This window comes from Massilia sp. CF038, assembly GCF_900129765.1.
Taxonomy (GTDB): domain Bacteria; phylum Pseudomonadota; class Gammaproteobacteria; order Burkholderiales; family Burkholderiaceae_D; genus Telluria_A.
Map to the genome: position 1 here is coordinate 1,372,372 of NZ_FQWU01000002.1, position 57,144 is coordinate 1,429,515.

A 57,144-nucleotide genomic window follows, 5' to 3' on the forward strand; every position below is an offset into this window, starting at 1 on the left:
CATTTTTCGCCCGTGCAGCGCACGGCGACAAAAGCGTTGCTCCAGGACCTCGGCTGTGCCGACTGCCTGGCGCACGCACAGTTTTCCTCCGCGCTCGCCAGTCCCTCACGGGAACTGGCGGCAACGAATCCCGTGCCGCTGGCCGTACTGACGCCAGCAACACAAACCCGCTGCCTCTCCACCGTGTGCGTATTCCAGTCGCGCGCGCCACCTCAATATTGACAGCGTCACCCACACCAAAGTTCGCATGCACGCCTGGCGTCGTCTGAACTGTTTCGCACGTCACTATTGATTGTTTGAGGTTTCCATGAATTTCCAACGCACGCTGCTTGCCAGCGCCATCCTGTCTGTCATCGCACCTTTGTCCCATGCGGAAAGCGCCGATGAACCCATTGCCAAAGTGGTGGTCACGGCTTCCCCGTTCAAAAACACCGAGGGCGACCAGATCCTGACACCGGCCAAAATTTTGTCGGGCGACGAGTTGCGCGACAAGGTCGGCAGTTCGCTGGGCGAAACGTTGTCGCAGGAACTCGGTGTTTCCGCCTCTGCATTTGGCGCTGGCGCATCCCGGCCCATCATTCGCGGTCTGGAAGGCGCCCGCGTCAAGATGCTCGAAAACGGCATGGCCGTCAGCGACGTATCCGGCTTGTCAAATGACCATGCCGTCGCTGCCGAAGGCGCCATTGCGCAGCAGATCGAAATTCTGCGCGGGCCTGCCGCACTGCTGTATGGCTCGGGCGCAATCGGCGGCCTGGTCAACGTCGTTAATGAACGCATTCCCACCGCGCTGGAACCGAAGCCAATTGGTCAGGTCGAAGCACGTTACAGCAGCGTGGACAAAGGCCGCGGCGCATCCGGCACCGCCGACGCCGCCTTTGGCCATATTGCCGTGCACGTGGACGCCAATGTGCGCGACACCGACGACTACAAGATCCCCGACAACCGCGTGCTGGGCGATCCCGCTTCCGCCAGCGGCCGCCTGCCCCATTCCGATACCCGTCAGCGCAGCGGCGGTTTCGGCGGCGCCTTGATTGAAGACTGGGGCCACTTCGGCGCGTCGGTGTCGACGCTGAAAAATCTGTACGGCATCCCCAGTGACGAAGGTTCCAAGATTGATCAGAAGCAGACCCGCTACGACATCGACAACCTGATCAACACCCCGTTTGCCGGCTTTGAAACCTTCAAGTTCAAGCTCGGCTACACAGATTATGAGCATGCCGAACTGGGTGCAGACAATGCCCCCGAAGTCCTGTTCAAGAATCGCTCGCTGGAATCGCGCTGGGAACTGACGCACAAGCCACTAGCCGGCTGGCACGGCACCTTCGGCATGCAAACCGAAAACACCCACTTCTCCGCACTGAGCGCGGAAGGCGGACCGGACACTGTGCCAGTGACCCATTCCACTTCCACCGCGGGTTTCCTGGTAGAAGAAACCGACATCGGCGTGGTGCGTGTGAACGCCGGCGCGCGTCTGGAATCGGTCAAGCGGGAGCCCGTCACCGGCCAGGACCGCAGCTTCCACCTGGGTTCGTACTCGCTGGGCGGCCAGTGGCCGTTCATGCCAGGCTACGCCTTTGGCGTGACCGCTTCGGTCGCCCAGCGCGCGCCGGCCACGGAAGAACTGTATTCCTCCGGCCCGCACGATGCGACCGTGACTTTTGACGTCGGCAATCCCGACTTCAAAAAGGAAACCTCGCGCAATATCGAGCTGACGTTGCAGAAGAACAGCGGCCTGGTTCAGTGGAAATTGAACCTGTTCCAGAACAACGTGAAGGACTTCATTTACGGCCACATCACCGGCAACCTGGTGGACGAAGAAGGCAACCCGGGCGACGAACTGCGTCAGCGCATCTTCGAACAAGCCGATGCCAAGCTGCATGGGGCAGAAGCAGAGCTGACCTTCAATCACACCGGCCAGGGCTGGTCCGGCCGCGTCTTCGGCGACACCTCGCGCGGCTCGCTCGACAGCGGCGGCAACTTGCCGTTGCAGCCTGCGACGCGCTTTGGCGCCAGCGTGGGTTACCGTCAAGGTGAATTGCGCGCCGGCCTGTCGCTGATACACGCGCTGGAACAAGATCGTCTTGCCTCCTTTGAAAATACCAGCACGCCGTCGTACAACCAGCTCAACGCCAACCTGGCTTTCACCACGCATGCAGGCGAAACCGACCTGACCTGGTTCTTGATTGCGAAGAACTTGCTTAACGAAGACATCCGCGCATCGACCTCGGTGCTCAAGGACATTTCGCCACTGCCAGGCCGTAACCTGGTGTTTGGCGTGCGCGCTAAGTTCTAATCCGTCTGCTCTCCCGTTTGCCCTGCGCCGAGTGATCGCCGCAGGGCTTTTTTACGTCCGGCAACGCTGCGCACGCTTTTGACTTGCGTGACTAAAATAAATGCGTCGGCGACATTGCCGCAGCAAAAAGGAGAACGCCATGACCCAAAACGAGCAGAAAGCCAACCCAACGATTCCCACCCATCCGGCGGACCCGGCAGTAAAAGGCGAGCAGGCAAAAGTTGTCGGCAAACCTGGCGCCGTGCATGACAAGGACTACAACGATCCGCCACCACAGGGCGCCGCTAAATCGACTGGCAAGGCGCTGGACGAGGTTGGCGGTGCGGGCCTGGGCAAGCCACCTGGCCAATAGCCCTAAGAGGAATACGGCAATTCCTCAAGCAATTATCAATATGATAAAGTTGCCTTCATATTTACGCGCATTTCAATTGGAGGCAGCATGTCGTTCCCATTCAAGATTCACCAGGTCGCCGGCAGCGAAGCACTCGCCGAATTCAGCGCATTGCAAAAGGCCGGCGGCGGCCATCCCGTCATCCTGGGCGATGCCGACAGTTTCGACCGCATCAAGGAAGCGTACGAAGGCAATGCCGACCAATCTGCGGAAGAATTGATCGCGGTGGCACGCACGATCGATCCTGCCAACTGGTTCGTCCAACGGCAGGCGGAGGACCCCGAATATTATGATATGGAAGAAGACGAATGGCCGGGGGAGGAATCTGCCAACGACCATGGCCTGTCTTCGCACCGTGACGTGTTAACCGGCCAGCCCTATCCGGTGGTGAACATTGCTGTCATTCCCGCGCCCTATGTGTGGATGGTGCCGTGCTATTTGCGCATCGGTGGCTGGAACGAATGCCCGGACGCACCCGTGCACGCGGCCCTGTTTAAATACTGGGGTGAGAAATACGGCGCCACTGTGGCCTGCGTCACCAGTGATGTGATCGAGATGCAGGTCACCAAGCCGCCCACATCCAAGGAAGCGGCACTCGAGCTGGCCAAAGAGCAGTATCTGTACTGCCCCGACATTGTGGATCAGGGGACCGAATCGATTGAAGCGCTGGCCGCGGGGCTGATCGATTCGAAGGTGTGGTTCTTCTGGTGGGATTAAGCGTCCGTCAATCGCTGCAACGCTGGATCACCCTTCAATGCCAGCGGCATCGCCCGCGCCCAGCGATTGGCCGACAATGAAAACGTCAACGCCCGCACCTGGTGATACCAGCCCGCGGGCACGTACAGCATGTCACCAGCATTGACGATACATTCAATCGTCGTTGCCTGCCGGGCCAGCGGAAACTTCTCGTAATCCGGCGCTTCCGGGTCGAACGGTGAGCCGAACAAAATCGCATTCGCTTCGCTGGGATACAAGAATGCATCGTGATGCGGCGGTGCCAGGAAGATGCGCTTGGTGCCCCAGATCTGCGCGAAGATATTGTCGTCATAATCGCAGTGCAATGGCGTGACCGTGCCCGACGGCCCCAGCCAGAAACGCGGCGGCCCCATTTTGTCAAAGTACGTCGGCCAGTGGCACAGGCTGTTCAATTCGCGCAATTCCAGATTCCCCAGATACGGCGGCAAATCATGCTCGCCGGTCTCGACCAGCTCGAGATATTCAAGCATTGACATATCCTGCATCGCCCGGTCAGGGGCGAATGCGGTGTTGATGTAGTCGCCTACCCGGGCCCGCACGTGCAGGTGGGAATAACGTTCACGTAAGGCTTGCGGCGTCAATGCGCAGAGCGGCCAGCCCTTTGCCATGCCACTGATAATAAACGGCAGCCCTTGCGCCGCACGCGCGCGAAACGTCGCCGCATCGATGCGGCCAATCCGGGGCACGGCCGTCATCGCCGGCAGCGAACGCGCCGCTTGCTTGATGGCTTCCCGCATTGCTTCGATCGACGTCACCCCGCGCACCAGTGCGTCGCGTTGATCACGCGCGATTTTTTTGGCGATCACATCTTCGGGCGAGATCGGACGTGAGGCCGCCAAAGGCGGTAGCGTACTGCCTGCCGGTGGCGGGTTGGATGGATTCTTCTTCAGCGACATACACTAACTTCATTGAATTGAGTTGCAAGCATATACCACGGGCGCAGCCCTTGCAGATTTTACGCGGCGTTTACCAAGGGCCGCCGTCTTTTTAGAAAATCTTTACGTGGCAATCGATAAGCTGGATGAATCGATTTTTCGATTTTGACAGCCGGGCCAGCGCCCCTTATCCCACCATCAATTCAAGAGCCCACCAATGAACAAGACCATCCTTGCCATCATCACCTTCGCGGTGCTGGCAACCAAGCACGCCCACGCGGACGAAAACAACACAGCGCACGCCTTCAGTGCGAATGCCGCCATCTCGTCGGATTACCGCTATCGTGGCATCTCGCAAACACGTCTGCGGCCGGCCTTGTCGGGCGGCGTCGACTACAACAACGCAAGCAGCGGTGTCTATGCTGGCGCTTGGGCGTCAAGCATCACCTGGACCAAAGATGCCGGCGGTGGTGGACAGGTCGAACTGGACCTGTATGCAGGTCAGCGCGGCAAACTGGGCGGCGCGATCAGCTACGACATTGGTGCGCTGACGTATATCTATCCTTCCAACGGCTTGCAACATGTCGCCGGCTTTGCCGGTGCCGACACCACCGAAATATACGGCCAGCTTGGCTACGGTGTGGCCTATCTCAAATACGCGCACGCCGTGACGAATCTGTTCGGCTTTATCGACAGCAAAAACAGCAGCTACATCGACCTGGGTGCGAACATCGATATGACCTCCACCACTGTGCTCAATTTACACGCCGGTCTTCAAAACGTCGAACACAACCCAACAGCCAGCTACCGCGACTGGAAGATCGGGCTGACGCACGACTTGGGTTTTGCCTCCGCCACCCTGGCGCTGGTCGGCACCAATGCGAACAAAACCGCGTACGCATCTCCGATTAACGGCAAATTTACAGGCAAGCGCGCCCTGGTACTTGGCCTGGGAAAGACCTTCTGAAGCAAGGCCTGTTTACACACGTTTACGGCTTGTTTACAGCGAAGCGCCAAGTCTTTACGAAATTTTTAGTTCGTATTGGCTAAGCTTGATTTCATCAAACATCGCATAAAAAGAGGGTGGTATGGACATCATTTTCATTGGCGGGCTATTGCTCGCCGCGGGGCTGAGCATGGCATTGGCCAAAGGCTGCGCCAAACTCGGAGGCGAGCAATGAGCCTCTTTTACTTCATTGGCGCCACTGCAGCCGCCGCGCTGCTCGTGTATTTGCTTGTCGCCCTCCTCAAAGCGGAGCAATTGTAATGAGCGCCCAATCGATCCTGTTACTCACCGTATTCATGGGCACACTGCTACTGGCCGCCTATCCGCTTGGCATTCTGGTCGCACATATCGGCGCCAACAAATCCGTGCCTGGTTTCGGCTGGCTGCAAGGCCTGGAAAAAATGCTCTACCGCGCCGCCGGCATCGACCCAAGCCACGGCATGGGTTGGCAAGCCTATGCCACCGCGCTGCTGGTCTTTAATGGCTTCGGCGCGCTGTTCGTGTACGGCATTCAGCGACTGCAAGACCGACTGCCTTTCAATCCCCAGGCCTTGCCCGCTGTATCACCCGATTCTGCCTTTAACACGGCCGTCAGTTTCGTCAGCAATACCAACTGGCAAGGCTACAGCGGCGAGCAAACCATGAGCTACCTGAGCCAGATGCTGGCCCTGACTGGCCAGAACTTCTTCTCGGCAGCCACGGGCATTGCCGTTGCCTTTGCGCTGATCCGCGGCTTCAGTTCGCGCTCGGTCAAGTCGATCGGCAACTTCTGGGTCGATCTGACCCGTTCCACCTTGTACTTGCTGCTGCCGCTATCGCTGCTGTTCGCGGTATTTTTGACCGGGCAAGGCGTGGTGCAAACCTTTGTATCATCGCAGGAAGTCACGCTGATTGATCCCGTGACCTACACGCAAGCCGTCCTCACTGCCGATGGCAAGCCCGTACTGGACGCCAAAGGCGCCGCTGTGACTGAGACCCTGGTGGCCACAAAGCAAACCATCGCCGTCGGGCCCGTCGCCTCGCAGGAAGCGATCAAAATGCTGGGCACCAACGGTGGCGGCTTCTTCAACGCCAATTCGGCCCATCCTTTCGAGAACCCGAATGCGCTGGTCAATTTCATGCAAATGCTGGCCATCTTCCTGATTCCCGCAGCGCTGTGCTTTGCCTTTGGGCGCATGGTCGGCGACCTGCGTCAGGGCTGGGCCGTGCTGGGCGCGATGAGCCTGATCTTTGTCGCGGCCACGGCGGTGGTGATGGTGGCCGAGCAGCAAGCACACCCTGGCCTGGCAGCCATGGGCGTGGACCAGGCCGCCAGCGCCTGGCAAGCGGGCGGCAACATGGAGGGCAAGGAAACCCGCTTTGGTATCAGCGCTTCTGCCTTGTTCGCGGCCGTCACTACCGCGGCTTCCTGCGGCGCAGTCAATGCCATGCACGACGCCTTCACACCGCTGGGCGGGATGATGCCGATGATACTGATGCAACTCGGTGAAGTGGTGTTTGGCGGCGTTGGCTCCGGTCTGTACGGCATGCTGGTATTTGCCATCCTGGCTGTCTTCATTGCCGGCCTGATGATCGGGCGCACTCCGGAATATCTGGGCAAAAAAATCCAGGCCTATGAAATGAAGATGGTGTCGCTGGCGATCCTGGCAACCCCGATTCTGGCCTTGTCCGGTACGGCGCTTGCGGTCGTATTGAACCCCGGTACGAGCGGCATGGCCAATCCCGGCGCCCATGGTTTCTCCGAGGTGTTGTATGCCTTCAGCTCGGCGGCCAACAACAATGGCAGCGCTTTCGCAGGCTTGTCCGCCAACACGCCGTTCTACAACAGCCTGCTCGCAATGGCCATGTGGTTCGGCCGCTTTGCCGTGATCGTGCCGGTGCTGGCCGTCGCCGGTTCCCTCGCGGGCAAACAAAGACTGGAAGCAAATGCCGGCACCATGCCGACCCACGGCGGCATGTTCATCGGACTGCTGATCGGTGTGGTCGTGCTGGTTGGCGTGCTCAATTACGTGCCCGCACTGGCATTGGGCCCCGTGATCGAGCATCTGCAGCTGTTCGCCAACTAACCGAAGATCCAGGAGTCCACGATGTCTGAAACAAATACGTCACGCAGCAAGCTGACGCTGTTCGATCCCGCCCTGATCGTGCCCGCCGTCGCTCACGCGTTCAGGAAATTATCGCCCCGCACGCAACTGCGCAGCCCGGTCATGTTCGTGGTCTATGTCGGCAGCATCATCACGACCCTGCTCTACCTGCAAGCCCAGTTTGGGCAGGGCGAAGCGCCCGCCGGCTTCATTCTGGCCACCGCGATCTGGCTGTGGTTCACGGTCTTGTTTGCCAACTTTGCCGAAGCACTGGCCGAAGGCCGCAGCAAGGCCCAGGCGGCATCGCTGCGCAGTCTCAAGCAAACCGTCATGGCCAAAAAATTGGCCGCGCCCCAGCACGGCACCAGCTGGTTACCCGCCCAGGCAAGCGACTTGCGCAAGGGCCATTACCTGTTGGTCGAAGCGGGCGACGTGATTCCGATTGATGCCGAAGTCATGGAAGGTGTGGCCTCGGTCGATGAAAGCGCCATCACCGGTGAATCGGCGCCCGTGATCCGCGAGTCCGGCGGCGACTTCAATACCGTGACTGGCGGCACGCGCATTCTTTCTGACTGGCTGGTGCTGCGCGTGTCGGTTGATCCCGGGCAAACCTTCCTCGACCGCATGATTGCCATGGTCGAAGGCGCGCGCCGCCAAAAGACGCCCAACGAAATTGCCCTCACCATTTTGCTGGTGGCCTTGACCATCGTCTTTCTTGTGGTGACGGTGACGCTGCTGCCGTTCTCCTGGTACGCCGTGGACGCCGCCGGCGTTGGCACGCCCGTCACCATCACAGTGCTGATTGCCTTGCTCGTGTGCCTGATTCCCACCACCATCGGGGGCTTGCTGTCGGCCATAGGCGTGGCCGGCATGAGTCGCATGATGCAGGCCAATGTGATTGCCACTTCCGGCCGTGCAGTGGAAGCGGCAGGCGACGTCGATGTCCTGTTGCTCGACAAGACAGGCACTATCACCCTGGGCAACCGCCAGGCCTCGCGCTTTGTGCCGGCCCCAGGGGTGACAGAACAGCAACTGGCCGATTCGGCGCAGCTCGCTTCGCTGGCGGACGAGACGCCCGAGGGCCGCAGCATTGCCGTGCTGGCCAAGCAGCGCTTCAATATCCGCGAACGCGAAATGGCCGGCCTTGCGCTGCAGTTCGTGCCGTTCACGGCGCAAACCCGCATGAGTGGCATCGACCTTGGCGACCGAGCAGTGCGCAAGGGCGCTGCCGATTCGGTGCGCAAGTATGTGATCGCCCTCGGCAAGGTGTTTCCATCCGAAGTAGGCCAGGTCGTCGATAAGGTGGCAAGGGCGGGCAGTACGCCGCTGGTGGTGGTCGACGCTGGCCGCGTCATGGGCGTGGTGGAACTGAAGGATATCGTCAAGGGTGGCATCAAGGAACGCTTTGCCGAATTGCGGCGCATGGGCATCAAAACGGTCATGATTACCGGCGATAACAAGCTGACCGCCGCTGCGATTGCGGCTGAGGCCGGCGTTGACGATTTCCTCGCCGAAGCCACCCCCGAAGACAAGCTGGCCTTGATTCGCAGTTACCAGGCCGAGGGGCGCCTGGTCGCCATGACAGGTGACGGCACCAATGATGCGCCGGCGCTGGCCCAGGCCGACGTGGCCGTGGCAATGAATTCAGGCACCCAGGCTGCCAAGGAGGCGGGCAATATGGTCGACCTGGATTCCAATCCCACCAAGCTGCTCGAGATCGTGGAAATCGGCAAGCAGATGCTGATGACCCGCGGCTCGCTGACCACGTTTTCGATTTCGAATGATATCGCCAAGTACTTCGCCATTATTCCTGCTGCGTTTGTGGGCACTTACCCCCAGCTCGAGGCGCTCGACGTCATGCACTTGAGCAGCCCGGCCTCGGCCATCATGGCGGCGCTGATCTTCAATGCCTTGATCATTGTGGTGCTCATTCCATTGGCACTCAAAGGCGTGCAATACCGCGCGATTGGTGCCGCCGCGCTGCTGCGCCGCAACCTGTTGCTGTATGGCCTGGGCGGCATCCTGCTGCCCTTTGCCGGCATCAAACTGATCGACATGCTGCTGACCGCGCTCCACCTTGTCTAAACTGCCCCAAAGGACCATCATGATTTCCACGTTCCGCCCTGCGCTGGTGCTGTTCGGTGCGCTGACGCTGCTTTGCTGCGGCATTTATCCTGCTGCCGTGACCGGCATTGCCCAGGCCGCCTTTGCCGCGCCCGCCAATGGCAGCCTGATCACACGTCAGGGCGTGCCAGTCGGTTCCCGCCTGATCGGCCAGTCGTTCAGCGCACCCCAGTTTTTCTGGGGGCGCCCATCGGCCACCAGCCCCATGCCCAATAACGCCAGCGCCTCCAGCGGCGCCAATCAAGGGCCGACCAATCCGGCGCTGCTGGCGGCGGTACAGGGCCGCATTGCCGCGCTCAAAGCAGTTGATCCCGATAATCGCGCGCCCATTCCCGTCGACCTGGTCACCACGTCGGCCAGCGGTCTTGATCCGGACATCAGTGTTGCCGGGGCGATGTATCAGGCTGGCCGCGTGGCCAGGGTGCGCCAACTGGCCTTGGCGGACGTACTGACGCTCGTAAAAGAACACACCGAGCCACAATATTTCGGCTTTTTTGGCGAGGCCAGGGTGAACGTACTGGCGCTGAATCTGGCGCTGGAAGCGAAAACTGCGCATACTCGCTAATATCATGACCACACGGCAATTACATGCTTGCGCCTGAGGGCAAGCGCCCCGATCCCGACGCCCTGCTTGCGCAGATGGAAGCGCAACAGCGGCTGGCCGGGCGCGGCCGCCTGCGCGTCTACTTCGGCGCCTCGGCCGGGGTTGGCAAGACATACGCCATGCTGGCAGCGGCGCGCAAACTGCACGCCGATGGGGTATTTGTGCTGGCAGGTGTGGTCGAAACCCATGGCCGCAGTGAGACCGCTGCCCTGCTGGACGGTCTGCCGCAGCTGCCGCTCAGACCGGTGGCCTACCGTGGCAAAACGCTGTCCGAGTTCGATCTGGATGCGGCGCTGGCGCGCCAGCCTGCCCTGATTCTGATGGATGAACTGGCCCATACCAATGCGCCCGGTTCGCGCCACCCCAAGCGCTGGCAGGACGTCGAAGAGTTGCTGGAACGCGGCATCGACGTGTTTACCACCGTGAACGTGCAGCACCTCGACAGTTTGAACGACGTGGTGGGCGGCATCACGGGCATCCGGGTTGCCGAAACCGTGCCTGACACCGTGTTCGACGGCGCGGCGGAAGTGGTGCTGGTCGACTTGCCCGCCGACGAATTGCTGGCGCGTTTAAAAAGCGGCAAGGTATACCAGCCGCAGCAGGCAGCGCACGCCTCGCTGCATTTTTTCCGCAAAGGCAATCTGATCGCCTTGCGCGAATTGGCCTTGCGCCGTACTGCCGACCGGATCGAAGACGATGTCCGCGCCTACCGCGTCGAGCAATCGATTGACACGCTGTGGAAGACCGGCGCCGCACTGCTGGCCCTGGTGGGACCGCGGACCGACTGCGAACACGTGGTGCGCAACACGGCGCGCCTGGCCAGCCAGCTGGGCACCGGCTGGCATGCCATCTATATTGAAACGCCAGCCCTGCAACGCCTGCCCGCAGCGCGGCGCGAGCAAATTCTGCGCACCTTGAAGCTGGCGCAAGACTTGGGCGCCAGCACTGCCGTGCTTGCCGCCAACGACATCGCGCAGGCAGCGATCGACTATGCACGCAGCCACAATCTGTCGCGCATCACCATGGGACGCGGGCACCGTACCTGGCCGTGGCGGCATCCGCATATTCGCGCACTGGCGCTGCATGCGCCGGACATTGACCTGATCGAGTTTGGCGATGCCGCGTACAGCACGGCAACAGGCAAGCCAGGCGCGCCGGGCCTGGGCGAGCAGTTCAATCGGTCTAACCATCGGCACCGTTGGGCTTACCTGTGGGCCGCCGTCGCCAGCGTGGCGACGGCGCTCATGACCACTCCCCTGCAGCCCTATCTTGACCTGCCGAATATCGCCATGCTGTTTCTGCTGGTGGTGGTACTGGTGGCCGTGCGCTTCGGCCGCGGGCCGTCCGTGCTTGCCACATGCTTATGCGTGGCAAGCTTTGACTTCTTTTTTGTGTCACCGCGCTTTTCCTTTGCCGTCAGCGATGTGCAATACATTGTCACCTTTGGCGTGATGCTGGTGGTCGGTCTGATCACCGGGCACTTGACGGCCGGCCTGCGTTTCCAGGCGCGGGTTGCGGCGCAACGCGAGCGGCGCGCGCGCGCCCTGTATGAATTTGCGCGTGAACTGTCCGGCGCCTTGCAGACCGAACAAATCGTCGACACGACCCGCAACGTTGTGGGCAGCGCCTTCCGGGCACGGCTCACGCTGCTGGTGCCCGATGCGCACGGGCGGCTACACCAGCCATCCACCAGCGTCGTGTCCGGGCCGGGTGCGCCGATTGTGCCCGATCTGGGCATTGCGCAGTGGGCCTTCGAACGGGCCGAAGCAGCCGGATTGGGCACCGACACGCTGCCGGCCAGCCGCATTTACTATCTGCCACTGGTTGCGCCCATGCGCACCAGGGGCGTGCTGGCCATTGAACCAGAGACGCGCCACTGGATTCTGATTCCGGAACAGCGCCAGCAGCTCGACACCTTCGCGGCCCTGGCAGCCATTGCCCTTGAGCGTGTGCACTACATCGAAGTGGCACAGGGCGCGCTGGTCAACATGGAGTCCGAGCGCTTGCGCAATTCCTTGCTGGCGGCGTTGTCGCACGACTTGCGCACACCGCTGACGTCCCTGGTAGGACTGTCCGAATCGCTGGCCGCATCGCAGCCGCCACTGACTGCGCCACAGCTGGATCTGGCCCATAGCTTGCACGACGAGTCGCTGCGCATGAGCGCGCTGGTCGCCAATTTGCTGGACATGGCACGCATTCAGAGTGGGCAGATTCAGTTCAAGCTGCAATGGCAGGCACTGGAAGAAGTGGTGGGGACCGCATTGCGGATCAGTGCTGGCGCGCTGGCAGGGCACCACGTGCGCACCCACCTGCCGCCCGATCTGCCACTGCTGCAATTTGACGCGACGCTATTTGAACGGGTGCTCTGCAACCTGCTGGAGAATGCCGCAAAATACACCCCGCCGGGCTCGACAATCAGCATCGCCGTCGGCCTGTCCTCGACAATGGCAACCGTCACCGTGAGCGACGACGGGCCGGGATTGCCGCCAGGCGACCCGGATGCCTTGTTCGAGAAATTTGCGCGCGGCGAACGTGAGTCGGCCAAGCCTGGCGTCGGGCTGGGTCTGGCCATTTGCCGCGCGATTGTCGACGCCCACGGCGGCCGGATCGAGGCGCAGCGCCTGCCCCAGGGCGGCGCCGCCTTTATCGTCGCACTCCCATTGGGAACGCCGCCCGTCATACCCGAGCTCGAACACACGCGAATGGATCCTGCTGATGAATGACCCCGCGCCAATTGCCCTGCTGATCGAGGACGAGCCGCAGATCCGCCGCTTTGTGCGCAGCGCCCTCGAGGCGGAAGGCTGGCAGGTGCACGAGGCCGTCACACTGCAGCGCGGGCTGATTGAAGCGGGTACGCGCAAGCCCGACATGATCATTCTCGACCTGGGATTACCTGACGGGGACGGCATCGATTTTATTCGCGACGTACGCAAATGGTCGGGGGTACCAATCATTGTGCTATCGGCCCGCGTCAACGAGAGCGACAAGATCAGCACCCTCGACGCCGGCGCCGACGATTACCTGACCAAGCCGTTCGGCACGGGCGAGTTGCTGGCCCGCGTGCGCGCGACCTTGCGGCGTCATCGAAAAGACAGCAGCAACGCGGACGGCCAGCTGCATTTTGGTGACGTGGCAGTGAATCTGAAAGACCGCCGCGTGACCAAGGGCGGGCAAAAGGTGCACCTGACACCCACGGAGTTTCGCTTGCTGGCCGTGATGGTGGCCAATATGGGCAAGGTCGTTACCAATCCCCATCTGCTCAATGCTGTCTGGGGCCCTTCCAACAGCGAGAACGGGCACTACCTGCGAATTTACATGGGCCATTTGCGCCACAAGCTGGAAGACGATCCCACCCAGCCACAGTATCTGCTGACCGAGACTGCGGTTGGGTACCGGCTGCAGCCGGACGCCTGACGGCGCGCCTTATCGCAGCGCCGGCTTCATCATCTCGGCCGCGTCTGCATTCCGCGCATCGCTAACGGTACGCGCTTCCAGCGACAAGAAACCGCCAATGGTCGCCTGCACCATGCTCTCCACAATTTGGTCGTGACTCAAGCGATTATCCCTGAGCAGAAACTCCACGGTCGGATCACAGGCGCGCGAATACAGGGTGTACACCAGCACATCATCCGGCACCAGAGGATTGAGAGCGCCTTGCGCGCGCGCCGCAGCCACCAGCTGATAGAAGCGCTTGTTGACACGCAACGCCACCGCAACGTAATCGAGATTGAGCATCAGGTTGCGCTGCAAGGTGCGGCTGGTGGACGGCAGGTGCGGCACCCCGCCCTGCAGGCGCAGGCGCAAGGACCAGGCAAGAATGCGCTGAATCTTTTCGATTGCCGGCAGCGCGTCCGGGTACGCCTCCAGCTCGGCCATCGTCAATTTCAACAGGCGGACCATGGCGGCACCAGCGAGTTTCTCTTTCGATGAAAAGTGCTTGTACAGGCTGCCCTTGGCAATACCCACCCGATCGGCCACGTCATCCATGGTCATCAGATCGAAGCCTTTTTCGGACAAAAGCGTATTGACAGCATCGATGATCGCTTCTTCACGTGCGTCAAATTGCTGTTTTTTAAAGGGAATTCGAATTTCCATAACGTTTTTGCACTTCTGTAAACTATGTAGTATATTTCGTGACTCGTTAGTCACGAAATGCATTGGTCAGTCAATTGTAGCTCGTGCGAGTGTTTCCCGGCGCCATTAACGTGGCATTTTTTCTAATAAGTAGCGCTACCGCAACGCACTATCGCTTAATCAGGAGAAATAACATGCAAATTAGAAACTTTATAAAAGTAAGCCTGGCCGCCATCGCAATGATTGCCACCTTAGCTGCGTGCGGCGGCGATGATGATCCTGTCGTTCCTCAGCCAAATATCGCCGACGTCGCCAAAGCGCAAGGGTTCAATGCCTTGCTCGCAGCCGTCACCAAGGCCGGGATCGGCAGCACCTTCACCAACGCCAACGCCCAACTGACCGTATTCGCACCGACCGACGCCGCCTTCACCGACCTGGCCAAAAAACTCGGCTTTGCCGACGCGACTGCCATGGTAAACGCCCTGCCCGCGAGCGCCCTGCAAAGCATTTTGACATACCACGTCCTGGGTTCGAAAAAGCTGGCAGCCGACCTGATCGCCGGCGGCGCAACCCAGGACACGGCATACACCTTCGCCAATGCCCCGGCAAAACTGCGCTTTGATTTTACCAACGGCGTCAAGATCACCGATGCCGCGCTGACAGTCGCCACCGTTGTCACCGCCAACGTGCCAGCCAGTAATGGCGTGATTCACGCCGTCGACAAAGTATTGGTGCCGCCAGGCGTGCTGAACATTGTGCAGATGGCCCAGGTCAATCCACAATTCACTTCGCTCGTGAGCGCCGTCGTTGCTGCCAACCTGCAAGGAACACTGAGCGGCACCGGTCCGTTCACCGTGTTTGCGCCCACCAACGCCGCCTTCGCCGCCGCGCCGCAGAACCTGACCATTCCACAGCTGACCACGGTGCTGACTTACCACGTGCTGGGCAGCCAGGTCTTGTCGACGCAAATCCCGTTTGGCACACCAGTGGCCACCGTTGCCGGTCAGAACATCACCATCAATACCGGCACGCCACCCACGATCAAGGACACCACCTCGGTGGCCGCCAAAATCGTCGCTGTTGATGTGCGCGCCAGCAACGGGGTGATTCACGTGATTGATAAAGTGCTGATCCCGGCTTTGTAATCGGAAACGATGCGGCAGGCGCCGGCAGGCGCCCCGCATCGACGCCACCAGGCCTCGGTGGCGCCATCACATTGAAGAGCTCGCTAGAGTTGCATCTCCAACGAATGCAATTGCACAGGAGTCCCTTCAGATGAACATCCTCAGCCTGCTCTCTTCCGCCCTGATTGGCGCCGTGGCCAGCGCCCGCTCCATGACCCCGATGGCCACCATCGCCACCGCACGCTTCATCGGCCGCCAGACCAGCGGCCGATTGATGCTGCTGGACCGGCCCGTCTTCAAATATGGCGCCATGGCCATGGGCGTCGGTGAATTGTTCGGCGACAAAATGAAGACCGCGCCGGACCGCACGGTATTCCTGGGCTTGCTCGCCCGCGTGATGAGCGCAGGGATTGCCGGCGCTGCACTGGCACCCCAGGGACGCGAACGCGCCGGCGCTGCTGTTGCCGTCGCGACCGCCGTGCCACTGGCTTACGTCACACTCGCGGGGCGCAAGCGCGCCATGGAAAGCATGGGGCAAACCAGAAGCGGACTGATTGAAGACTTGCTTGTCGTTGCGGCAGGCGTGGCCATCGTGGCGCTGGCCACGCGCCAGGAAAACGCGGCAACGCTCAGCCAACTTTCGCACCATACGCTATAGTGGACCGATCCATCGATTTCTACCTACCGAAAAAGAGCACGCAATGAAAAAAGAAACCGCAATCCTCGCAGGCGGATGTTTCTGGGGCATGCAAGATTTGCTGCGCAAAATGCCAGGCATCATTTCCACGCGCGTAGGCTACACCGGCGGCGACGTGGCCAATGCAACGTACAAAAATCATGGCACCCATGCCGAAGCCATTGAACTGGTGTTCGATCCAGACACCATCAGCTTCCGCAGGCTGCTTGAATTTTTCTTCCAGATTCACGATCCAAGCACAGTCAACCGACAGGGCAACGATCTGGGCACCAGCTACCGCTCTGCCATTTACACCACCAGCGAAGCCCAGCGTGTGACGGCACTGGAAACGATCGAAGACGTTGACGCTTCCGGTTTATGGCCAGGCAAGGTGGTCACTGAGGTGGTGCCCTCCGGCCCGTTTTGGGAAGCAGAAGAGAACCATCAGGATTACCTGGTCAAGCATCCGCAAGGCTACACCTGCCATTTCATTCGCAAGGACTGGCACTTGCCGTCGAAAGCGCGCGCCTGAGGCACCTCATTCAGATGGCCGCGATGGCGTCCCCGGCACGGCGAAATGCTGCCATGCGCGGCGCAGCTGCGTATCGGAGCTGAATCCGGCAGCGGCAGCCGCCGCCGTGACGCTGTCGCCCGAAGCGAGCGCCGTCTGCGCCACGGCCAGGCGGATCCGCCGCAAATACTGTAACGGCGCAATCTGCGCATATTCCAGAAACAAGCGCGTCAGATGGCGCGGCGAGGTATGCGCCACTGCCGCCATACCGGGAACCGACCAATCCGATTGCGGCGACTGGCTGACCGCATCTTGCACGCGGTGCAGCGCCGGATGCACATGGTTGCGGTATGCAAGAAACGGCGACAATTCCGGATCGTGCGGGCCGCGCCGCAACGCCACCACCATGGTCTGCGCCACCTGCGCTGCCAGCGCCGGCCCGCAAATGGCTTCGATGCGGTGAAGAATCAAGTCAATCCCGGTCGTCACGCCGGCGCTGCTGTAGACCGGACTGTCTTCCACGAACACGCGATTACGAACCACCTCGCACGCAGGGGCGACGCTCTGGAGCTCATCGAGGTGATGGTGATGGGTGGTCACGCGCCGCCCGGCCAGCAGGCCGGCATGCGCGGCCAGCACGGTACCTGCGCAGATGGTCAGCAGTTCAAGCTGGCCCGAGGCCAGACGCAATGGCCGCAGCCAGTTGAGCAAGGTGCGGTTATCGGGCGTATCGACAGGCACAGGCGTGTGCATCTGCCCCACCAGCACGACCCAGCTGGGGCGTGCAGCTAGTGTTGCGGGTAACATTTCCAGCTCGGCCAGACGGACCCCGACCGAGCTGACCGAATCCGCGCGCGGGGCGCAAAAGCGCAAGGCAAACGGTTCTGGTTTTCCCTGTTTCGCCATCAAGGCATTGGCAATACGCAGCGCCTCGGCCGGACCGGCCCAATCCAGGATCAGGCTGCCCGGCAGCAGCAGAAACAGCACGTCGATCATGCGCCGCGCGCCAAAGCTTGCTCGACCGTGCACAAGGTGGCAAAGCGCCCGCTCAGCACCGTGGCTGTGCGCGCCTTGATCGCGGCTGCGCTCAAGGGGCTCCCATCGGGTTGTGCCATATCGTAAGTGTGGGTGGCGTCGGTCACGTAATCGATGCTCCAGCCCAGGTCGGACGCATGGCGGGTTGTCGTCTCGCAGCACTGTTCGGTGCGGATGCCGCTGATGATCAGGCGGCCGATGCCTTGTTCAGTCAGCCAGACATCGAGCCCGGTACCGACCAGCGCACTATGGCGGCGCTTGTAATACGTGGCGGCAGGGCTGAAAGCGCGCAGCCCCTGGATCGGCACGACCATGCCCGATTCGCGGGCGAATGGATTATCTGCTTGGGCGGGGCCGTCCGAATGCAGCACGCGCACGATGGGAATGCCGCGTTCCTCGCAGCCCGCGATCAAGGCGTTTTGGTGTTCCAGATAGGCAGCGCTGTCGCGCTCCGAGGAGAACGGCATGTGGCGGAAGGATTCCTGAGCATCGATCACAATCAGACAGGTTTTCATGAGGCATTTCCTTTTCAGGTGAAGTATAAGGCCTCTATGATGACTGGCAAAGTGCAATGGCGCCGCTCGCAGGCGGACCAGTTTCGATCATTTCAGGACATCGTGAACCAGATATTGCCTAAGCATCGGAGGAAGCGTGCGGCGCCCCGAAATGGGCCTGGAACCGCCGGTGCGCAGCATCCATGATTTCGTCGAAAGCGAGCTCGAACGACTCGAGCATATCGCGCCTGCGTGCGCCATCCGCGACAACGTTGCACCCGCGCTCAATAGCGTGTTTCGAAACACCTTGCGCACGGCCTGGACACCCTGACCCGGCTTGCCTGAAGTGCGTCCAGCCGCGCCGGCAACTCGCTCAGCAAGGCAGCGCATGCCGGACGCCTGCCTTGCATCGAGTACCACGCGCACAAACCGCCGTCCGCACATTTCGATGTTTCCTATTTACTCCCCCCCGCCACAGGCGCCTGCGCGCCGCGCACTGTGCCTTGGGCCACTGCCAGCGTCGTGCGCGTCAGCTTGCTGTCCGGGTGATCCGCACCGAGCACCTTGTTCCTCACTGTCAGCGCACGCATCAGCACCGGCTGGGCGGCATCGAAACGGCCCATGCTGTTATACAGATCGCCAAGCGCCTGCAACGATTCAGCCACCTCAATCGCATCCGGGCCGCGCCAGTGCTCACGCACCTTCAGCGCATGTTGGAATTGCAGTTCTGCGTCGGCAAAGCGTTTCTGCCTGGCGTATAGTTCGCCCAAAACCTGGTAACTCAGCGCCAGCTGAATATGCTCCGCATCGTGCGCCTTGCGTCGAAGCATCTGCGCCTGGCGTATCAATTTCTCCGCCGCCTCGAACTTGTCGAGGTGAACCAGATTACGGGCCACGGTGACCAGATAATTGGCATACCAAACGTTGTCGTCATCGCTGGCGCTCTCCAGAAAGGCCATCCCGCGCGTAAACAACGCCTCGGCCTGCGCATATTTCCCCACGCGGTCATGCAGCGTGCCGAGCTGCATCAGAGTATCCATGGTGGCCCAGCGCGCGCGCTCGCCGTCGTTCTCCCAATGCTGCAAGGTCCTTTGCAAGGTATTCTCGGCCTCCTGGTAGCGGCCGGTAGCGAAATAGAGCTTGCCCTGGCTGCTGAGCGTTCTGACAGTTTTTCCATCTTTCTCGCCAAACAGGGTCACCTGCATGGCATAGGCTTGCTTGTAAAGGTCCTCGGCCTTTGCAAACTGTTCCATGTTCACATAGGCCTCGGCCACGGTCCAACGGCTCTCCGCCGCTTCGCGCGATGTGCTGCCGTGGGCTTTGTCGATCATGGCCAGGAACTGCAGATACTGTGCTTCCGCCTTCTCCGGCTGGCGCGACTTGATGTACAGGCTGCCCAGCCCTGCGACCTGGTCGGTCAGCCATGGGTCACTCGCATCAACGACCGTGTGAGTGAGCGCCAGGGCTCGCTGCAAATAGGGCAATGCAGCGTCAAACCTGCCCGCCCACACATGGAAATTACCGACCGCCCTCAATGATTCAACCAGGGAGACGGATTGTTCGCCCGGCGTCTTCTCAGCCAGTTCCAGGGAACGCAGATAGGCTTTCTCGGCGCGAACGAAGTCGTCCGCTTCCATGTAGTACTGCGCCACGGTTCGCTGGCCCGCGCTGCTCAAGGTCTTATTGGCTTCGGCGAACGCGGCTTCCGCTTTGCTGTCCTGTTTCAGGCGCAGGTATAACTCAGCCAGTCTCACCCGCGCCGCGTACACCCCCTCGTTGGCGGCCTTCTGGTACCAGACCAGCGCTTGCGTGGTGTCCTTTTCAACGCCCAACCCTCGCTCGTAGCAATACCCCAGCGCATTCTGCGCCATCTCTTCGTCTTTATCGGCCGCCTTGCGCAGCAGCGCGACTGCCTTCTTGAAGTCGCGGCCAACGCCGTGGCCAGACATGTACATTTGTCCAAATTCCGACTGTCCTTGCGGATGCCCTTGCGCGGCAGCCATGCCGAACCATTTGGCGGCAGCGTTGCGGTCCACCCGGACACCGTCGCCGCCCTTGTACATCGCGCCGACATACAATTGGGCGTCAACGTCACCATGTTCAGCCGCGCGCAAATACCAGTAGCGCGCGCGCTCCAGATCCACTGCAACGCCCCTGCCGTGCACATACATCAGCGCGAGATTGAATTCGGCGATCGCATTGTTTTGCTGTGCCGCAAGTTCATACAGACGTTTGGCCTCGACATATTGTTTCCCGCCGTCGATTTCGTTTTCGTACAGGTAGCCCAGGCCAGCCATGGACTTTGAATTCCCCGCCGCAATGGCCCGGCGATATAGGGCAATCGCTTTCTGAGGGTCTTTTCCCACACCTTTGCCATACCAGTAGGACGCTGCCAGATTGTGCAAGCCCTCCGGATTTCCAGCCTCCGCCGCCTTGGCGTACCAGTCATTGGCCTCGGCCATGCTGAGCTTGACCCCCGTGCCGTTTTCATAAACATAGCCAAGCACTACTTGCGCGTTGGAATTGCCCTTCTGCGCCGCCAGCCGATACAGGGTCGCCGCGCGTGCCTCATCTTTTTCACCCCACGCGCCGCTTTCATAAGCCTGCCCCAGGCTTAACAAGGCCAGATCATTGCCTTTGTAGGCCGCGCGCCGGGTCCAATATTCGGCCAGATGCTGATCCGCTGGCACGCCCTTGCCATCCAGGTAGAGCTCACCCAATGCAGCCATGGCGCTGGCGTGGCCCTGGCCGGCGGCGGCACGGTACCAGCGCAATGCCTGGGCCATATCCATCTCGACGCCGAACCCGTAACGGTAGTGCGCTGCCAGTTGTGCCTGCGCTTCCGGCTGGTCCAGTACGGCAGCCTTGCGATACCATTCCACGGCGTCTTTCGGCGAAGCCGCCGTTCCTGCACCGTCGTCATGCATCGCCCCCAGCGTCGTCATCGCCTCTGGCAGATCCTGGGCAGCAGCCAGACCAATCCAGTGCCATGCCTGGGTCAGATCTTTGCCAACGCCGCTGCCCGTGGCATACGCCATGCCAAGGGCCAGTTGATTCTCGGCCGTGCCAGCGACAGCGCCTGGTCGCCAGGCAGCAACGGCGGCAGTCCAATCGTTGTCGCGCAAGGCCCGGCGGGCGGCGTCCATGCCAGGGTTAGGTGCCTTCAGGCGCCGCAGTTCTGCCATGGCCTGCGCGGGCATGCCGGAACTGCGTATCCCGCCGCTGCGATACCAGCGAAATGCCCGCGCGGCGCCAACCTGGTCCTGCGCAGCCAGGCGCGCCTGGCCAATGTAAAACCAGGCCTCGTTCAGGGCCAGCTCGCTTGCATCGCCCGACAAGGCTTCTGCCTGCTGAATCAACTGGTCGGCGTTGATCAGGCCAATCTGCATGGCTAACACCGGGCGCGGCCATGGTCCATCGGGAATGGCGCGTGCGAACTGTGCCAGTTCAGCTGGCAGCGCTTGCTGTGCGCGCTGCAGCAGCGCAATGTGGCTGGCAATATCGGCGGCTGAGCGCGAATTGCCCTGGGCTTTGCGGCGTGCTTCCTGGTAGCGCGCCATGGTGGCCAGTGCGGCGCTGCTGTCGCCGCTGTAAAACTGCGACCAGGCCAGCTGCTGCGTGAGTGGGCTGTCGTCGGCGATGCCGCTTTCGCCCATCCATGCCTTGGTGCTGCTGTCGAAGTCACCGGCGGCGAAGGCAAGTTGCCCCATGCATGTGCCGACGCCGGCGCGCTTGCCCATGGCCGTCAAACGCTTGACCAGGTCGGCAGAAAACTGTTTCAGGTCGGAGCCCGCGATGTCATCGCGGTCCAGTACGCCAAATACGAATTCGCAAGCCTTGTCAGGCAACAGCGCCTCGCCCTTGCTTGCTTTCAGGTCCGGCATGGCGCGCATGGCTTCGCCGACCTGGCGCAGATCATCCAGGTCGCGGTAGGAATGTCCCTTCAACCCATCGGCGACAACCGCGTCGTCCTCGAAGCGCAGTGTGCCGCTGGCAAACGGCAGCAGCTTCTTGGCTTCGGCTTGCAGCGGCACCAGGTCGGCAGCGGGGATCACGTCCTGCTTGACCTTGTAGTCGATCAGATGGTCGATCTGGTTGCCGCGCATGGAAAATTCTTCGCGCAATTGAAAGAATGGATTGTCGAGTGTCTCACTCACATTTGGCAAAGAGGTCCGCACGGAATCGGGCCAGCGCACGCGCAGCCGGTAACGGCCGTGGAATTTTCCTCCGCTCAGCGCGAAGGGATACTGGCGAACCAGCTTGTCGGGCAAGCCAATGCTCCCGGCAATGATCTTGCTATCGAACGCGATGGCGTAGCGGCCGTCCGTATGGCTGACCGCGTCGGGCACCTGATAGTAGCTGACAACGTCAACGCGGTTGTTGGCGCTGTCGTCCAGGTACTTCGGTGCGCCGGTCATGCGCACACCGGGAAAATTCTTTTCGTAGTCAGCCAGCAGTTCATTTTTCTGTTCGCTGGCCGACAGGCTGGTGAAATGGGCACGCATGGCGTCGGCATATGTGCCGCGATAGACGTCGCGAGTCTCCAGCGTGGCCGCGCCGCTGAAATCGGCAACGACGATGTTTTCGTTGTGTTCGTAGAGCGGCCCAACGTCATCGCGCGCCGGCAGCGTGGTCAGGCCGCTGGTGCCCTTGTCGACCACCAGCACAGCCGCGCCGGGGAATGCGGCTGGCATGGTCGCCAGCGGTTCCGGCTGATTGGTTCTGGTGGGGTCGACGTAATAGTCGCGCCCGTCGAGCGTGATTTGCACGATGACATGGTTGAACCAGTTTGACGTGGCCAGCAACTTGGCTGGCAAACGTGGGGCATCGGCCGACAGCAGCACGGGCCGCGCTGTCACGCCCAGTTCACGCAGCAGGCTGATCAGCAGATAGCTCTTGTCCTTGCAATCGCCATAGCGGCGCTTGAGCACCTCGTCCGGCGCATGGGGCCGCTGCGCATTTTCGCCAATGGAGACGCTGAAATAGCGGATATCATTTTGCACCCAGTGCAGCGCCGCCGCGGCCCGTGCCATCTGGTCGGGCTGCTTGCGCAGCTCCAGCGCCAAAGCCTTGAGCCTTGGCGTCGCCGGCACCGGGGGGAACAGCCCGTTGGCCCAGGTCGCCACGGCTTGCCAGTCCGCGTACTCGCTGAACTGGAGTACGCGTCCGGGAAAATAGTCGGACGGCGTTGACGCTTCACCCAGCGTCGCCTCGAGGCCGCGGCCTTCAAAGCGGATGCGTTCCATGCCATCAACAATATCGATCTGCGGCACCAGTTTGTCAGTCTGGAAGTCGCCCAGTTGACGCCAGTGCAGCGGGCGCTGGCGCGGATGCAGGACGGTCAGCCGCTTCAGTTCAATGGGCGCACTGATATCCCAGCTGAAGTCGTCCGACCAGGTTTTCCCGCGCACGGGATTCTCGCCCTCGATCGTGTAATTGATCCACAGCGTATCGCCAATACGCACATCGTCGAGCAACAGCTGCAGGGTCGTCGCGCCGCCCAGCACACCGCTCTCCATCTCGGTTTCGCGCTGCAGAGGACGGATACTGACGCTTGCCGTGCGGTCCATGCGCTGTTCGCCGCGCAGGATCATCACCTTGTGCAGCGCCAGTTTCTGATACTGCGGGAAATAGTCGATCCCGAATTGCCCAATGACGCCGAGCGCGCTCGAATCGTTGACCTGAATGGCGCGCTGATAGTTGGTCGCCGGTATCGGACCGACCCAGGCTTGCGTGTCATGCGCACGGATCACAAACGGATCGGTGCGCTCGGTGCGCGGCACCTCGGTCAGCAGCGCGACCCATTTGGGCAGCGCCGCGCCACGGGTAAAGCCGGCCGCGACCTGCGTTAGCTGGGCGGGCGGGGCGGCAAGAACGACGGCGGGCAAAACGGCGAGAGCGGTAACGAAAGCGGTACGCATGGGCGATAGATGGGCTTCTTGGTAGGGACGCGGTTGCAGGCTTGGCCGTCATGCCCCCAGGCGCGTGGCAGGCGTTTCAAGACAGGAGGTGTGGCGAGAACTCTCAACGAACCACGGTACCGCTCCGCATCCGAAGCGCAGGGCACGCGGTGGCGGCAAGGCGACAAATCGTTGCACATATTATCACGTCATTTCACTCAATCAACATTGCAGCGTGATAATTTTTGCGACGATTTTTTACTGGGCCTGTCTGCGGGGCAGCGTTTGCGCTGTCGATCGGAGGGCGAACCTACAGCCTATCGAGCTGCGGCGGCAAATCGCGCAGCATGGCCGCACGGGCGCGCGCGCCGCCCATCGCATCGGCCTGCTTTGCATCAAGCACGAGTCGTGCAAACACCACCGTGCGGCGGCCTTTTTTTGCCCACCCTACATACCAACCATACTGGCGCGTAGCGTCGTCGCCGCCGTCTGGCAGCAGCGCCGACGCCGTGCCCGTCTTGCCCACAACGTGCCAGCCATTGCCCAGGGTTTGCTGCGGCAAGATGCGTTCGGTCTTGGCGTACGCCTGTGGGGACAGCGGCAGTTCGCGGTTCGCTACCTTGCGCAGAAAGTTCACTTGCTCGCTTGGCGAGATGCGCAAACTCGAGCTGACCCACGATTGCACGAGGCCGTTGTCCTTGCCCGGGTCGCCGCCCAGGTCCTGATTGCCGTAACTGAAGCCTTGCACATAGTCCTGGAAACGCTTGGCGCCCAGACGGGTCGTGATCTGCTGGGCGTACCAGAGCACCGAGTTCTGCAACCAGGTGCTGGGATCGGTATCGGCTTGCCACGACGGTATATAAGCGGGGTAGCCGGTCTTGAACGGCAGCATCGGAGCGTGCTCGTCTTGCAGAATGCCACTATCAAAGCCCATCAGCGCCACTGGAATGTTGAACGTTGACGCTGGCGTGACCTGCTCGTCGCAGTGGCCGTCGCGCACCAACTGCGCGCCACTGGCGGCATCGACCAGCAAGGTACAGCTGAATGCCGCCTGCGCGACAGACGGATCGCTGCGCCAGGCCAGCGCAGGCTGGAAAGCCAGGCTGGCACCAAACAGGCTTGCCAGCGCGGCGATTGAAAAAATGCGCGCCGCGTCCGCACCGCGGCTACGCCCGTTGGAGGGCTCGCGGATCAGCGCGATGCGCGCAGCCAGGGTGCCGGCGCAAACGGCGCCAAATGCCAACGCCGTCTGGCGCGCATCCCGCTGCAGACGCAGTTGGGCCACCAAAGCTGCGGCATAGGCTTTGCGCTGCGCAGGTGCGCGCGAACGAAGCACATCCCGGTCGCACCCAAGTTCCTGCGCCCAGGACAGGCGGTTGCGCAGCATGCGCATGAACGGATTGAACCAGAGCAGCGATTGCAGCGCGATACCCACGCTCATCCAATGCAGGTCGCGACGGCGCCAGTGCATCAGTTCGTGCTCGATGATCAGTTGTTGTTGCTTGGCGTCGAAGCCGCGCAGATGGCGCGGCAGCAGCAAGCGCGGGTTCAGCAGGCCGAACAGCATGGGCGAAATCGGCGCGTCCACTTCGATGATGCTTGGCAGCGAAGTCGGCGCGGTCTCGGTGCCTGGCTGGGCCGGAAGTCGGACGCCGCTTGCGGCCAGGTGATCAAGCAGGCGACGCGCGTACAGTAAGCGGAGCACGGTGTAGCCCAGGCCAAGCAGGTAGACCAGCAGCCACACTTGCGCGGCACGCGTCAGCCAGATCGCGGGGCGCAGCGCATCGCCAGTGGCAGCGCTCGGCCTGCCAGGGCCCGGCAGCGCGCTGCCGCCATCCGTCGCTGTGGCATGGCTGAGCGCAACTTCCGGCAGGTCAATGGGAGGGACCAGGCGCAAGTGTTCGCTATGCGGCAGTAAAACGACCAGAAACGCCGCCATCACCGTAACCTGGCCCAGCAGCCAGGTGGAGCGGCGAAGCGCCACGCCCGGCAAGCGGCCAAACATCGCAGTGACGCCCCACGCGCCCATGCCGACGGCCACACAAGCCGCGCTGGCGAGCAAGAACCGCAACGGCAACTGGTCCAGCAGTGCAGACAATCCTGTCATGCCCCGCCCTGCTCGTCCGGCCAGGCTTGCAGCAATTGCTCCAGTTGCTCGAGCTCGGCTTCGTCCACCAGCTTGCTACCCGTGAACATATTGACCGGCAAAGGCGCATCCATCTCCATGACCCGCTTGCCAAAGTCGTGCGCAAACGCCGCCAGCGTACCCACCTTTTCCAGCGCCGCTTCGTACACCTGCACGCCGTGCCGGGTTTGCTGGCTGACAGAGCCTTTGTCCAGCATGCGTTCCAGTGTTTTGCGGGTGGAAGAATAGGACCAGCCCAGTTCTGCCTCAACCTGGTCATGGATTTCACGTGCGCTCAAGGGTTGCTGCTTCCACAGCGCTTTGAGAATGGAGAGTTCAGAGATAGAAGGAATGGCCATGGCGCCTAGTATGCAGGACCGTGCGACAGTTGTCACCACAAATAAAACCTTTGACATGAATGCGACATTTGTCGCATCATAGCCCCGTCTGTCGCATTTCGCGGCATTGAAAGGATACGTATGACATTCCGCATGACTGCCATGGCCGTTGTGGGCGCCGTGGCTGCGCTGGTAGCGGCGCCTGCCCTGCACGCAGCCGAAATCTGTACGGCAATTGCCGACGCTGCCACTGGCAAGGTATTGATGCAGCGCGGCGACTGCCAGCGCCAGGTCACACCCGCGTCCACATTCAAGATCCCCTTGAGCCTGATGGGGTATGACGCAGGCTTTCTGAAAGACACGCAAACGCCCGAGCTGCCTTTTCGCCAGGGTTACGTCGACTGGCGCCCCAGCTGGCGCAGCGCAACCGCGCCAGCCAAGTGGATGAGCGAGTCGGTGGTCTGGTATTCGCAGCAAATCACGCAGTCACTGGGTAAAAAGCGGTTTGCCGAGTACACCACCCGCTTCAACTATGGCAATGCCGACGTGTCGGGCGATGCCGGGCACGAGGGCTTGACTGCCGCCTGGCTGGAGTCCTCGCTGCGCATTTCTCCGCTCGAGCAACTGTCTTTCCTGGGCAAGGTGGTGAACCGCCAGCTGGGGGTGAGCGAGCACGCCTACGCGATGACGGCGCAGCTGACGCAATGGGGCCAGTCGCCGGACGGCTGGCGCATCCATGGCAAGACTGGCAGTGGTGACGGTTACGGCTGGTATGTCGGCTGGGCGTCGAAGGGTGCGCGCGCTTATGTTTTTGCGCGCCTGATTCAAAAAGATAAATCGGACGCTGCCGACGTACCGGGCGGCATGCTGGCGCGAGACAGCTTGATGGAAGAGTTTCCGGCTTTGGTCAACGGCATCGCGGTGGATCAGACCATGCGTCCACTCATGCAAGAGAACGACATTCCCGGCATGGCGGTGGCAGTCAGTGTGAACGGCAAGCACTACTTCTATCACTACGGGGTGGCGTCAAAGGAGACGGGGCAGCCGGTGACCAACGCAACCCTGTTCGAAATCGGCTCGCTCAGCAAAACCTTCACAGCCACGCTGGCCACCTATGCCCAAGCGCAAGGCAAGCTGGCCATGACAGATGCGGTCAGCCAGCACGTGCCGCAACTGCGTGGCAGCAACTTTGACCACATCCAGCTGCTGCATTTGGGCACGCATACGGTGGGCGATTTCCCGATGCAGGTGCCGCTGGACATCAAGACCTACGATCAACTGATGGATTACTACAAGCGTTGGCAGCCTGGCCATGGCGCTGGCACGCATCGCACGTATTCCAACCTTGGCATCGGCCTGCTTTCCATTGCCACGGCCCACAGTCTGGGCATGCCGTATGTGGACGCGGTCGAGCAGACGCTGCTGCCCGCACTGGGCCTCAAGCACACCTGGATCAAGGTGCCCGCAGACGAGATGGCACAGTACGCGCAGGGGTATAATAGCAAAGGCGCACCGGTGCGCGTGAACCCGGGCGTGCTTGCCGATGAAGCCTATGGCGTCAAAAGCACAGCAGCGGACCTGATCCACTTTTTGGATGCGAACATGGGCTTGATCACGCTCGATGCCAACCTGGCGCGCGCCATTCGCGATACCCACGCGGGCTATTTCAAGGCTGGGCCGATGACGCAAGATCTGGTGTGGGAACAATATCCCTCCCAGGCGGCACTGGAACAACTGCTCGTTAGCACATCGGAAAAGATGACGCGTGAATCGAACCCGGTCAGCACGATCGCCCCACCCCTGCCACCGCAAGCGCACGCCTGGCTGCACAAAACAGGTTCTACAGGCGGCTTCAGCGCCTACGCCCTGTTCAATCCTGCGCGCAAGGTCGGCATCGTCATTCTGGCAAACCGCGTCCTTCCGGGCGACCAGCGGGTGCGTGCGGCGTATGGGCTGCTCAATCAGCTGGGACCGGACGCACCATAGACAATCGGCACGCAGATCCTATCGCAAGGCTACATCCAGAGCGGCCAAAATAAGGCGCCCAGCAACAGGCCTGTCACCAGGCCCGCGATGCCGAGAAAAGCCCAAAGTAATGGGCCCAATGTGATTTCCCCGTTACGCGAAGGCAGCCAGAGTGCTTCCAGGATCAAAGCGGCGGCCACTGGCGGCCGCTTTTCATTCTTCACATTGAAGATCGCGAGCGCCGCCAAAATCACGGCAATACCCATGCTCCAGGCCAGAAGGGGCAGGAAGCAATCGTAAGGAATCCAGATGACGCATAGAGCACCGGTCAACACGGTACATGATAGAACGATAGCAGGTACGTGCGCTTGTTTTGTATTCGCTGTCATTGACGTCAGCTTCTGCCTGGTGGTTTCAAGACTGCGGATCGTATCCGAAGGCACGCAGCTCCTGATCGCAGCGGCAAGCCTTGCCGATGCGCGCTGCCCATGCAATGGCGTCGTCGCGTGAGGGCACTTCCAGCACCAGGAAGCCGCCATTCAGGGTCGGCCCCCAAGCATAGCCGCCTGCTGTCACGGTCCCCTCGGCAGAGACCAGGACCGGCGGCACGCTTTCATCGATGCCGCCGCCGAAGACGTAAACGCCAGCCACTTTTGCCTCTTCAATCACAGCGTGAGAATCGCGGGAGACGGCGTCCCAATCGCCATCTGGGACGACCATCGCGGCGCTGGGAAACGAGATAAGGTACTTGGCCATGGTGCTCCTTCCGTGTAGGGGTACAGGTGACGAATCTACATATAGGTATGTACTCCGACGTGCTCGTCGAACGCCGCCTTTTCGATATCGCTCATTCTGGCGCGCGCATAGCGCAACGAGAAACCGCCGTGCAGCCTGCCCTCGTCATTGATCATCCAATCCTGGATTTCATCATTGCGTACATTGACCCGGGCAGCGAGGGAGTATGTCTTAAATTCGCGAGGCAGTTCGAAAATCTCGCCGACGAAGCCGTCGTTATCATGCGCGACCACTGATAGCCATATATATGCCCGGTGATCCGGCTCTTCCAGGAGCACCTTCACTGACGGGTATTTTGTGGTCGACGTATCGGCCAACATTTGCCGGAAGCTGCCCAGGGAACCGCGCGCGGCGACGATTGTTGCTTGATAATCGTCATCTTCCCTACTCACGTACGCAACGCGAATGCCGGGATCCAGATCGGGCTTTCGATCCAGTTCTCGTCTCAGCATCTGCCAGTCATACCAGCAATTTTCGGGATCAAGATCGTTGTAGCCGCGACTTTCGGCCATTGTTTCGATGCGATCTTGCGCGACCATCATGACACCAGCACCATCCCGGACCTTCAGGACCTCCGCCTCGGTCAATGGACTTCCCTTCGCGTCCTCTGCCGAAATCAGGAGCACGCAAAGTGCGGGTATAAACAGCGGAACCAGCGCTTCATCACTCATGTTGCCTGTCCTGGGAGAGTTTGTTCGGATCGTTGCTTCGCGGGTTTACAGTGTCGGCTGCAGTGTCGGACTGACGGCGACCGTATATTGGCGCATCTAGCCATCATACCCGACGGGCTCGAACCAAACGCAAAATCAGGATCAGCCTGCATACTCGCGGGGCGGATCCCGAAATGGCTGCGGCCAAGGGCCGCCAGCACGACGTCAGGCAGTTGCTTGCAGCACGCCGCGGCGCAGCTGGTCGCGCTCGATCGACTGGAATAAAGCCTTGAAGTTGCCTTCGCCGAAGCCTTCGTCGCCCTTGCGCTGGATGAATTCGAAGAACACGGGACCGAGAACCGTGCCCGAGAAGATCTGCAACAGCAAGCGTGTATGACCATCGGCGGTACTGCCATCGAGCAGAATGCCGCGCGTTTGCAAGGCACTGACATCTTCACCGTGACCGGGGATGCGTTCCTCGATCATTTCGTAATATGTCGCTGGCGGCGCCACCATGAACGGCACGCCGCTCATTTTCAGCTCGTCCAGCGTCGACTGCAGATCGTCCGTGAACAAGGCAATGTGCTGAATGCCTTCGCCATTGAACTGCATGAGGAATTCTTCGATTTGGCCTGAACCGCGCGACGATTCTTCGTTCAGCGGAATACGGATTTTGCCATCTGGTGCACTCATGGCCTTGGAGGTCAGTCCCGTATATTCGCCCTGAATGTCGAAGTAGCGGATTTCCTTGAAGTTGAACAGCTTCTCGTAAAAGCCGGCCCAATACGCCATGCGGCCGCGATACACATTGTGCGTCAGGTGGTCGATCGTGTGCAGACCGAAGCCTTTCGGATTGCGGTCGACGCCTTCGATGAATTCGAAGTCGATGTCATAGATCGATTTGCCTTCTTCAAAGCGGTCGATCAGATACAGCGGCGCGCCGCCAATGCCGCGAATGGCAGGCAGGCGCAATTCCATCGGGCCTGTGGGAATGTCGACCGGTTGCGCACCAAGTTCCAGGGCGCGCGCGTACGCCTTGTGTGCATCTTTGACGCGGAACGCCATGCCGCAGGCGGACGGGCCGTGTTCGGCGGCGAAATACGCAGCCGCGCTGCCAGGCTCGTTATTGACGATAAAGTTAATGCCACCCTGACGGAACAGCTGCACGTTCTTGGAGCGGTGCGTCGCGACTTTGGTGAAACCCATTTTCTCGAATACGGCTTCCAGCATCCCTGGTGTGGGCGAGGCGAATTCAACGAATTCGAATCCCATTAGTTCCATTGGATTTTCCCAAACGTTTGACATGTGCGCTCCTGAATATGGGTGTTGTGTGGACCTTGCAGGGCTGGGTTGCCACTGCCTACAATCAACCAAGTTTAGTGCGTTGAACGTGCACAAGGTACTTATAATGTCGGCTTCACACGCTGAAAAATGCGAATAAACGCCACGAAATGAAGGATTGGTGCACGAAATGACTTCGATAGTGATCGACCGGTACGACCTGGAGCTGCTGGCGGCCCTGCAGGAAGATGGCCACGCCACCAACGCCGCGATTGGGCAGAAGATCCATTTGTCCGCCTCGCAGGTGAGCCGCCGCATTCAGAATCTGCAAGAATCACACGTGATCGCGCGCTACGTGGCCGTGCTCAATCCCGACATTCTCGGGCTGGGCGTGATGGCTTATACCTTCGTGACGATTGAGCGGCAAAGCGAACAGGGACACTTGTTTGAACAAGCGGTGAAAGATCTGGCGCCGGTACTGGAATGCCACTCCGTATCCGGCGAGGCAGATTACATTCTGCGCATCGCGGCGCCCGATCTGGCTGCGTTCTCCGAATTCATGAGCAGCCAGTTGCTGCGCTTGCCCGGGGTGGCGAACGTCAAGTCGATTATTGCGCTGAAAACCATCAAGCACGCATCCGCGCTACCCCTTGATCATTTAACGCAGCCAACCAAAATCAAGCGCCAAGTCACCTTTGCTGCTGGCCGTTAGCGTGCGTGCGGCTTCGATCCAAATTCGTTGACAAGCATGAATGATCTCGATAAGCTGCGCGCATATTTTCAGAAAACCGCTGCTCTCAAGGAGCCAAAAGTGCCTCGTTTCCACATCATCACCCGCTAATGCCGACGACTGCTTCCTGCAGTCATATCGCTCTACGCGTCTGCGCCTGAATTCCTGCCGCCATCCCTGCTGCAGAAGCGCCTGACCACGTTGCCGCGCATGTCAAACCTGTTGCAATCTCCAGAATGAAGCGCAGCAGACACATCGCACTCCAGTTGAAATCCGTCGTCGGTCACCAAACATCCTGTTAAGGAGACGTGCGTCAACACGCACGGGACCACGAATGAATATCAACAGCATCACCTTGCTGAAATACCCGCGCACTGCGCACTTGGCCGGTTCACGCCTGCAACTTAACGATAGCGCTACGGATCAGATTGCGCTGTCCTCGCTGGCTGGCCGCTACGTTGTCATCGAAGAAAAACTCGATGGCGCCAATACCGGCATCTCGTTTTCCGATGCTGCCGAAGTGATGCTGCAATCGCGCGGCCATTACCTGGCTGGCGGTGGCAGCGAGCGCCAGTTCAACCTGCTCAAACCATGGGCTCGCGCCCACGAAGCGTGGCTGCTGGAACGTCTGGACGATCGATTTGTCATGTATGGCGAATGGACGTACGCCAAGCACTCGGTTTTTTACGACAATTTGCCGCATTTTTTTCATGAGTTCGACATATTTGATCGGCAGACCAGGCAGTTTCTGTCGACCAAGCGGCGCCATACTTTGCTTGCAGAGGGGCCGGTGCTATCGGTCCCGGTTCTTTACGCCGGATTGATGCCGACCAATCCCAAGCATTTATGGAAATTGGTTTATCGCTCCTTGGCAAAAACGCGCGACTGGAAAGCAGCATTCGAAGCAGCCGTCAGGCGCGAGGGCCAGCCTCTTGATCTGAGCTGGAGGCAGACCGACAAGTCTGACCGGTCGGAGGGCCTGTACCTGAAGGTGGAAGACGACGAGCAAGTACTGGCGCGTTACAAGTTGGTGCGATCGGATTTTACGCAGACGATTCTCGATTCTGGTTCGCACCATGCGCGCCGGCCCGTGCTGCCAAACGCGCTGGCCGCGGGCGTGGATCTGTATACGCCGCAGCTGCTGGTGAACTGGGACTGCCTGGGGCTCAAGACTTTGCACACGGTCGATGAACTTGCGGCAGCCTCGTCTGCATGGTTCGACGCCGAGCGCATGTGATTGCTGTCGCGCCCCGCATGCGCGCAGCAGCGACAAAAATAAGATGAAGAAATGGAGTAATGTATGGACTGGAAAACAATTGAAGGCCTGGTACCGGGCCCGGGACAAGCGCCCGATTTCGCCGCATGCCTGCAAGCCTTTCCGCAGCTTGAACTGGCCAAAACCACACCCCAGTCGCCGCTCTACCACGGAGAAGGCGACGTGTGGACCCACACGATGATGGTTGTAAATGCGCTGCTGGCCATGCCCGACTATCAGGGCGCGCCCAGGTGCGAGCAGGTCACGGTCTTTCTGGCTGCACTGTTGCATGACATTTCGAAATGCAGCACGACTGTGATCGACCCGGTCACCGGGGCGATCGGTCAGCCGGGGCACTCCAAAAAAGGCGCCATCGATGCGCGTATCGCGCTCTGGGATGCGGCGGCACCGTTTGCGGTGCGCGAGGAAATCTGCAGGCTGATCGCTGTGCACCAGAAGCCATTTTACGTCATGGCCGATGCGCGGCGCGCTGTCACACCTGAATACGCGGTACGGGAATTGTCGTGGCAAGTCAGCATTCCCTTGCTTGCGATGCTGGCCGAAGCGGACATGCGTGGCCGCATCTGCGCAGACCAGGCAAAGGTCCTCGACAATATCGAATTGTTCCGGGAAATGGCGCGTGACGAAGGCTGCTACGGGCAACCACGGTCATTTGCCGACGCGCATACACGACTGGCATATTTCCGTGGCGCCGACGTGCATCCCGACTACGCCCTGTTCCAGGAGCCGGGTTCAAAGGTGGTGGTCATGTGCGGTCTGCCGGCATCTGGAAAAAATACCTGGGTGTCCGAACATCACGCAGACCTGCCAGTGATCTCCTTCGATGACGCACGTGACGAACTGGGACTCAAGCACGGAAAAAATGAGGGCCTGGTGGCGCACCGGGCCACGGACAAGGCCAAAGCGCTGCTGCGGGCAAAAGCGCCCTTTGTGTGGAACGCCACCCATTTGAGTCAGCAGATGCGGGACAAAACGCTCGACCTCCTTTTCGCCTATCACGCAGAGGTTGAACTGGTGTATCTGGAGCGTTCCAGGTCAGAGCTGTTGCGCCGCAATACCCGGCGCGATACCTCGCTGTCGAACAAAGCGTTGCAGGCCATGCTGTTCAAGTGGGAGTTGCCACTGCCGGCGGAAGCGCACCGGGTGACCTACGCTTTGTGAAAATTCTCGCGGAAGATTGCCCATTTTCAATGCAACGCCCGCGAGACCGGAATTTTTGTCCGTCAGGCTGGCTGAGATATAATCCCGGATACTTGTTTCTCAGAAATAAGGCATAAGCCCAATGCCGGCGGCTGCCCTGCGCTACCGGCCTCCGATTCGACCCTGACTCCCTGCAACATGACGCGAGTCCTTCCGCCTACTCATTTCCACAGTTCCCTCCTTCTCCGTTGCCTTGCCGAAATCGACCTTCTGGAAAGCAGAGAGCTCGCTGGCGATTTCGCGGAGCAGCTGGGACAGTGGATGCACTTTACCGACGCGATCGCCTTGTCCTCCGTGCTGGACAGTGGCGTGGCGAAGATCGCGCCACAGAATCCGGCGCAGCGCGCCGCAGCCGCTGCGCTTCACGCAACGGAATTCGAGCGCATTCAGGCATTCATGCTGAGCTCAATTAAAAAGAGCTGCGCCGCGAAAGGTGGCTCGCATATCAAGCTGCCTCTGCCGCTTGATGCCGAGGTGTCGTATTTGCCATACAAGCAGTTTTATGAAGCACACCAGCGCGACATGGAGCTCAGCGTCGAGCCCCTGCGCGTGAACCTGCGCGCGGCACTGGCCAAAGCTTCGCCCGAGCTCCGAAAGCTGGCCGAGCTCGACGTTGTGATGGGAAAAATCCTGCGCGAGCGCGAAAGCCGGCTCTTAAGCAGGGTACCGGTGCTGCTGAAAAAACGCTTCGACGCCCTCTACGCCGCGCATTTGGAACAACTGACCGCGCAAGGCCAGGACGACAACCCAGCTGCCTGGATGCAAGCCGGAGGCTGGCTGGCGCGCTTCTGCCAGAGCCTGCAAACACTGCTGCTGGCCGAAGCCGATCTGCGTCTGCAGCCAAGCGCCGGACTCCTTGAAGCACTTAAACAACAAGAACACGATGCGTAAATATTTCTTCCCCCTCGCCTTCCTCACAGGCGCCATCGCCGTCATCTGGGTCGGCTTCGGCTTTATCGATTCGAGCCCGCTGGCCATGGCGATGACGGCACTGATCTTCGCCGTCTATCTTGCAGGTGCAAGCGAGCTGCACCGCTTCCGCCAGGCCACCGCCACCCTGACGAGCGCACTCAAAGCCATTGCAACAGACGCGCCCGACCTGAACCAGTTCCTTTCCGGTCTGGCCGGCTCGCTGCAGCATCCCGTGCGCCTGCGCATCGAAGGCACACGGTCAGCCCTGCCTGGCCCATCTATGACGCCCTACCTGGTCGGCTTGCTGGTCATGCTGGGGATGCTTGGCACCTTCCTTGGCATGGTTGTGACGCTCAAGGGCGCCGTCTTCACGCTGGAAAAAACCGCCGACCTGGCCGCCATGCGCTCGGCGCTGGCCGTGCCGGTGAAGGGCCTGGGTCTGGCATTCGGCACCTCGGTCGCCGGTGTGGCGGCGTCTGCCGTGCTGGGCCTGATGTCGGCGCTGTGCCGTCACGAACGGATGCTGGCTGGTCAGCTCCTCGACAGCAAGGCTGCCACCGTCCTGAGCGGGTTCTCGCATGCGCGCCAGCAAGAGCAGACGTTCCGGGCCTTGCAGTCGCAGTCCGAGGCGCTGCCCCAGGTGGTCGACAAACTGCAGGCGATGATGCTGCAAATTGAGGCAATGAACGACCGCCTGAACCAGAGCCTGCTCACCAATCAAGAACAGTTCCACAACAACGCCACCGCGACATACACGGAACTGGCGCGCTCAGTTGACAAATCGTTGCGCGAGAGCCTGACCAATAGTGCGCAGACCGCCGGTGAAGGCATCCGGCCGATATTCGAAGCAGCAATGCAAGGCATCGCGCAGGAAGCCAGGGCCATGCACGAGCGTACGGCCGGCACAGTGCAGCAACAACTCGACGGCCTGGCCGCGCGCTTTGGCGTGGCAACGGAGGGCGTCGCCCAAACGTGGAACGCGGCCCTGGAGAACCAGGCACAGACCAATCGCAGCATGGCCAGCGAGATGGCACGCGCCTTGACCGCCTTCAGCGCCGCGTTCGACACGCGCGCCGGCGCGCTGGTTGCCACAGTCGGCGCTACCTATGCCAATCTGCAAGCCGGCCAGGCAGCACACGATGCGCAGCGCCAACAGGCCTGGACCCAGTCGCTTGAGGCAATGGCAGCCACGCTGACCAGCGAACTACGGGACAGTGGCGCCCAGGTGCTTGCACAGCAGCAGGAAATTTGCACTGCCGTCACCCGGGCCGTGCGGGAAGCTGGCGACGTATATGTTGGCTTGCAGACCGGGCAAGCCGCCCAGGACGCGCAACGGCAGCAGGCCTGGACGCAGTCTCTGGAAGCAATGGCGGCAACGCTCTCGCAAGAATTGCAGGAAAGTGGCGCGCAAGTGCTTGCCCAGCAGCGGGAAATCTGTACCGCCGTCACGCATGCCGTGCAGGAGACCGGCCAGGCCTACGCGAACTTGCAGACAGGACAGGCCGCCCAGGATGCGCAGCGCCTGCAAGCCTGGACCCAGTCCCTGGAAGCAATGGCAGCAACACTCACGCGTGAACTGCAGGAAAGCGGCGCGCAGGTACTGACCCAACAGCGCGACGTCTGCGCAGCAGTGACGCACGCCGTCGGTACGCTGGCTGAGCAAGTGCAGGCGGATGCGGGCAAGTCGCTCGCTCAAGCTAGGCACCTGGTGACCACGGCCGAAGAATTGATGCGTTCGCGCATTGCGGCGGAAGCGCAGTGGCTGGACCAGCACAGCGCGCGCATGAACCAGCTTGCAGGCCTGCTGCAGACCGAACTGGGCGCACTGCGCGACCAGGAAGCGGCGCGCGGCGACGCAGCCGTAGCGCACCTGGGTCACTTGCAATCAGTCGTGAGCACCCATTTAACCACGCTGGGTACCGCCCTGGAAGAACCGATCTCGCGTTTGATCGAGACTGCCGCCGAAGCACCGCGCGCGGCCGCAGAAGTGATTGGCCAGCTGCGCCAGGAAATCTCAAACAGCGTGGCACGCGACAACGTTGTGCTGGAAGAACGCAGCCGCATCATGGAAACGCTCAATTCCTTGCTGGGGGTAATCAACCATGCATCGCACGAACAGCGCGCCGTGATTGATGCGCTGGTCGCTTCCTCGTCCGACAAGCTGGACGCTGCCAGCACCGCGTTCTCTGCCAACGTTGCCGGCGAATCGGCCAAGCTGGCAGAAATTGCCGCCAATGTCACCACCAGCGCGGTGGACGTGGCCAGCCTGGCCGATGCCTTTGGGGTGGCGGTCCGCGCCTTCAATGAGGCCAATGAAAAGCTCGCCTCCAACCTGGACCGCATCGAGACCGCACTCGACAAATCCATGTCGCGCAGTGACGGCCAGCTGGCCTACTACGTTGCCCAGGCGCGCGAGATCATCGACCTTTCCATGAGTTCGCAAAAGGAAATCGTCGACGAACTGCGTCAGTTGCCGGCCATGCTGGCGGTCGAGGGCAAGTGATGGAAGAAATGGACGCATCGGAACACAGCGCACCAACCTGGGCCGTGTTTGGCGACCTGATGTCCGGTCTGCTGGGCGCCTTTGTCCTGCTGCTGGTGGCGGTAGTGGGTGTGCAAATGGAATTGACCTCCAGCCTGCAGGAAGAAGTGAAGAAGCGTCAAGCCGAGGAGCAACGCCGCCTGACGCTGGAAAAAGCCCTGGCAGTACCGCTGGCAAGCGGCCGTATTACGCTCAACAATGGCCGCATCGGCATTAGTGGACAAGTCTTGTTTGCGCAAAATTCGGACAAGTTGCAACCGGACGGACGCCAGTTGCTGAGCAGCCTGGTGCTGCCCTTGCAGGCTTACCTGTCAGCGCGCGATGAAATGCTGATGGTCAGCGGCTTTACCGATGACAAGGCGATCCGCAACGGTCCGTTTGCCGACAACTGGGAACTGTCGGCGCAACGCGCCTTGACGGTGACGCGCACGCTGGTCGAGCAAGGCATGCCATCGTCCATGGTGTTTGCTGCGGCATTCGGCGCCGAGCAGCCAGTCAAGCCGAATACCGACGACGCTTCGCGCGCCCTGAACCGGCGCGTGGAAATGGCGCCCGTGCCCAAGTCGGCGCCAGCCAAAATGCGACCCAATGAGTGACGGCGCGACAATCAATGCAGTTGCGCTGCTGGCACGCCTGAAGGATGCGGACAGCGAACGCTTTGATACTGCCGGCTGGCACTACATCGACAGCTTGGCCCGGCGTGCGGCCGCGCATGAAGGAAGCGTGCGACGCTTGCTTGACGCAAAACTTGAGGTCGCAGTGACAGCATTTGCCGCGCGTTTCGATCAGGCACGAAGTAATGCGGCAGACGTGTTGGAACGTGCCTGCAAGGCGCATCCGCACGCGGCCGCCGAACTGCAAACCCTGTATGCGTGCAGCGACTTCAAGGGCTTGCGGCGCCTGCGCGCCACGCTGGACGCACGCCTGCACTGTGCGGCCCTGGATGCGCTGGTGGCGCAACTTGAACCTGCCCTGGCCCAAGCACCCCAACATTCGCCCGCGCAAGGTGTTGCATCGCCGCCGACCGGGCCTGCCGCCCCCGCCCTGGAATTGAAGACGATTCGTGAATCGCGCGACACCTGGGCCCGCTTAAGCGTCGACAAACAGCTGGCGTTGGCCATGAAACAGGCGCCGCAAAATGCCGGGCCGATCAATTCGCACATGCTGGTACTGCGCTCGCTGGCGAAAATGCAGGCCATGTCGCCCGACTACTTGAACCGCATGGTTTCTTACGTTGATACGCTGCTGTGCCTGGATCCGGGTGAAGTGCTTGTCCCTGCCAAGAAGAAAAAGCCCGCCGCCGCAAAATCGGGCAAACCGACAAAGGCAATGAGAAAGTAAGCAAAAGACGCGCGGGTGTCGGCGTGGAACGTGGGCACTGGAACACCAAGTCTTTTTCCGCTTTCGACCTAAGACCTTGCCCCGATGACGACGAAAGTCGAAAAAGTTTGCGCCAGGTCGTAAAATCGACGACCTCCCCCCGATATCTTTGCCCTCTTTGCTTATGGCACGAATGCCATCAAAGGAGGCGCAGTGAGAGAAACTTTAGTCGATGCATTGTTGGTGGAAAAAGCACAGGCCGGAGAACGCTACGCGTTCGATTGTCTGGTCGTGAAGTATCAGCGGCGACTTGTCCAAATGGTTGCAACCATGACCTTCAACATGGACGACGCCGAGGACGTTGTGCAAGATTCGTTTATCAAAGCGTTCCGGGCGCTTTCGAGCTTTCGCGGCGAAGCGAGCTTTTACACATGGATTTTCCGCATCACGCTCAACACAGCAAAAAACTTCCTGACCACCAAGCGGTCGCGTGCCATCATCTCGATGGAATTGACGACCAACGAGGACGGCACGCCCGTTGACCACGCGCTCGCGGACGAAAGTCAGTCGCCCTCGGCATCGTTGCAAAACAGACAGCCGGTCGCAGTCTTGAACGAAACACTGCAACGCATGCCCACGCCGCTGTCGACTGCCTTGGTGCTGTGCGAGATTGAAGGCCTGAGCTATCAAGAGATTGCCGACATGATGGGCACCCCAATTGGCACCGTTCGCAGCAGAATTTTCAGGGCAAGGGAACTGATTGCCGCGCGCCTTGAAGCGACAACGGATTGCCCACCCTTCCGCACCACTTGAAGCCCGGGCTGCCGTCGAGCGCGCCTTAGCTGCCGTCTATTGGACTTTAGTTGGCGCCCGCCACCGGACAGGGCGACGACTTCTGCCAGATGCAGCCCGCCATGGATGCCGTCCGCACCAATCACGTCGCCGCGCCGCGGGAAGCTCAGCACTTGCTCGTCTCCGCTGTCGTCCGTCAAGACCGTCTTCAGCCAGCCTGAATGCACGGCATAGAGTGTGTCAAATGGGGATCCTGCGCGAAGCACGCGCTGGCCAGCATGAAAGTGAAGGTGCTGAAACAAGCCCACCTCGGCGTCGTCCAGTGGTTGCGGCAGCCCGATCAGCGTACACACCTCGTAAAGGGTAGACCACAATTCACCTGCCCGCTGGACACCGGCCGCGGCCGTGCTGCCAAAATGGGATAACTGCGCGTGCTGCGCCGAAAAGAAGGTCGAACTCATGAGCAACTCCTGGCCAATGGACCGATCGCAATAACGGTCGGAAAGAGGCTCAGTTTGCCAATGCTGAGGCTGCAAGAATATAGGCGGACGCCCAAGCTGCCATAGGAATTGTCCAATCAAGGAACGCGTCCTGCTGCTGCAGCGACCAGCTTCCGTGCAGTCAGCCCGAACTTCCCGCGCCGCTCGCCAACCACAGGCTGGCCTCATCCACCGACATGGGCATGCCGAATAAAAATCCCTGGAAGGCATTGCAGCCGGCATGTCGCAAGAAATGCGCTTGCAGCTCATGCTCGACACCTTCGGCAATGACGACCAGCCGCAAGTCGCGCGCCAAACTGATCACTGCACGGGCGATCGCATTGGCATCTTCCTGCTCTGGTACGCCCATCAAGAAGCTTCTGTCGAGCTTGAGCCCGCCGACCGGCAATTCACGCAGGTAACTGAGCGATGAGTAACCGGTACCGAAATCGTCAAGAACAAGGCCGTATCCCGCTGCTGACAGCGATTGCAATATTGATGCCGATGACTGTCCCAGATGAATTGCGTCGCGCTCGGTCAGCTCCAGATCGAAGTCCGAAGGAAGCAGGCCGTATTCATCGAGCAAACGGGTCAGCGTTGGCACATACTCAGGATTGAGCAATTCTTGCGAACAGGTATTGATCGCTATTTTCAGCGGTGCGATACCCGCTGCCCGCCATTGCGCCAGTTGCGCACAGGCCTGCGCAAATACCCACTTGCCAACGTCGGCAATTAAGCCGATCTCTTTCGCCAACTCCACCACGTAATCGACGCTGACCTTTTCCAGAACCGGTCCGGGAAACCGCAGCAATGCTTCCATTGCCAGCGTCCGGCCGGATTCTGCATCCACGATGGGCTGATAAACAAGCTGGAACGCCTTGTTATGCTCAAGCCGCCTTAGCTCGGCCTGATCGAGGTTGCGTTGGTGGGCGATCGTATCGAGCGCGTCGGTGAAATAGTGATAGCAGTTCCGGCCTTGTGCCTTTGCGGCGTACAGGGCCAGATCGGCACATTTCAACAACCCATCGGGATTATTTGCATCGTCCGGATAGACGGCAATGCCGACACTGCCACTGATGTGTACTTCGCGGCCATCAATCTGAAACGGGCTGTTGAGTGCTTCCAAAACCTTGGTCGCGCTGGTGGCCCCCAGCAGGGGTGACGCTGGATTCACCTGGAGCATGGCAAACTCATCGCCACCTATCCTTGCCACGACATCACTTTCGCGGCTGATGGCGCTGAGCCGTGCACTCGCTTCAGTCAGCAGCTGATCGCCCGCATGATGGCCACATGTGTCGTTGATTTCCTTGAAGCGATCCAGGTCTATCATGAATAGCATGAGCTTGTGCCCGTTTCGCAACGCCGCTGCGGTGAGCTCCTTGCGGCGAATGTCGAACGCGGCCCGATTGTAGAGCCCGGTAAGAGCATCGGTCCTTGCAAGACGGCCTATCTCGTCTTCGGCAATCTTTCGCTCTGTGATATCGCGCAAGATCTTGAGAAACCCGATGGTGTGACCCTCCTCGCTTCGCACTGGCGTGAGCACGCCATCGGCCCAGAACGGTGAGCCATCCTTGCGCACGTGCCAACGAAAATCGGCAGCACGTCCGTCCTGTGTGGCCGTGTGCATTTCCCCCGCCGGCTGTCCGCTCCGCACGTCTTCGTCTGTAAAGAGGATTGCCGAGTTCATGCCGAGCGCCTCGTCGTTGGCATAACCGAAGATCTTCAAAGCACCCGCGTTCCAGCTTGTGACATGTGCATCGAGATCGATCGTGTAAATGGCAAAATCAGTGACGGACTCATACATCTGCTTCAGCAACAAATCTGCGCTGATCATCATCTGCAAACCGGTGCCGGCAGAATCGGGCGCGCTTTTGGGGGAGGAACCTTGATCGTGAGATAGCGTCATATGCTTAGTCAGGCAGGAATGTGTCGTGCCATACTAAGGTCAAGGTTTTGTTCAAATATGCGGTGCATCAACGCATGGAAACATTGACAGCAATGGATGCTACAGCGCGGCGACCTTGGCGTTCTTGCCTATCCTTATTCCGGACAAGCCGTATCGGTGAAGATGAGCTTCCCATCGGGCGACTTGCATAAACGGAATGAAGCAAGAATGCACGATGGTGTTCCGCGCTCGCTACGGAATTACGCGCCGGGGAAAGCGTAACGTGAAGCACGTGCCGCCCTGACCGCTGACAACGCCAGCTGAACCGCCGTGCAAGTCCATAATGGACCGCACAATCGCAAGCCCCAGGCCGCCTGAATCCGTTCCCTTGGTCCGTGCGGAATCACAGCGATAGAATCGCTCGAACAGATGCGGCAAATGCTTTTCATCGATTGCCACACCGGTGTTGTGCACCATAATTGCCACACTCTCCGCTTGCGCCTCTGCAGAGACCGTGACCGTGCTGTTTTGTGGCCCATGCTGCAACGCGTTCGCCATCAGGTTGGCCATGGCGCGCCGGACCAGGACACGGTCCGCGTGAAGGATGCCGCTTGCATGCACTGCAAACGCAACGCCGCGCTCCTCGGCCATGCCTTCAAAATAATCCACTAATTGGCCTGCCAACTCGGCCAGGTCAATCGCCTCGCGTTCGATCACCGCATCGGTGTGCTCGGATCGGGCTAGAAACAGCATGCTGTCGATCATTCTTGCCAGCCGTTCGTATTCCTCCTGGTTTGAGGCGAGCAGATCTTCATATTCTTGAATGGATCGCGCTTTGCCCAGGGTTTGCTGCGTATGGCCCATCAGGTTGCCGAGCGGCGTACGCATTTCATGTGCCAGATCTTCAGAAAAACGCGACAGCTGTGCAAACCCGCCGGCAAGGCGTTGCAGCATCTGGTTCAGTGCAGCGCTGAGTGCCCGCAGTTCCCGCGGCTGGGTGTCCGCACCGTCCAGCCGCACGTGCAAACTGCGTACATCAATGGCTGCAGCACGGTCGGCAAGCTGCCGTACCGGGCGCAAACTTCGTTCGCCTATCAACCAACCGAGCGCGAAGGAAAGAATGGCGCCCACGGCCAATGCAATTAACAACGTGTTTCGATAGGATGCGAGGATCAGATTGCGTTCCGCCAGCATCTTCCCCGCAACCAGTTGAAAGTGACGCCCGCCCTGCTCCACGTCCACCCAGGCCAGCCGTGTCGGCTTGCCCTCGGCCGCGTCGGCCAGATCGATCCGCTTACTGGCACGCAAGGACGGCAAAGGAAGCTGATCCGGGTTGATCTCGATGATGCGCTTCCCCTGGGCGTCGATCATCCACAGCACGCTGTCGCGGTTTCCCAGCATGTTGCCGTACAAGTTCGGCTTGCTGCGCAAGGCCTCAACGCTGGCGCTGTCGTCGACCAAGGCGCGCATACGGTCCACGCGTCCGATGAGCGCGGTATCATCACGCGATGCAATCTCCCGCTCCAGGGACTGATACAGGTAAGTTCCGATTGCACCTGAAACCAGCACGCTGGCCAGCGCAAACAGCCACGCCAGACGCATGCTGATGGAGCCTGGCCACAGTTTCATGGCGCCTCTCCCAGCACGTATCCCATGCCGCGGACCGTGTGGATCAGCTTAAGCGCATAGGGATCGTCCACCTTGGCGCGCAGGCGGCGCACCGCGACATCCACGACATTGGTGTCGCTGTCAAAATTCATTTGCCACACGTGGGAAGCGATATAACTGCGCGACAAAACTTCATCCACGCGGCTGATCAGCAAGTGCAGCAGGGCGAATTCCTTGTTCGTCAGTACGATCCGGTCGGTCTGCCTTGTGACGCGTCGGCGCAATACATCCACCTGCAGATCTGCGACCAGGAAGGTTTCCGTATCGCGCGGCGGGCCGCGCCGCAACAAGGTGCGTACGCGCGCCAATAGCTCGGCGTACGAAAACGGCTTGACCAGATAGTCGTCGGCGCCAAGTTCGAGCCCCTTCACTCTATCCTCTACGCTGTCGCGCGCAGTCAGGAACATCACTGGCGTAGCGCCTTTGCTGCGAACCAGCTTCAGCAGTTCCCAACCATCGATGCCGGGCAGCATGACATCGAGAATGACCAGATCGAACTCGAACTCCTCGATCATGTAGCGGCCATCAAAGCCATTGCCGGCCACTTCGACCACGTAGCCGGACTCCCGCAAGCCCTTCTGCAGGTAATCGGCAGTCTTGCTTTCGTCTTCCACGATCAGTATTCGCATGTGCCACCACCCCTTCTGCAGCCATCTTACCTTGCGCGGAAGCGACCATTACAGAATTGTAATCTTCGCGCAATGCAACTGACGGGGTCGCGCCGCTACGATGATCACATCGAAATGCAACGACCAGGACACCGCATGATTACCCGCTTCAATCGACTGATACCTTTCGGACTCGGCCTCTGCCTGGCCCAGGCCACGGCGGCGCCTGCCGCACAAGTGCTGCGGCCAGACATCTCCGCCGATGGGGCAAGGCGCTTGCTGGACGCGACCATGCAGGCCTGCCACGCCAAGGGGAAGACGCTGGCAGCTGCCGTGGTGGACCGTAGCGGCAACCTGGTCACCTTGCAACGTGACGATGAGGTTGGACCGCACAACACGCTTGCGGCGCAGCGCAAGGCTTACACAGCGCTGTCTACGAAAACGGCAACGGCTCAGCTTTCCGACAACGCACGCGCGACGCCACAAACGACCAACCTCAACACCGTCGAGGAACTTCTGCTGCTTGGCGGTGGCGTACCGATCAAGTCGGGCACCGCGGTGATTGGCGCCATCGGCGTCGCCGGCGCAGGCGGCCCGGCAATGGACGAGTCCTGCGCGAACGCCGGTATCGACATCGTTTTTCCTTCCACACCCAACTAAACAGGAGTTTGAAAATGCGTTTCTTGAAAAATTTTATCGTGACCGTTGTATTCGGCGGTCTTTGCCAGCTTGCCAGCGCGGCTGGTAATCCACTGAGCGTCCATGTACTCAATCTGCAAGATGGCTTGCCCTCGCAGGAGGTGGTGGTAACGCTGGAAAAACTGAGCGGAGATAAATGGACCCTGTTGAATACGGCTGCTACCAATGTTCAGGGCCGCATTCCTGCCCTATTTCCGCAAGACGCGGCGCTTGAGAAAGGAACGTATCGGGTGACGTTCAAGACCGGGAAATGGTTCTCTGATCGCAAACAGGCCACATTCTTCCCCGAAATTCCGGTGATCTTCGCCGTCGATGGCAGTGTGGATCATTACCACATTCCTTTATTATTGAGTCAGTTTGGGTATTCAACTTACCGCGGTAACTGAGGCGCCGAAATCCCATGAAGGATCGGTTCCAACTTGACCTGGCAGACTATGTCAGGTCAAATCGAATGGTTCGTTTCTCGCTAATCCGTTCTTCACCCGTTATTTGATTTCATTCCACGAGGGCGGCTACTGCCTGACGCGCGAACTCCCATTCCCTTGCAGCAGTCAGGCCGGAAAAACAAAACATGACACGAGTGAGATTAATTGTGTTCGACCTGGATGAGACCTTGGTGCACGCGACCGAGGTCCCATTGGCTTACCCGCATGCGTTTCAAGTCGGCCCATATTTTGTCTACGTAAGACCGTTTGCGCACGAACTGATCACATTCAGTTCGTCGCACTTCGATGTCGCGGTCTGGTCTTCCTCGAGCGAAGCCTATGTGAAGGCCGTCACCGCAGAGCTGTTTGGCACGACTTTTCCCGTCACATTTTCGTGGGCCGTGTCGAAGTGCGTGCAGAAGGTCGATGCAAAAAGTAACGGCTACGTTTACATCAAGGATCTGCGCAAGGTGTTGAAGCATGGGTATGCGGCAGACGAAATCATCATGATCGACGACAGTCCCGAAAAATTGCAGAGGCAACCTGCGCGCCATCTTTGCCTGCCAGCCTTCACGGGTGATCCTGCAGACGCGGAACTTCCTCGCGTTATTGACCGCATCAAGATGATGGCTTCGTTGGAAACACAGTTCCGCTCCAGTCAGACCTCCCCTTGATTGAGCAGGTCATTTGCCCGATGCACCCGACTGGGAGGCTAGTTCAGCTCTCATCCCTCGTTGCCCCAGCCATACCAGTGCGCTAAGGCACTAAATTGGTATTGTCGGCCTGGACCAGCCTTTACGGGCGCACGTTCTTGGTAAAAGCGTTTGATGAGGCTAGTGGTATGTTCAGGCCAACTACTTTTCAAAACCACTTGACCGTCCCTTTTTAGACTCCCATCCTCATAACGGCCGTTATTTTTTTGGCGACCGCGCAATGCAGTGGTGAACGCCACTTGGAGCACCGGTACTTGGCTTGTCCTGCCGTTCGCTCGTCTTATATATACCAACATCTAGAAAATGGAGACAGCTTTGAACCGAACTCTAACAAACAGTCTTATCGCAGGCCTGATGGGCGGCGCGCTCTTCGGTTGCGGCGGTGGCGACACGCCCCCGACAGCAACGCCCACCAAACTGCTTGCGACGACAGCCTCATGTTCTTCCGCCTGGTCGTCTACCACGGCCTACAATGGCGGCGCGACGGTGAGCTACAACGGCGCTAACTACACGGCCGCATATTGGACCCAAGGTAATAACCCATCGACGAATAATGGTCCTGCCGGCAGTGGCCAGCCATGGATCAAAGGCGCTCTATGCGGCGGCACGACGCCAACGCCGACGCCGACTCCCACCCCAACGCCGACTCCGACTCCGACTCCAACGCCAACGCCGACACCGACACCGACGCCGACGTGTTCATTCCAGACCTGGAGCGCAGGCGTGAACTACAGCTTGGGCACGGTGGTTCGCTTCCCGGCTAACGGCAATTTCTACAAAGTCGTCAATGTCGGCACCAACGGTTCCGACGGTACCGACCCGACCATCAGCACCTGGTATTGGCAGCCAACGACCTGCGGCGGTACGACGCCAACGCCAACGCCGACCCCGACTCCTGACCCAGGTGGTACGTTTGCCGGCCTGTCGAAAGCGCAGTTCGAGGCGTGGTTCCCGGCCCGTAGTTCGTTCTACCAGTACGCCGACTTCGTCGCCGCAGCAGCTTACTATCCAAGCTTTGCCAAGTCGGGTAACGCGACTTTGGACAAACAGGAAGTGGCCGCGTTCTTCGCTAACCTGCAGCACGAGTCGGACAGCCTGAAGGCAGTCCGGGAATACAACACCGCCAACTGGCCTTTGTACTGCGACGTGAACTGGGTACGCGTCACCTGCAGAAGCACGAACGTGAACGACCAGTACTTCGGTCGCGGCCCAATCCAGATCAGCTGGACTTCGAACTATCGCAGTCTGGGCAACGCCATGGGCCTGGGCGAGCAGCTGGTGAACAATCCGGAACTGTTGGCAACCAACGCCACCATTGCCTGGAGAAGTGCGATCTGGTACTGGATGACGCAACCTGGCCGCGCTGGCAGGTCGGCGCATGACGTGATGGTGGGTGGACTCGGTTTCGGCCAGACCATCAATGCCATTAACGGTAATCGCGAATGTGCAGGCGGTTCTGAGTATCAAGGGCCGGCACAGATGCAGACGCGGGTAAATTACTACACGACGTTTACCCAAAACCTGGGGGTGCCTACTGGCCCGAATTTGACTTGCTGATAGGCCCTGGCTGAAGTTCGGGCCTGAAACGCAAAAGGCGGCATCGAAGTTCTGATGCCGCCTTTTTCATATTTACGAACAAGCCAGGATGCGTACTCCAACCGAACAAACTCGCCACCGTTATTGATCTCTCAGTGCTAGTTTTGAATGCGCTACTGCACAGCGGGCGACTCCCCTCGGCGCGTTTTCTCGAAGACGCAGAACACCTGAGTTCAGCGGTGCAAGACCTGGCCCGTTAGCTACACTTCGCGATTTTGTAAATTTTTAATAAGCAGAAATGCCCAGTAAGACGCATACTCTTGCGAGTCCACTGGCGGGCTTGATCCACGTTCCAGGTGTGCTTCAATCGAAGGGCGGAACTCGCATTCTTCTGCCCATAAGTAAAGCATTGACGTTATTTCAGCATCTCTGGTGCTTCCCGTCTTCACCAGTGTGGCCGGATCACATGAGCCCTGTATTTCTGCACCGGCGTGTAAGTGTCGATACTTTGGCTGACCCAATGATACTTCCAACATAAGCGAGAGCATCGGACCGTCCGCGCAATAAAAGTCGGCAGTCAAGGAACCGCCATCCCGGCAAACCCCTGCCTCAGCAAGTCTTAGTTTGGAACTAGCCAATTTGGTCCCGTCCATTTTATATCGAGGATCTGGCGGTTTGAAATCACGTATTCATGCGTCCGCGTTCTTTCTAGTGGCTCCCGCACTCCCCCTTTCAAGTCGTCACGGTTTAGGGGCTGCGTTCGCTCTTTGATTAAGAGCTTTTCCTAAGAGCCCACCCGGCTTACACCTGCCCCCGGACATGGCCTCCTGAATCATCGGCATGGCGTCCACTTTAATTTTTGATTCGTCCAAGTGACTTGGGTTACTTTCTGCCAGTCGATCGGCTAAGCAGCCGCACATCGGTTCCACGGATTCTCGAAGTTGCGCTTCAGGAAACGGCCTGGGATTGGGGTTCTTTGCTCGCTCGGCTGCGGCTGCATAGTCGCGCTTTGCCGGATCAATGATTGCAAGGGAACAGTTTGCGACAAATGATGCACGCTCCTGATCTGGCCACACGGCGCCCGCATGCGCGGCGCTGCTAAGAACGGCAACAGCGATGCCAAGAAAGATAGTAGGTTTGTTTTTCATAGACCGCCGCAGATAGTTGAATATCGAGCCATGGGCTTCGATAGTCTGCATTGTACTTGCAAAGCGGCTTCTAGCCGGCGAGTGGATTGATGGCGCCGGTTCAATTGGACGCGCGTGAATGATTAAACGCTACTGCAGGAGCACCACCAAATCAGGCTTTGCCAGTGCCGAGCGTACGCGCGAACGCGGCAAAAGTTCCATCGTTCTTCCGATCGAGAACGGCGAAACAAATCCGGGCAAAAGCGCCACGGTAGACAGGGTTGTGGACAAGGCATTTGGCAAACCATCCGGCCATCTGGTCCGCGCGATGAGCGAACACCCCACAGCCCCAGGCCCCGAGCACCAGCGTGCTGTGGCCGCGATGCAGCGCAAGCGCCAGCAGCATCTCGATTCGACGCTGCATCACAAATTCAACTTCGTCGAGGCGCTCGGGTTCATTACGAACCAGCGCACCCCGATTTACAGCGGGCGCCGAGATAAATGACGCCGCTAGTGGCTGATCGAGGAACGCATACGTATCGTCGCGAAACACAGGCACCGATGGGGAGTAAATCATGTCATCCAGGTACATGCTTGTGTGCAGATTGCGATTCGCTTCGTAGAGTTCCATCTTTTGTACGATACAAGCATACAAACCCGATGATTTTGCCAGGTTTTCTTCCTGTGCCTCGGAGCCGCCCAGGAAGCCTCCACCTGGATTTTTGGCAGAGGCAAAGTTCAGACACAGGATGTCGTCGTGCCCTTCCCTTGCAAGACGGCTGATCGCCGCCAGGCTCGATTCGTTGGATACCTCAATATCCGTTGCATGGTGTTGTCCGACCATGGTCGCACTACGCAACACATCGAGTTGTGCTCCGGTGTAGTGGACGGTGCCGTCCTTCGCAAGCGCAAGCGCTCGCGCGATGCTGACCGTGTCACCCCTGCGGTTGACGTAGCTGCCAGCGGCCAATATATCCAGCGTCTCTTGCGCAATTTTTGCGCGGCTTTCCCGGTTTATCATGATGATCCGTTTCTTATTGTTAGTCGCGCCAACAGACGCGGTGCGCCATGATATATCAGTAAGTTTCGTTTTGCAACTAAGTGCATTCGTTGGAGATTAGGCGTACATAGGTTTAGCGGATCGCGTGAAACGGATGCGCACGTTCTTTCTTGTCTGCGACGAGGATTGGGGAGTAGGTTAGGTGCGGCAAATGGGCATTAATGATTGCTGGAAATTTCGTGGCGCTGCGCGCTGCGCCTCCGGCGCGCCATCGCCATGCGATGGCAGATGGGCGATTCGGAGAGGCACGCGCGAGTACGCGCGAGGCCTTCGAATCCCCCTCGCAGAGCGCGCAGGCGCTCTGCTTCTCTCCGCCATGAAACAAATGCAAAAAGGCCACCCGAGGGTGGCCTTTTCTACATTTGTGTTCCTGGCGGAGAGAGGGGGATTCGAACCCCCGATAGGCTATGAACCTATACACGCTTTCCAGGCGTGCGACTTCAACCACTCATCCATCTCTCCTGCATTACTTCTTCGACTGAACGAAGCCGCATAGTATAGCAGAGATTCAACTAACTGCAAAAGAATTGGGGTTGGGGCTATCGTTGCGGCGTGGCTGATCCAACGTGGTATGGGTCCCCGCCTTCGCGAGGACGATGTGCGGGGATGCCAATATAAGGGCGACTTCGCAGCCGCCCCTCCCCCACTCTTACGATGCTTCTTTCAGCTGCTCCAGGATAGCTGGATTCTCAAGCGTGGAGATATCCTGCGTAATGGTCTCGCCCTTGGCCAGCACGCGCAGCAAACGCCGCATGATCTTGCCCGAACGGGTCTTCGGCAAATTATCCCCAAACCGGATTTCCTTCGGCTTGGCAATCGGCCCAATTTCCTTGGCCACCCAGTTACGCAACTCCAGCGCCAGCTTCTTGGCTTCTTCACCCGTCGGCCGCGCCTGCTTCAGCACCACAAACGCACAAATCGATTCACCCGTCGTGTCGTCCGGCTTGCCCACCACTGCCGCCTCGGCCACGATCGGGTTGGCCACCAGCGCCGATTCGATTTCCATCGTGCCCATGCGGTGGCCGGACACGTTCAGCACGTCATCAATACGGCCGGTGATCGTGAAGTAGCCAGTTTCCTTGTTACGAATCGCGCCGTCGCCCGCCAGGTACATGCGGCCGCCCAGCTCCTCCGGGAAGTAGCTGCTCTTGAAACGGTCCGGGTTGTTCCAGATCGTGCGAATCATCGATGGCCATGGCCGCTTGACCACCAGAATGCCGCCCTGCCCGTTCGGCACGTCTACACCCGCCTCGTCCACAATCGCGGTCATGATGCCTGGCAGCGGCAAGGTGCAGGAGCCCGGCACCATGGGGGTGGCGCCTGGCAATGGCGTGATCATGTGGCCGCCGGTTTCGGTCTGCCAGAAAGTATCCACGATCGGACAGCGGGTGCCGCCTACATTGTTGTAGTACCACATCCAGGCTTCGGGATTGATGGGCTCGCCCACCGAACCCAGCAAACGCAGGCTGGACAGGTCGTATTTTTTTGGATGCACGTCCGGGTTCACGTCCGCTGCCTTGATCAGCGAGCGGATCGCCGTCGGCGCAGTGTAGAAGATGGTGGCTTTGTGCTTGGCAATGGTGTCCCAGAAGCGGCCGGCGTTGGGGTAGGTGGGAATGCCTTCGAACACGATTTCGGTGGCGCCCACTGCCAGCGGGCCGTAGGCAATGTAACTGTGGCCCGTAACCCAGCCAATGTCGGCCGTGCACCAGAACACGTCCGACGGCTTGATGTCGAAAGTCCATTTCATGGTCAGCGCGGCCCACAGCAGGTAGCCGCCGCTGGAATGCTGGACGCCCTTTGGCGTGCCGGTGGAGCCGGAGGTGTAAAGAATGAACAGAGGGTGCTCGGCGCTCACCCACTCCGGCTCGCATTCTGCCGGCTGATTGTCGATCAAGTCGTGCAGCCACAGGTCGCGCCCTGCGGTGAAGGGAATCGCGCCGCCCGTGCGCTTGTAGACGATCACGTCCTTGATGGTGGTGCAGCCGCCCAGCGCCAGCGCTTCGTCAACAATGGTTTTCAGGGGCAGGTGTTTGCCGCCGCGCAGTTGTTCGTCGGCGGTGATCACGGCAACGGCGCCAGCGTCGATGATGCGCTCCTGCAGCGACTTGGCGGAGAAGCCGCCAAACACCACGGAGTGGGTGGCGCCAATGCGGGCGCAGGCTTGCATGGCGGCCACGCCTTCGACCGACATCGACATGTAGATAATGACGCGGTCGCCCTTTTTGATGCCGCGCGACTTCAGGCCATTCGCAAATTTGCATACCTTTTCGTACAGCTCCTGGTAGGTCGCGCGCGTGACCGTGCCGTCGTCCGCTTCAAAAATGATGGCGGTTTTGTTGGCGTTGCCGTTTTTTAGGTTGCGGTCCAGGCAGTTGTACGAGACGTTCAGCTCGCCGTCGGGGAACCATTTGTAGAATGGCGCTTCCGATTCGTCCAGCGTGGTGGTGAAGGGCTTGTGCCATTCGATGTTCTCGCGCGCCAGGCGCGCCCAGAAACCTTCGTAGTCGCTTTCGGCTTCGGCACACAGCTTGTTGTAGGCGTCCATGCCCGGAATGGCGGCGTTGGCGACAAACGCGGCCGGCGGCGCGAACACGCGGTTCTCCTGCATGCCGTGGTTTTCCTGACTGACTTCGGTGCTTGCCATGCTTGTCTCCAGTGAGTGTAATAATTTTGCTAACAAGATAGCGTGAGTCGCTTACTGCGCCCTTACATGGGCCATCGCCACCCGTTCGATAGTACACCTTCGGCCTTCGGGCAGGCATGTAGACCCTGATGATTCTACCAATGTTTCATAGGGAAAGTGGTCTTATGGCCCCGATCAAAAGGCGACGATGCAGAGAGCATTGATCCGCCTAGAAAGAACTCTCAGGTAAAATGACGCATCGTAATTTTTTGCCTTTCTCTGGAGTTATATTTCAATGTCCGAACCACGTTTTGAAGGTACCCCCCGCAAGCTGACGCCGCTCAATAATCTGATTTTCATGAGCCGCTGGCTGCAGCTGCCCTTGTATCTGGGTTTGATTCTGGCGCAGTGCGTTTATGTGTTCCATTTCTGGGTCGAATTGAAGGATCTGATTGGCGCCGCAATGGGCAACGAGGCAGCGCTCCAGCATATTTTCGATGCCGTCACGGTCCCTGGCGCACCGCGCCCGAACAAACTCAATGAAGCAACCATCATGCTCGTCGTGCTGGGTCTGATTGACGTGGTCATGATTTCCAATCTGCTGATCATGGTCATCGTTGGTGGCTACGAAACCTTCGTCTCGCGCATGCATCTGGACGGCCATCCTGACCAGCCGGAATGGCTCTCGCACGTCAATGCCTCGGTACTGAAAACGAAACTTGCCATGGCGATCATCGGCATTTCGTCCATCCATCTGCTGAAGACCTTCATCAATGCCAAGGCTTACGGCGAGAAGGAACTCATCGCGCAAACGGTTATCCACGTCGTCTTCCTTGCCTCGGCCATGGCCATCGCTTACACCGACCGCATCATGATCGGCACCCAAAACCAGTCGAAACCCAATCATCACTAAGAGAACGCCATGACCGTCATCAAGCAAGACGACCTGATCGAATCAGTCGCAGCCGCCCTTCAGTACATCAGCTATTACCACCCGGCCGATTACATCCAGCACCTGGCGCGCGCTTACCAAACCGAGCAAAGCGCCGCCGCCAAGGATGCGATTGCCCAGATCCTGACCAACTCGCGCATGTGCGCCGAGGGCAAGCGCCCTATCTGTCAAGACACCGGGATCGTCAATGTGTTCCTCAAAATCGGCATGGGCGTGCGTTTTGAAGGCTTCAGCGGCACTGTCACCGACGCTGTCAACGAAGGCGTGCGGCGCGCGTACAACTTCGATGACAATAAATTGCGCGCCTCCATCGTGGCCGACCCGCAATTCGAACGCAAGAACACCAAGGACAATACCCCTGCCGTGGTGCATGTGGAACTGGTGGAAGGCAATACCGTCGACGTGCGCGTCGCTGCCAAGGGCGGCGGCTCGGAAAACAAGACCAAGTTCGTCATGCTCAACCCCTCCGATTCGCTGATCGACTGGGTCATGAAGACCGTGCCGCTGATGGGCGCGGGCTGGTGTCCGCCGGGTATGCTCGGGATCGGTATCGGCGGCACGGCCGAGAAAGCCATGCTCATGGCCAAGGAAGTGCTGATGGACGACATCGACATGTACGAACTCAAGCAGCGCGGCCCGCAAAACAAGCTGGAAGAACTGCGGATCGAACTGTGCGACCGCATCAATGCGCTGGGCATCGGCGCCCAGGGCCTGGGTGGCTTGACCACCGTGCTGGACGTGAAGATTATGATGCACCCAACCCACGCCGCGTCCAAGCCAGTGGCCATGATTCCGAACTGCGCGGCGACCCGCCACGGCCACTTTGTGCTGGACGGTTCGGGCCCGGCCTATATGGAGCCGCCGTCGCTGTCGACCTGGCCGGATGTGCACTGGACCGCGGACACCGAAAAATCGCGCCGCGTTGACCTGAACACGCTCACGAAGGAAGAAGTCGCTTCCTGGAAGCCAGGCCAGACCCTGCTGTTGAACGGCAAAATGCTCACCGGCCGCGATGCTGCGCACAAGCGCATCCAGGACATGCTGGCCAAGGGCGAGCCGCTGCCGGTCGACTTTACCAATCGCGTCATTTATTACGTGGGCCCGGTCGATCCGGTGCGTGACGAAGCCGTCGGCCCGGCTGGTCCAACCACGGCCACGCGCATGGACAAGTTCACCGACATGATGCTGGAAAAAACCGGCCTGATCGCCATGATCGGCAAGGCCGAACGCGGCCCGGCCGCCATCGAGTCGATTCAGAAGCACAAATCGGCTTACCTGATGGCAGTGGGGGGCGCGGCGTATCTGGTCTCCAAGGCCATCAAGAGCGCCAAGGTGCTGGGCTTCCACGACATGGGCATGGAAGCGATCTACGAGTTCGATGTGACCGACATGCCGGTCACCGTCGCGGTCGACGCCAACGGAACTTCGGTGCACACCACCGGTCCGAAGGAATGGGCTGCCAAGATCGAAGCGCTGAACGTGCCAGTGATCTCTGCCTGATGCTGGCAGCGTCCGTCAACGCCGATGCTCCTATCGGCGTGTTCGATTCCGGCGTCGGCGGCTTGTCGGTGCTGCGCCATATCCAGGCGCAGCTGCCGCACGAGCATTTGCTGTACTTCGCGGACTCGGGCTTTGCGCCTTACGGCAACAAGCCGGAATCGGTCGTGGCCGAGCGGTCGCTGGCGGTCGCACAATTTCTTGTCGCGCAAGGCGCCAAGGCGCTGGTGGTGGCGTGTAACACGGCCACTGTGGCTGCCATCAAGCTGCTGCGCACGCATTACCCGCTCATGCCCATTGTGGGTGTGGAGCCTGGCCTCAAACCCGCCGCGGCAGCCACGCGCAATGGCAAGGTCGGCGTCATCGCGACCAATGTCACCATCGCCGGCGAAAAATTCCTCGTGCTGCGTGACCAGATCACGGCGGCCAGCCAGGCACAGTTCCTGCTGCAAGGTTGCCCTGGCCTGGTCGAACAGATCGAACGCGGCCAGCTGGACGACCCGGCCACGCGCGCCATGCTGGAACGTTTTATCGCGCCGCTGCTCCAACAGGGGGCAGATACGCTGGTACTGGGCTGCACCCACTACCCTTTCGTTCAGGCCGCCATCGAAACGATTATTGCCGAGCACGCCCAGGGCGAGGTCAAACTCATCGATACGGGTCACGCCGTGGCGCGTCAGCTGGCGCGCTTGCTCACGGCGGCAGGTGCGCTCAATCCTTCCAATGACGTGCCCCCGTATTTGCACGCCTACACAAGCGGCGCGCAGGCAGCATTGTCTGACGCGTTTCTTACCCTGTTAAACTTGCAGCAGGCGGTGCTGGAAGTGCGTCTTGGCGCGGAAAAGAACCTCGCTGCAGCAATCTGAGAATTAGATTTGCCAGTTCGCTCAGAAGTTTGTATAATTTCGAGCTGTCCCGGAAACATCGGAACAAATGTACGTCAGCGGTGGCTGTAGCTCAGTTGGTAGAGTCCAGGATTGTGATTCCTGTTGTCGTGGGTTCGAGCCCCATCAGCCACCCCAAAGAATATTGCAGTACGCAAAAAGCCTCGGTTTCCTCAGGAATCGAGGCTTTTTTCGTTTTATGCTTTACAACTTGCATACCTGGACCCGACGGAATCGCCCATGCCGCTACAAATGTCCATGATTCTTTTTAACGCGGCGCCCTCCTTTGCCGCGGGCGACTTCACGGCCGCACTGCGCACGCACTGGCCAGAGCTGGCGCCGGTTGCGGACATTGCGCAGACGGACGCGACGATTGCCCTTCGGATCGGCGCAGCCGATGTCGTCATCGGCATCATGCCCGCGCCGATTCCCTGGTCGGATCTGGAAGGACCATGTGCAAGCAGCCTCCTCTGGCCAGATGCCGCCGCTGATGCACGGCAGCACCTCTGTCATGCGATTGTCACGGTGAGCGGGCAGCTCCTGCCTGTGCCCCTGTCCGTGCTGCTGACCCAGGTGACCGCTGCCGCCATGGCGTCCCCCGCAATCGCTTGGCGTGTTCTGGACCAATGCAGCCCTGCTTGTGCCAAAGAACCTGTTCGCCGACTTTGCCACCGAGGTCATCCCGCACGGTGCGCCCCTGCCCATCTGGGTCGACTACCGGGTTGGCTGGAACGATGGCAAAACGCACAGTGCGGGCTTTACCACGGGCTTGGCCGCGCTGGGGCTGATGGAGATGGAAGCCCAGTTGGCGGCCGAGTCGCCTGCCGAGTTAAGGAAGCGATTCGAGGCGATCACGCACTACCTCCTGGAAAACGGCATGGTCATCAGGGATGGCGACACCGTCGGTGAGAGCGCAAGTGAAAAAATTCGCGTCCAGTATTGCCCGTCACACTTTGGTGCGAAAGATCCAGTGATGCAACTTGTGTACGCCGCCAACGGCGACAAAAAACCGTGGTGGAAGCTTTGGTAGTGGCCATTGGCGCCAGCTTTTCCGCATATGCACATGCGCCAAATCTTGTTATACATATAAATTGATTTTCCCAAAAACAACA

General features: G+C 59.9%; 50 protein-coding genes, 2 tRNA genes and 2 pseudogenes (1 of these 54 only partly in view). 35 read left to right on the forward strand and 19 right to left on the reverse strand.

The window, feature by feature from the left end; all coding sequences use genetic code 11:
- From BUC24_RS26685 to BUC24_RS16625, 4 genes are all read left to right on the forward strand, one after another.
- Positions 1-222, forward strand: the 3' portion of a protein-coding gene (locus tag BUC24_RS26685) for a hypothetical protein (protein WP_143167552.1). It extends 126 nt beyond the left edge of the window; 222 of the gene's 348 nt are visible here — the last part of the coding sequence; its start codon lies off the left edge, out of view; it ends in the stop codon at positions 220-222.
- A gap of 85 nt (positions 223-307) precedes the next feature.
- Positions 308-2,293, forward strand: a complete 1,986-nt coding sequence (locus BUC24_RS16615; RefSeq protein ID WP_073218555.1) for a TonB-dependent receptor — start codon at positions 308-310, stop codon at positions 2,291-2,293.
- Positions 2,294-2,432: 139 nt separating this feature from the next.
- The gene (locus tag BUC24_RS16620) at positions 2,433-2,645 is read left to right on the forward strand and encodes a hypothetical protein (RefSeq protein ID WP_073218558.1); all 213 of its coding nucleotides are present in this window, start codon (positions 2,433-2,435) and stop codon (positions 2,643-2,645) included.
- An 87-nt stretch (positions 2,646-2,732) separates the two neighbouring features.
- Complete coding sequence (locus tag BUC24_RS16625) at positions 2,733-3,401, forward strand: DUF4253 domain-containing protein (protein WP_073218560.1); 669 nt, start codon at positions 2,733-2,735, stop codon at positions 3,399-3,401.
- Here the strand turns inward: BUC24_RS16625 and BUC24_RS16630 are convergent.
- Positions 3,398-4,336 (reverse strand): cupin-like domain-containing protein, encoded by a 939-nt coding sequence (locus BUC24_RS16630; protein WP_073218563.1) that lies wholly within the window; start codon positions 4,334-4,336, stop codon positions 3,398-3,400. The two genes, BUC24_RS16625 and BUC24_RS16630, sit on opposite strands and share 4 nt — an antisense overlap.
- 196 nt (positions 4,337-4,532) lie before the next feature.
- On the opposite strand from BUC24_RS16630, the gene BUC24_RS16635 reads away from it, so the two are divergent.
- The 8 genes from BUC24_RS16635 (at position 4,533) to kdpE (ending at position 13,547) form a co-directional block, all read left to right on the forward strand.
- The gene (locus tag BUC24_RS16635; RefSeq protein ID WP_073218566.1) at positions 4,533-5,282 is read left to right on the forward strand and encodes a TorF family putative porin; all 750 of its coding nucleotides are present in this window, start codon (positions 4,533-4,535) and stop codon (positions 5,280-5,282) included.
- Positions 5,283-5,403: 121 nt separating this feature from the next.
- Entirely contained in the window at positions 5,404-5,496 is a 93-nt protein-coding gene (locus BUC24_RS27115) for a potassium ABC transporter ATPase (RefSeq protein WP_218606512.1), read from the forward strand.
- The gene (locus tag BUC24_RS16640; protein WP_073218569.1) at positions 5,493-5,582 is read left to right on the forward strand and encodes a potassium-transporting ATPase subunit F; all 90 of its coding nucleotides are present in this window, start codon (positions 5,493-5,495) and stop codon (positions 5,580-5,582) included. The genes BUC24_RS27115 and BUC24_RS16640 overlap by 4 nt, the downstream gene beginning before the upstream one ends.
- Entirely contained in the window at positions 5,582-7,387 is a 1,806-nt protein-coding gene (kdpA, locus tag BUC24_RS16645; protein ID WP_073218570.1) for a potassium-transporting ATPase subunit KdpA, read from the forward strand. The genes BUC24_RS16640 and kdpA overlap by 1 nt, the downstream gene beginning before the upstream one ends.
- 21 nt (positions 7,388-7,408) lie before the next feature.
- Positions 7,409-9,490, forward strand: coding sequence for a potassium-transporting ATPase subunit KdpB (kdpB, locus tag BUC24_RS16650; protein WP_073218573.1), 2,082 nt, complete (start codon positions 7,409-7,411; stop codon positions 9,488-9,490).
- A gap of 19 nt (positions 9,491-9,509) precedes the next feature.
- Positions 9,510-10,094 (forward strand): potassium-transporting ATPase subunit KdpC, encoded by a 585-nt coding sequence (kdpC, locus tag BUC24_RS16655; RefSeq protein ID WP_073218576.1) that lies wholly within the window; start codon positions 9,510-9,512, stop codon positions 10,092-10,094.
- 23 nt (positions 10,095-10,117) lie between these two features.
- Positions 10,118-12,856 carry a DUF4118 domain-containing protein gene (locus BUC24_RS16660; protein ID WP_073218579.1) on the forward strand — a complete coding sequence of 913 codons (2,739 nt, stop codon included), beginning with the start codon at positions 10,118-10,120 and terminating at the stop codon, positions 12,854-12,856.
- Complete coding sequence (kdpE, locus tag BUC24_RS16665; RefSeq protein WP_073218583.1) at positions 12,849-13,547, forward strand: two-component system response regulator KdpE; 699 nt, start codon at positions 12,849-12,851, stop codon at positions 13,545-13,547. Before BUC24_RS16660 ends, kdpE begins: the two co-directional genes overlap by 8 nt.
- Before the next feature lie 9 nt (positions 13,548-13,556).
- Here the strand turns inward: kdpE and BUC24_RS16670 are convergent, their stop codons facing one another.
- Complete coding sequence (locus BUC24_RS16670) at positions 13,557-14,291, reverse strand: TetR/AcrR family transcriptional regulator (RefSeq protein ID WP_083598957.1); 735 nt, start codon at positions 14,289-14,291, stop codon at positions 13,557-13,559.
- A 110-nt stretch (positions 14,292-14,401) separates the two neighbouring features.
- Here BUC24_RS16670 and BUC24_RS16675 point away from each other — a divergent pair, with 110 nt between their 5' ends.
- From BUC24_RS16675 to msrA, 3 genes are all read left to right on the forward strand, one after another.
- The gene (locus BUC24_RS16675; protein ID WP_229448254.1) at positions 14,402-15,352 is read left to right on the forward strand and encodes a fasciclin domain-containing protein; all 951 of its coding nucleotides are present in this window, start codon (positions 14,402-14,404) and stop codon (positions 15,350-15,352) included.
- 130 nt (positions 15,353-15,482) lie between these two features.
- The gene (locus tag BUC24_RS16680) at positions 15,483-15,989 is read left to right on the forward strand and encodes a hypothetical protein (protein ID WP_073218591.1); all 507 of its coding nucleotides are present in this window, start codon (positions 15,483-15,485) and stop codon (positions 15,987-15,989) included.
- 43 nt (positions 15,990-16,032) lie between these two features.
- A complete protein-coding gene (msrA, locus tag BUC24_RS16685; protein ID WP_073218594.1) occupies positions 16,033-16,539 on the forward strand; it encodes a peptide-methionine (S)-S-oxide reductase MsrA in 507 nt (168 codons plus the stop codon).
- A 6-nt stretch (positions 16,540-16,545) separates the two neighbouring features.
- Here the strand turns inward: msrA and BUC24_RS16690 are convergent, their stop codons facing one another.
- A complete protein-coding gene (locus tag BUC24_RS16690; RefSeq protein WP_073218597.1) occupies positions 16,546-17,514 on the reverse strand; it encodes a GlxA family transcriptional regulator in 969 nt (322 codons plus the stop codon).
- Entirely contained in the window at positions 17,511-18,068 is a 558-nt protein-coding gene (locus BUC24_RS16695; RefSeq protein WP_073218600.1) for an isochorismatase family protein, read from the reverse strand. The genes BUC24_RS16690 and BUC24_RS16695 overlap by 4 nt, the downstream gene beginning before the upstream one ends.
- Positions 18,069-18,204: 136 nt before the next feature.
- Between BUC24_RS16695 and BUC24_RS26990 the strand changes: the two genes are divergently transcribed.
- On the forward strand, positions 18,205-18,378 hold the full coding sequence (locus tag BUC24_RS26990) for a hypothetical protein (RefSeq protein WP_178372558.1): 174 nt from the start codon (positions 18,205-18,207) through the stop codon (positions 18,376-18,378).
- Between the two features lie 124 nt (positions 18,379-18,502).
- Here the strand turns inward: BUC24_RS26990 and BUC24_RS16700 are convergent, their stop codons facing one another.
- From BUC24_RS16700 to BUC24_RS16710, 3 genes are all read right to left on the reverse strand, one after another.
- Positions 18,503-23,968, reverse strand: coding sequence for a tetratricopeptide repeat protein (locus BUC24_RS16700; protein WP_083598958.1), 5,466 nt, complete (start codon positions 23,966-23,968; stop codon positions 18,503-18,505).
- Between the two features lie 289 nt (positions 23,969-24,257).
- The gene (gene blaOXA, locus BUC24_RS16705) at positions 24,258-26,054 is read right to left on the reverse strand and encodes a class D beta-lactamase (RefSeq protein WP_073218605.1); all 1,797 of its coding nucleotides are present in this window, start codon (positions 26,052-26,054) and stop codon (positions 24,258-24,260) included.
- The gene (locus BUC24_RS16710; RefSeq protein WP_073218608.1) at positions 26,051-26,431 is read right to left on the reverse strand and encodes a BlaI/MecI/CopY family transcriptional regulator; all 381 of its coding nucleotides are present in this window, start codon (positions 26,429-26,431) and stop codon (positions 26,051-26,053) included. The genes blaOXA and BUC24_RS16710 overlap by 4 nt, the downstream gene beginning before the upstream one ends.
- A gap of 120 nt (positions 26,432-26,551) precedes the next feature.
- On the opposite strand from BUC24_RS16710, the gene ampC reads away from it, so the two are divergent.
- Positions 26,552-28,396: a class C beta-lactamase gene (gene ampC, locus BUC24_RS27310; RefSeq protein ID WP_083598959.1), complete on the forward strand. Its 1,845-nt coding sequence runs from the start codon at positions 26,552-26,554 to the stop codon at positions 28,394-28,396.
- 29 nt (positions 28,397-28,425) lie between these two features.
- Here the strand turns inward: ampC and BUC24_RS26690 are convergent, their stop codons facing one another.
- From BUC24_RS26690 to hppD, 4 genes are all read right to left on the reverse strand, one after another.
- Positions 28,426-28,818, reverse strand: a complete 393-nt coding sequence (locus BUC24_RS26690; RefSeq protein WP_178372559.1) for a hypothetical protein — start codon at positions 28,816-28,818, stop codon at positions 28,426-28,428.
- Positions 28,790-29,131, reverse strand: coding sequence for a YciI family protein (locus BUC24_RS16725; RefSeq protein ID WP_073218614.1), 342 nt, complete (start codon positions 29,129-29,131; stop codon positions 28,790-28,792). The genes BUC24_RS26690 and BUC24_RS16725 overlap by 29 nt, the downstream gene beginning before the upstream one ends.
- Positions 29,132-29,166: 35 nt before the next feature.
- Positions 29,167-29,841, reverse strand: a complete 675-nt coding sequence (locus tag BUC24_RS16730) for a DUF2314 domain-containing protein (RefSeq protein ID WP_073218617.1) — start codon at positions 29,839-29,841, stop codon at positions 29,167-29,169.
- Between the two features lie 204 nt (positions 29,842-30,045).
- Positions 30,046-31,125 carry a 4-hydroxyphenylpyruvate dioxygenase gene (gene hppD, locus BUC24_RS16735; RefSeq protein WP_073218620.1) on the reverse strand — a complete coding sequence of 360 codons (1,080 nt, stop codon included), beginning with the start codon at positions 31,123-31,125 and terminating at the stop codon, positions 30,046-30,048.
- Between the two features lie 166 nt (positions 31,126-31,291).
- Here hppD and BUC24_RS16740 point away from each other — a divergent pair, with 166 nt between their 5' ends.
- From BUC24_RS16740 to BUC24_RS16775, 8 genes are all read left to right on the forward strand, one after another.
- Positions 31,292-31,813, forward strand: coding sequence for an Lrp/AsnC family transcriptional regulator (locus BUC24_RS16740; RefSeq protein WP_073220254.1), 522 nt, complete (start codon positions 31,292-31,294; stop codon positions 31,811-31,813).
- Positions 31,814-32,165: 352 nt separating this feature from the next.
- Complete coding sequence (locus tag BUC24_RS16745) at positions 32,166-33,068, forward strand: RNA ligase family protein (RefSeq protein WP_073218623.1); 903 nt, start codon at positions 32,166-32,168, stop codon at positions 33,066-33,068.
- Positions 33,069-33,131: 63 nt separating this feature from the next.
- Complete coding sequence (locus BUC24_RS16750; RefSeq protein WP_073218626.1) at positions 33,132-34,268, forward strand: AAA family ATPase; 1,137 nt, start codon at positions 33,132-33,134, stop codon at positions 34,266-34,268.
- 177 nt (positions 34,269-34,445) lie between these two features.
- Positions 34,446-35,198: a DUF3348 family protein gene (locus BUC24_RS16755; RefSeq protein ID WP_073218629.1), complete on the forward strand. Its 753-nt coding sequence runs from the start codon at positions 34,446-34,448 to the stop codon at positions 35,196-35,198.
- Entirely contained in the window at positions 35,191-37,722 is a 2,532-nt protein-coding gene (locus tag BUC24_RS16760; protein ID WP_073218632.1) for a DUF802 domain-containing protein, read from the forward strand. The genes BUC24_RS16755 and BUC24_RS16760 overlap by 8 nt, the downstream gene beginning before the upstream one ends.
- Complete coding sequence (locus BUC24_RS16765; RefSeq protein ID WP_073218634.1) at positions 37,722-38,357, forward strand: OmpA family protein; 636 nt, start codon at positions 37,722-37,724, stop codon at positions 38,355-38,357. Before BUC24_RS16760 ends, BUC24_RS16765 begins: the two co-directional genes overlap by 1 nt.
- Complete coding sequence (locus BUC24_RS16770) at positions 38,350-39,102, forward strand: DUF2894 domain-containing protein (protein WP_073218637.1); 753 nt, start codon at positions 38,350-38,352, stop codon at positions 39,100-39,102. Before BUC24_RS16765 ends, BUC24_RS16770 begins: the two co-directional genes overlap by 8 nt.
- 192 nt (positions 39,103-39,294) lie before the next feature.
- Positions 39,295-39,894 carry a sigma-70 family RNA polymerase sigma factor gene (locus BUC24_RS16775; RefSeq protein WP_073218640.1) on the forward strand — a complete coding sequence of 200 codons (600 nt, stop codon included), beginning with the start codon at positions 39,295-39,297 and terminating at the stop codon, positions 39,892-39,894.
- 77 nt (positions 39,895-39,971) lie between these two features.
- Here the strand turns inward: BUC24_RS16775 and BUC24_RS27565 are convergent.
- From BUC24_RS27565 to BUC24_RS16795, 4 genes and pseudogenes are all read right to left on the reverse strand, one after another.
- Positions 39,972-40,595, reverse strand: a pseudogene (locus BUC24_RS27565) (Crp/Fnr family transcriptional regulator); the annotation flags it as partial.
- Positions 40,495-42,258, reverse strand: coding sequence for a putative bifunctional diguanylate cyclase/phosphodiesterase (locus tag BUC24_RS16785; RefSeq protein WP_083598961.1), 1,764 nt, complete (start codon positions 42,256-42,258; stop codon positions 40,495-40,497). The gene BUC24_RS16785 and the pseudogene BUC24_RS27565, both read right to left, overlap by 101 nt.
- Positions 42,259-42,489: 231 nt before the next feature.
- Positions 42,490-43,866 carry a heavy metal sensor histidine kinase gene (locus tag BUC24_RS16790; RefSeq protein ID WP_073218645.1) on the reverse strand — a complete coding sequence of 459 codons (1,377 nt, stop codon included), beginning with the start codon at positions 43,864-43,866 and terminating at the stop codon, positions 42,490-42,492.
- Positions 43,863-44,534 carry a heavy metal response regulator transcription factor gene (locus BUC24_RS16795; RefSeq protein WP_073218647.1) on the reverse strand — a complete coding sequence of 224 codons (672 nt, stop codon included), beginning with the start codon at positions 44,532-44,534 and terminating at the stop codon, positions 43,863-43,865. Before BUC24_RS16795 ends, BUC24_RS16790 begins: the two co-directional genes overlap by 4 nt.
- A 135-nt stretch (positions 44,535-44,669) precedes the next feature.
- Between BUC24_RS16795 and BUC24_RS16800 the strand changes: the two genes are divergently transcribed.
- The 5 genes and pseudogenes from BUC24_RS16800 to BUC24_RS16815 all read left to right on the forward strand — a co-directional run bounded on the left by BUC24_RS16800 (position 44,670) and on the right by BUC24_RS16815 (position 47,907).
- A complete protein-coding gene (locus BUC24_RS16800) occupies positions 44,670-45,173 on the forward strand; it encodes a GlcG/HbpS family heme-binding protein (protein WP_073218648.1) in 504 nt (167 codons plus the stop codon).
- A gap of 14 nt (positions 45,174-45,187) precedes the next feature.
- The gene (gene uraH, locus BUC24_RS16805; protein ID WP_073218650.1) at positions 45,188-45,598 is read left to right on the forward strand and encodes a hydroxyisourate hydrolase; all 411 of its coding nucleotides are present in this window, start codon (positions 45,188-45,190) and stop codon (positions 45,596-45,598) included.
- Positions 45,599-45,783: 185 nt separating this feature from the next.
- Entirely contained in the window at positions 45,784-46,311 is a 528-nt protein-coding gene (locus BUC24_RS16810) for an HAD family hydrolase (protein WP_073218653.1), read from the forward strand.
- Between the two features lie 393 nt (positions 46,312-46,704).
- Positions 46,705-46,884, forward strand: a pseudogene (locus BUC24_RS27570) (carbohydrate-binding protein); the annotation flags it as partial.
- Between the two features lie 189 nt (positions 46,885-47,073).
- The gene (locus tag BUC24_RS16815) at positions 47,074-47,907 is read left to right on the forward strand and encodes a chitinase (protein ID WP_178372560.1); all 834 of its coding nucleotides are present in this window, start codon (positions 47,074-47,076) and stop codon (positions 47,905-47,907) included.
- A gap of 719 nt (positions 47,908-48,626) precedes the next feature.
- Here BUC24_RS16815 and BUC24_RS26695 read toward each other — a convergent pair.
- The 4 genes from BUC24_RS26695 to acs form a co-directional block, all read right to left on the reverse strand.
- Complete coding sequence (locus BUC24_RS26695) at positions 48,627-49,085, reverse strand: hypothetical protein (RefSeq protein WP_143167554.1); 459 nt, start codon at positions 49,083-49,085, stop codon at positions 48,627-48,629.
- A 100-nt stretch (positions 49,086-49,185) separates the two neighbouring features.
- The gene (locus BUC24_RS16820) at positions 49,186-50,034 is read right to left on the reverse strand and encodes a TIGR02452 family protein (RefSeq protein WP_083598963.1); all 849 of its coding nucleotides are present in this window, start codon (positions 50,032-50,034) and stop codon (positions 49,186-49,188) included.
- Between the two features lie 410 nt (positions 50,035-50,444).
- Positions 50,445-50,535 (reverse strand) — tRNA-Ser (locus tag BUC24_RS16825).
- Positions 50,536-50,722: 187 nt separating this feature from the next.
- Positions 50,723-52,720, reverse strand: a complete 1,998-nt coding sequence (acs, locus tag BUC24_RS16830) for an acetate--CoA ligase (protein WP_073218659.1) — start codon at positions 52,718-52,720, stop codon at positions 50,723-50,725.
- A 274-nt stretch (positions 52,721-52,994) separates the two neighbouring features.
- Between acs and BUC24_RS16835 the strand changes: the two genes are divergently transcribed.
- The 5 genes from BUC24_RS16835 (at position 52,995) to BUC24_RS16855 (ending at position 57,062) form a co-directional block, all read left to right on the forward strand.
- The gene (locus tag BUC24_RS16835) at positions 52,995-53,612 is read left to right on the forward strand and encodes a TIGR00645 family protein (protein ID WP_073218660.1); all 618 of its coding nucleotides are present in this window, start codon (positions 52,995-52,997) and stop codon (positions 53,610-53,612) included.
- Between the two features lie 9 nt (positions 53,613-53,621).
- Positions 53,622-55,151, forward strand: coding sequence for a fumarate hydratase (locus BUC24_RS16840; protein WP_073218663.1), 1,530 nt, complete (start codon positions 53,622-53,624; stop codon positions 55,149-55,151).
- Positions 55,151-56,014 carry a glutamate racemase gene (murI, locus tag BUC24_RS16845; RefSeq protein ID WP_073218665.1) on the forward strand — a complete coding sequence of 288 codons (864 nt, stop codon included), beginning with the start codon at positions 55,151-55,153 and terminating at the stop codon, positions 56,012-56,014. Before BUC24_RS16840 ends, murI begins: the two co-directional genes overlap by 1 nt.
- Positions 56,015-56,094: 80 nt before the next feature.
- Positions 56,095-56,170: transfer RNA gene (locus BUC24_RS16850), tRNA-His, on the forward strand.
- A 502-nt stretch (positions 56,171-56,672) separates the two neighbouring features.
- Positions 56,673-57,062, forward strand: a complete 390-nt coding sequence (locus BUC24_RS16855; RefSeq protein WP_178372561.1) for a DUF4261 domain-containing protein — start codon at positions 56,673-56,675, stop codon at positions 57,060-57,062.
- Positions 57,063-57,144 lie beyond the last annotated feature (82 nt).

Excerpts from the sequence above, each read along its gene's own strand:
- BUC24_RS16615 (WP_073218555.1), top strand. The coding sequence starts at position 308 with ATGAATTTCCAACGCACGCTGCTTGCCAGCGCCATCCTGTCTGTCATC.
- BUC24_RS16620 (WP_073218558.1), top strand. The coding sequence starts at position 2,433 with ATGACCCAAAACGAGCAGAAAGCCAACCCAACGATTCCCACCCATCCG.
- BUC24_RS16625 (WP_073218560.1), top strand. The coding sequence starts at position 2,733 with ATGTCGTTCCCATTCAAGATTCACCAGGTCGCCGGCAGCGAAGCACTC.
- BUC24_RS16630 (WP_073218563.1), bottom strand. The coding sequence starts at position 4,336 with ATGTCGCTGAAGAAGAATCCATCCAACCCGCCACCGGCAGGCAGTACG.
- BUC24_RS16635 (WP_073218566.1), top strand. The coding sequence starts at position 4,533 with ATGAACAAGACCATCCTTGCCATCATCACCTTCGCGGTGCTGGCAACC.
- BUC24_RS27115 (WP_218606512.1), top strand. The coding sequence starts at position 5,404 with ATGGACATCATTTTCATTGGCGGGCTATTGCTCGCCGCGGGGCTGAGC.
- BUC24_RS16640 (WP_073218569.1), top strand. The coding sequence starts at position 5,493 with ATGAGCCTCTTTTACTTCATTGGCGCCACTGCAGCCGCCGCGCTGCTC.
- kdpA (WP_073218570.1), top strand. The coding sequence starts at position 5,582 with ATGAGCGCCCAATCGATCCTGTTACTCACCGTATTCATGGGCACACTG.
- kdpB (WP_073218573.1), top strand. The coding sequence starts at position 7,409 with ATGTCTGAAACAAATACGTCACGCAGCAAGCTGACGCTGTTCGATCCC.
- kdpC (WP_073218576.1), top strand. The coding sequence starts at position 9,510 with ATGATTTCCACGTTCCGCCCTGCGCTGGTGCTGTTCGGTGCGCTGACG.
- BUC24_RS16660 (WP_073218579.1), top strand. The coding sequence starts at position 10,118 with ATGCTTGCGCCTGAGGGCAAGCGCCCCGATCCCGACGCCCTGCTTGCG.
- kdpE (WP_073218583.1), top strand. The coding sequence starts at position 12,849 with ATGAATGACCCCGCGCCAATTGCCCTGCTGATCGAGGACGAGCCGCAG.
- BUC24_RS16670 (WP_083598957.1), bottom strand. The coding sequence starts at position 14,291 with ATGCATTTCGTGACTAACGAGTCACGAAATATACTACATAGTTTACAG.
- BUC24_RS16675 (WP_229448254.1), top strand. The coding sequence starts at position 14,402 with ATGCAAATTAGAAACTTTATAAAAGTAAGCCTGGCCGCCATCGCAATG.
- BUC24_RS16680 (WP_073218591.1), top strand. The coding sequence starts at position 15,483 with ATGAACATCCTCAGCCTGCTCTCTTCCGCCCTGATTGGCGCCGTGGCC.
- msrA (WP_073218594.1), top strand. The coding sequence starts at position 16,033 with ATGAAAAAAGAAACCGCAATCCTCGCAGGCGGATGTTTCTGGGGCATG.
- BUC24_RS16690 (WP_073218597.1), bottom strand. The coding sequence starts at position 17,514 with ATGATCGACGTGCTGTTTCTGCTGCTGCCGGGCAGCCTGATCCTGGAT.
- BUC24_RS16695 (WP_073218600.1), bottom strand. The coding sequence starts at position 18,068 with ATGAAAACCTGTCTGATTGTGATCGATGCTCAGGAATCCTTCCGCCAC.
- BUC24_RS16700 (WP_083598958.1), bottom strand. The coding sequence starts at position 23,968 with ATGCGTACCGCTTTCGTTACCGCTCTCGCCGTTTTGCCCGCCGTCGTT.
- blaOXA (WP_073218605.1), bottom strand. The coding sequence starts at position 26,054 with ATGACAGGATTGTCTGCACTGCTGGACCAGTTGCCGTTGCGGTTCTTG.
- BUC24_RS16710 (WP_073218608.1), bottom strand. The coding sequence starts at position 26,431 with ATGGCCATTCCTTCTATCTCTGAACTCTCCATTCTCAAAGCGCTGTGG.
- ampC (WP_083598959.1), top strand. The coding sequence starts at position 26,552 with ATGACATTCCGCATGACTGCCATGGCCGTTGTGGGCGCCGTGGCTGCG.
- BUC24_RS16725 (WP_073218614.1), bottom strand. The coding sequence starts at position 29,131 with ATGGCCAAGTACCTTATCTCGTTTCCCAGCGCCGCGATGGTCGTCCCA.
- BUC24_RS16730 (WP_073218617.1), bottom strand. The coding sequence starts at position 29,841 with ATGAGTGATGAAGCGCTGGTTCCGCTGTTTATACCCGCACTTTGCGTG.
- hppD (WP_073218620.1), bottom strand. The coding sequence starts at position 31,125 with ATGTCAAACGTTTGGGAAAATCCAATGGAACTAATGGGATTCGAATTC.
- BUC24_RS16740 (WP_073220254.1), top strand. The coding sequence starts at position 31,292 with ATGACTTCGATAGTGATCGACCGGTACGACCTGGAGCTGCTGGCGGCC.
- BUC24_RS16745 (WP_073218623.1), top strand. The coding sequence starts at position 32,166 with ATGAATATCAACAGCATCACCTTGCTGAAATACCCGCGCACTGCGCAC.
- BUC24_RS16750 (WP_073218626.1), top strand. The coding sequence starts at position 33,132 with ATGGACTGGAAAACAATTGAAGGCCTGGTACCGGGCCCGGGACAAGCG.
- BUC24_RS16755 (WP_073218629.1), top strand. The coding sequence starts at position 34,446 with ATGACGCGAGTCCTTCCGCCTACTCATTTCCACAGTTCCCTCCTTCTC.
- BUC24_RS16760 (WP_073218632.1), top strand. The coding sequence starts at position 35,191 with ATGCGTAAATATTTCTTCCCCCTCGCCTTCCTCACAGGCGCCATCGCC.
- BUC24_RS16765 (WP_073218634.1), top strand. The coding sequence starts at position 37,722 with ATGGAAGAAATGGACGCATCGGAACACAGCGCACCAACCTGGGCCGTG.
- BUC24_RS16770 (WP_073218637.1), top strand. The coding sequence starts at position 38,350 with ATGAGTGACGGCGCGACAATCAATGCAGTTGCGCTGCTGGCACGCCTG.
- BUC24_RS16785 (WP_083598961.1), bottom strand. The coding sequence starts at position 42,258 with ATGACGCTATCTCACGATCAAGGTTCCTCCCCCAAAAGCGCGCCCGAT.
- BUC24_RS16790 (WP_073218645.1), bottom strand. The coding sequence starts at position 43,866 with ATGAAACTGTGGCCAGGCTCCATCAGCATGCGTCTGGCGTGGCTGTTT.
- BUC24_RS16795 (WP_073218647.1), bottom strand. The coding sequence starts at position 44,534 with ATGCGAATACTGATCGTGGAAGACGAAAGCAAGACTGCCGATTACCTG.
- BUC24_RS16800 (WP_073218648.1), top strand. The coding sequence starts at position 44,670 with ATGATTACCCGCTTCAATCGACTGATACCTTTCGGACTCGGCCTCTGC.
- uraH (WP_073218650.1), top strand. The coding sequence starts at position 45,188 with ATGCGTTTCTTGAAAAATTTTATCGTGACCGTTGTATTCGGCGGTCTT.
- BUC24_RS16810 (WP_073218653.1), top strand. The coding sequence starts at position 45,784 with ATGACACGAGTGAGATTAATTGTGTTCGACCTGGATGAGACCTTGGTG.
- BUC24_RS26695 (WP_143167554.1), bottom strand. The coding sequence starts at position 49,085 with ATGCAGACTATCGAAGCCCATGGCTCGATATTCAACTATCTGCGGCGG.
- BUC24_RS16820 (WP_083598963.1), bottom strand. The coding sequence starts at position 50,034 with ATGATAAACCGGGAAAGCCGCGCAAAAATTGCGCAAGAGACGCTGGAT.
- acs (WP_073218659.1), bottom strand. The coding sequence starts at position 52,720 with ATGGCAAGCACCGAAGTCAGTCAGGAAAACCACGGCATGCAGGAGAAC.
- BUC24_RS16835 (WP_073218660.1), top strand. The coding sequence starts at position 52,995 with ATGTCCGAACCACGTTTTGAAGGTACCCCCCGCAAGCTGACGCCGCTC.
- BUC24_RS16840 (WP_073218663.1), top strand. The coding sequence starts at position 53,622 with ATGACCGTCATCAAGCAAGACGACCTGATCGAATCAGTCGCAGCCGCC.
- murI (WP_073218665.1), top strand. The coding sequence starts at position 55,151 with ATGCTGGCAGCGTCCGTCAACGCCGATGCTCCTATCGGCGTGTTCGAT.